Genomic DNA, 57,671 nt, shown 5'->3' on the forward strand with positions numbered 1-57,671 from the left:
CTTTTTTTTTATTTATTTTACTAATATATTTTATACCCCCCTTTTTTTTTAACCATTTTAAAACTAACCCTGATAAATATAAAGAAAATGTAGCAGGTGTATTAAACATTGAATTATGTTTAGATATAATTTCATAGTCTAAGACTGAAGGTAATTCTTTTCTTTTTTTATTATTATTTAAAATTAAATTTTTTTTTATAATTAAAATAGTTAAACCAGCAGGACCAATATTTTTTTGTGCACTTGCATAGATCATACCATAATTTTTTATATCAATTTCTTTAGCAAGAATAACAGATGATAAATCTGCTATAATAGTTTTGTTTTTAAATTTTGGTTCTTCATTAATTGCAATTCCTTCTATTGTTTCATTAGGACAATAATGTATATATTTTGAATTATGATTAAAATTCCAATATTTCATTTTTTCAATATAGTATAGTCCATTTTTTTTTTTTAATGGATTAATAATATGTGGATTACAATATTTTTTAGCTTCTTTTATTGCTTCATTTGACCAATGTCCAATATTTGCATAATCAGCTGTTTCAGTATAATCTAATAAATTCATTGGTATAGCTGAAAATTGTGTTCTGGCTCCTCCTTGACAAAATAATATTTCATATTGTAATGGAATATTAATTAGTTCTCTTAAATCTTTTTTTATATCCTTAATTAAATTCATAAAATGATTAGTACGATGACTAATCTCCATAACAGAAACATTTAAATTATTCCAATTTATTAATTCATTTTGTGCTTTTTTTAAAACTTCATAAGGTAATAAAGCTGGTCCAGGACTAAAGTTAAATATTTTTTGCATGAAAATAACCCTATTAAATATATTATAAATTATAAATAATATTTTTTTTAAAAATACTAAATAATACTATTATGTGTATACATAGACATTATAATGCCAAAATTAGCCATAATTACAACAAGAGATGTACCCCCATAACTTATTAAAGGTAAAGGGATTCCTACAATAGGTAATAAACCACTTACCATACTTATATTAATAAATATACATAAAAAAAATATTAGTATTATCCCACTAATTATAATTTTATTAAAAATATCACGACATTTAAATGATAAGAATAAACTTCTTACTATTAATGATAAATATAAAATAATTAATAATAATACTCCTATAAAACCAAATTCTTCTGCAAATACAGAAAATATAAAATCAGTATGTTTTTCTGGTAAAAAATTTAATTGTGATTGTGTCCCATGATTCCAACCTTTTCCAAATAATCCTCCAGAACTAATTGCTATTTTAGATTGAAAAATATGATATCCTTTTCCTAATAAATCACAATGTGTTTTTAATAACATTAAAAATCTTTCTCTTTGATAATCATGTAATAAAAATACCCATGCAAAAGGAAGAAATATTATAAATAAAATAATACTATGTAAAATTCTTTTCCAAGATAATCCAGCTAAAAATAATATAATAGCTCCAGATAAACCAATTAATATAGCAGTACCTAAATCTGGTTGTTTAGCAACTAATATGGTCGGGATTAATATTAAAATTATTATTTTAAAAAATGTTTTTTTATTAATATAATAATTATATTTATTAATAATATAAGATACAATTAAAGGAACTGATATTTTAGCTATTTCAGATGGTTGAAATGTAATAAAATTAATATGTAACCATCTTTGTGCGCCTTTTATAGTACAACCAACAAATTTTACTGCAATTAATAAACATATAGTAAAACAATAAAATAAAAAAGAATATTTTTTATAAATATTTGGAGGAATTTGTGCTGCTACTAACATAGTTATAAAACCTATACAAATTTGAATTATTTTATGTTTTAAAAAAATATGATTTTTAATACCTGTTGAACTCCATGTTATAAACAAACTAATTATTAAAATTATTATTATTAATAATAATAATATTATATCTATATGTAATACAGAATGTATAAATTTACTAAAGTTTTTTTTTTTCATGATAAAATCACATAATTAAATATTTTATATTAAAAAGTTTTTTTTATTTTTAAAAATATAATCTAAAATTTTTCTTGCAATATCACCAATAAATATATTTTTATTACTATTTTCTATAATAATAGTCATAGCTATTCTAGGATTTTTAAAAGGGGCAAAAGCTATTATAAGTTTATGATCTCTTAATTTTTCTTCTACTGTATTAATATTATATTTTTTTTTATTTTTTAAATTAAAAACTTGTGCAGTTCCTGTTTTTGCAGCTACACTATAATTTTTTACATTAACAAAATACTTATATAAAGTACCATTTTTTTTATTTACTACATTAAACATTCCTTTTTTTACTATATTCCAATATTGTATAGAAAAATTTACTACTTTTTTATATTTTTTATGAATATAATAAGTAAAAATATTATTTAATTTTTCTTTTTTATAAAGATGGAGAGGTTTACTAATACCATTATTAACTAAAATAGTTAATGCATTATGTATTTGTATAGGAGTTGCATTCCAATAACTTTGTCCTATTCCTACAGAAATAGTATCTCCAATATACCAAGGGTTGTCTATATTTTGTAATTTCCATTGTTTTGTTGGCATATTACCTATCTGTTCATTAAAAAGATCAATATTTGTTAATTTACCATAACCAAATTTATTCATCCATTTATAGATTTTATTAATACCTATATTATAGGCTAATCTATAAAAAAAAGAATCAGATGATTCTTGTATTGCTTTGTTAATATTTAAATAACCATGACCATTTTTTTTCCAATCTTTATATATTTTATTCAATTTAGGAATTCTCCACCATCCTGGATCAAATAATATTGTATGTTCATTTATTAAATTTAAATTTAAAGCTAATAAAGCAATATATGGTTTTATAGTAGAAGCAGGAGGATAAATTCCTTGAATAGCGCGATTAATTAAAGGATTATTAGTAATAATATTATTTTTAAATAAAAAATGTAAATTATTTTTTTCTCTATTATTAAGAAATAAATTAGGATCAAAACTAGGAGTAGATATCATAGCTAAAATTTCACCATTTTTTGTATCGCTAATAATTACAGCTCCTTTTTTATCTTTCATTAATGAATAAATATATTTTTGTAAATTATAATCAATAGTTAAATAAATATCACTTCCTGTATATGCTTCTTTTTTACATATGTTATATTTATAAAATCCTTTGTTATTGATAGCAATTTTTTGATAACCATTATTTCCATAAATTTTTTTTTGATAATATTTTTCAATACCATTTATTCCTACTGAAGAGTTATCAGTATAATTTTTTATTTTTTCTTTTTTTTTAAATATAATTTTTTTTTTATGTTTACTATAATTTATATAACCTATTACATGTGCAAATATTTCTTTTTGAGGATAAAAACGTTTTTGATAAATTTTAAGAGACATTCTGGGAAATTGATATTTGTTTACTAAAAATTTTGATACTTGAGTATTATTTAAATTTATTTTTAGAGTTATTTCTTTTGATGGATTTTGTTTTATTTTAAATTTTATTAAATTTATAATATCAAATTTGTTAATTTTTAATTTTAAAAATTTTTGTAAAAATATAACATTTTGTAAAAAATCATGAGTATTATCAGGTTTTATTTTTATTTGATAAAAACTTTTATTTTTAGCTAAAACTATTCCATTTCTATCATAAATTAATCCTCTATTAGGTTTTAAAAAAAAAAAACCAACATAATTTTGTTCAGCTTGTAATTTATATTTTTTATAAGATTTTATTTGTAAATAATATAAATTATATATTAAAATACATGATAATATTAAAAATATTTTAATTAAAAATTTTGTTCTTTGTAAAAATTTTTTTGATTTTATTTTATAATTTTGTAAAAAAGTATATTTTATATACATAATTATTTTTATACCTATATTATTTAATATATTTTATGAAATAAATAGAATTAATCTTTCTACATCGATCCAAAAATATTTTTCTGTATAGTTATTTATTATAAAACTTTTGATATTTATTTCAATTTCTAGTAATAGTTTAATTATTAAATATATTTTTTTATTATTAATTCTTTTTAAAATTTTTACAAAATAATTTTGTTTTTCTGGTAATATTAAAAATTTTTTAAAAATTATATTTAAAGGATATTTTTTTAAACTCCTATATAATTTTAAAATTAAAAAAATATTTTTTTGTAATTTATTAAAAATAATAAAAATATTTTGTTTGTTTTTTTTCATTTGTTTAATTATTATTAAACTATTTTTGATATTACCTGATAAAATAGATGTAATTAAATTATTATTTTTTTTTAAAATAAAATTATTTAAATAACCATGATTTTTTTTTTGTATATAAATACTTTCTATAACTTGATTTAATAACATTAAATTTTTTGAATAAAAATTATGTAAGGAAATACAAATATTTTTATTTACAAATAAATTTAATTGTTTAAAACGAAAATAAATCCAATTAATAATTTGTAGTTTATTTAATTTATTAAATTTATAAATTATTATATGTTGATTATTTATAATATTTTTGAAATTTTTTTCAATATATAAATTTATATAATCATGAATTTCTAAAACTAGAATATTGCTCTTATTTATATACTTAATTAAAGTATTAATATTTTTTTTAAATTTTAAAAAAAATTTTTTATTTAAAAAAATTAAATGTATTATTTGTTTTTTACAAAAAAAATCTATAATTATAAATTTAGAAAAAATTTGATCCCAAATAGTATTATCATCTATAATAATTATATTATTTTTAATATAATTTAATTTTAATAATTTTTTTAATAATAAAGTTATATTTTTTTTAATAAAAAATAATTCATTTCCAGTTATAATATAACAATAATATTTTTTATTATATATATCTTCATAAAAATTTTTTAAAAATATCTGATTCATTTTTTATTAAAATTTATATTATTAATTAGTATTTAAGTTTATTAAAACTACTATTTTTTTTTTGTTACTATATTTAATATTTTTTGTGGTATATATATTATTTTTATAATTTTAATATTTATTAAAAATTTAGATATATTATTATGTGATAATACATAATTTTTGATATCGTTTTGTTTATTTTTAAATTTTTCTGGAATAGAAAGATTATATTTTTTTTTTCCATTTATCTGAATTATAATATTAAATTTATTTTTTATTTTTTTAGTATCAATTTTTGTAATTACAGGCCATGATACATGATCAATATCATTTTTATTACCCATATGTTTCCATAATATAAAACAAAAATGGGGAGTAAAAGGGTAAAGCATTTTTAGTATAATTAATAAACTATTAAAAATAATAATATAATCAATATTATTATATATTTTATATTTTTTAATTTTATTAAATAAAATCATAATTGAAGAAATTGCTGTATTAAAAGATTGATTTTTTTCAAAATTATTTGTTACCTGAATAATAGTTTTATTTGTATCATCTTGTATTATAAGTTGTTCTTCATTATATGAATGGAATAGTTTATCTTTTTTTATTTTTTCATAAAAAAAAGATAATTTTTTATATTCATAAATAAACTTCCATATTTTTTTTAAAAATTTATACATCCCTTTTATACCATTTTCTTGCCATTCTAAATCCATATTAGGAGGAGCGGCAAACATAATAAAAAGACGTAAAGAATCTGCTCCATATTTTTTAATAATATTCTGAGGATCAACTCCATTATTTTTAGATTTAGACATCTTAATCATCCCATTATTAATTAATTTTCTTCCTTTATTGTCTAATAAAATATTATTTTTTTTATCAAAAAAAATATTTTTTTCTTTTATCCAATGATATTTTTTTTCTTTATCAAGATAATAATAAGAATTTGCTAATACCATACCTTGACATAATAATTTTTTTACTGGTTCATCAGTATTTAATAAACCAATATCTCTCATTAATTTATGAAAAAAACGGAAATATATTAAATGCATTGTTGCATGTTCTATTCCCCCAATATATTGATCTACAGGTAACCAATAATTAGCATGTTTTTTATTTATCATATTATTATTTTCATTAATAGAAGTATATCTTGCATAATACCATGAAGATTCAATAAAAGTATCAAATGTATCTGTTTCTAATTGACCTGTTATACCATTATGATTATATTTAAACCAATCTAAATTATTTTTAATTTTTTTACTATAATTTTCTTTTATATTTTTACTAAAAATTTTTTTTGGAAAAATAAAAGGTAATTCATTTTTTTGTAATGGTATGTATTTATTATTTTTTTGTATAATAATTGGGATTGGGGTCCCCCATATTCTTTGTCTGGAAATACTCCAATCTTTTAAATGATAATATTTTGTATAAAATGCTTTTTTTTTTAAAATTAATTTTTTAATAAGTAAACTATTATTATTTTTAATATTTTTATTTAAATTAGATATTTTATTTTGTGATATAAATAATTTTTTATAATTTTGTATAAAAATAAAATCTTTAGTATCACATTGTGATAGTATACCAATAGTTGCATTAATTTTATTATAATTAGATAAATAATTTACAATTATTATTTGTATTTTTTTTTTTAAAAAAATATTATTTTGTGCAAATAACTCACTATTAATATAATCTATTTTATTAGATGAAAATTTATTTATTCCTAAAGAAGATAAAGATGAATATTTTTTAATAAAATTTTTAATTTTTTTATTTTTTATAAATTTTTTACATATTGGATGATTATATAAAATTTTAATAAAAGTAATATTTTTAAGAATAAAAAAATATTTTTTTTCAATAAAAACATTAAATTTATAATTAGTATTATAAATTTGGAAAATAATTTCTATTCCTTCTATTTTTCCAATCCAATTTTTTTGCATATTTTTTACTTTTTGAGGCCAATTATTTAATTTTTTTAAATTATTAAGTAATTCATCAGCATAATTAGTAATTTTTAAAAACCATTGCTTAACTAATTTTTTTTTTACAAGACTATTACATCTCCAACAACATTTATTAATAACCTGTTCATTAGCTAATATAGTTTTATCTATAGGACACCAGTTAACTATATCTTTTTTTTTATATGCTAAACCTAAATTATATAATTTTAAAAAAAACCATTGTTCCCAACGATAATAATTAGGATCACATGTTGTTATCTCTCTATCCCAATCAAAACTAAATCCTAATAATTTTAATTGTTTTTTCATATATTTAATATTATTTTTAGTCCATATATTTGGAGCAATATTATGATTATGAGCTGCAATTTCTGCAGGTAAACCAAAAGCATCCCATCCAATTGGATGTAAAACATTTTTTCCTAACATTCGTTGATATCTTGCAATAACATCTCCTATAGTATAGTTACGTACATGTCCCATATGTAATTTACCTGATGGATAAGGTAACATTGAAAGACAATAAAATTTTTTTTTATTATAATCTTCAGTTACTTTAAAAGTTTTTTTAAATTCCCATTCTTTTTGTACATAAAATTCTATGTCTTTAGGAGAATATTCTTTTTTCATATAAAAACAATTCCTGAATATATTATTTTTATTTATTTAATAAAATAAATTATTTTACAACAATAACTTTTTTATATACTATTAAAAATTTTATTTTAAATATGGATTTTTATATCCAAGTAAATTAAGTATTTTAATTTCTTTTAATTGCATTAAACATGTTTCTTTAATATTTTTATGATTATATTTTAATAAATGTAAACATGAATGTATAATAATATGTGCCCAATGGGATTTTAAAAGTTTTTTTTGGGAAAAAGCTTCATTTTCAATAATTTCTTTACATAAAACAAGATCACCTAATAATTTTTTTTTAAAAAAATTTTTTTCTAATAAAAAAGATAGTACATTAGTTGGTTTAGAAATTTTTAAATATTTTTTATTAAGTTTTAAAATAAAATCTTTTTCTACTATAGAAATAGTAAGCTCAATTTTTTTTATTTTTTTTTTTGAAAAAATTTTGTATAACCAATACAAAATATCGCCTTTTAAAGGAAGATTATCATTATTTTTACAAAAATTGTAATAATTTAAAATAATATCTAATTTCATATAATCCTAAAATAAAAGTTAATTTTTATAAGTAGATACAAATTCTCCATATAAAGAATATATATAAGTATCAAGAATTTTTACATAAATAAATTTACCAATATAATTTTTTTCACTTATAAAAAAAACTATTCTATTATTTTCAGTTTTACCAAAATATTTATTATTTTGGATAGATATACCTTCTACTAAAATAATTTGTATTGTATTTAACATTTTTAAACTAAATTTTTTAGTTTGTTCTTTAATATAATATTGCAATAGATATAATCTTTTTTTTTTTTCTAATATACTTACATTATCTTTCATTTTACTTGCTGGAGTTCCTGGTCTAGGAGAGTAAATAAAACTAAAACTCATATCTAAATCTAAATCTAAAATTAAAGAAATAGTATCGTCAAAATCTTTTTTAGTTTCTCCAGGAAAACCAACTATAAAATCTGAACCAATTTGAATATTAGGTCTAATACTTCTAATTTTATTAATAATGTTAATATATTCAGATATATTATATCTTCTTTTCATTAAAGATAAAATCTTATCAGAACCACTTTGTACCGGTAGGTGTAAAAAATTTACTAATTTAGGAAGTTTTTTATAGATATTAATTAATTCATCAGAAAAATCTTTAGGATGACTTGTAGTAAATCTAATTCTTTTTATATTTTCTATTTTTGAAATTAGTACTAATAATTTTGAAAAAGTATAATATTTTTTATTTTGATTATCAATATAATTATAAGCATTAACATTTTGACCTAATAAATGTATTTCTTTTACTCCTTGAATAGACAAATGTTTAATTTCTAAAAGTATATCTTTATAAGGTCTGCTTATTTCTTTACCTCTAGTATGAGGTACTATACAATAAGTACAATATTTATTACAACCTTCTATTATTGAAACAAAAGCACTTACATTTTTTTTTTTTGTTATAGGAAAAAATTTAAATTTTTCAATTTTAGGAAAACTAATATCTATTAAATATTTTTTAAATTTACGTACTTTATATATCATTTGGGGTAATCTATGAAAAGTCTGAGGACCAAAAATAATATCAACATAATATGCTCTATTTAATATTTTTTTCCCTTCCTGTGAAGCTACACAACCTCCAACTCCTATAATAATTTCAGGATTTTGTTTTTTTAAAATTTTCCATCTTCCTAATTGATGAAATAATTTTTCTTGTGCTTTTTCTCTAATAGAACATGTATTTAATATTAAAATATTTGCATTTTTAACAGATTCAGTAATCTTACAATTTAACTTATTTTCCATAATATCTGCTATCTTAGAAGAATCATATTCATTCATTTGACAGCCCCAAGTTTTAATATATAATTTATCATTTGGCATAATTAATAATTAAAAATTTATTTTTTGTTAAATTTTATAAAAGAATTAATAACTCTGGGGTACCTGGATTTGAACCAGGGATGCCGGTATCAAAAACCGGTGCCTTAACCACTTGGCTATACCCCAAAATATTATTATTTATTTGCGGGAGACGAGAGTTGAACTCGTATTATATTAAAAATTAATAACCAGAACCTAAATCTGGTGCGTCTACCAAATTCCGCCACTCCCGCAAATTATTTTTTTATTTAGCTACGATGGGAGTTGAACCCATGACCTCAGCGTTATGAATGCTGTGCTCTAACCAACTAAGCTACGTAGCCAATAATTATTGTATATTATGTAAATAATAAATTATAACGTCAACTAATTTATTTATTTAAATTTAAATTTACATTAAATTTGTGAAAAGAGTAAAAAAATATGTATAAATATAATAATTTTTATAAAAAAAATTTTATTTTTAAAATTATTGAAAATGATATAAAAAATAAAAAATATCGTTTAATACGTACTAGATTCCCACCTGAACCTAATGGTTATTTACATATAGGTCATATAAAATCTATTTGTTTGAATTTTACAATAGCTAAATTTTATAAAGGTAAATTTTTTTTAAGAATTGATGATACTAATCCTTCAACTGAAAATATAAAATATATTGAATATATAAAAAAAGATTTAATATGGTTAGGATTTAAATGGGATGAAAATATTAAATACACATCAAATTATTTTAATTTGATGTATGAATATGCTATAGAATTAATTAATAAAAATTTAGCTTATGTTGATGAATTAGATATAGAAAATATTAGAAATTATAGAGGTACATTATCAATACCTGGTAAAAATAGTCCTTATAGAAATCGTTCAATAAAAGATAATTTAGAACTATTTGAAAATATGCGTTTAGGTAAATTTTCTGAAGGTAGTTTATCTTTACGTGCTAAAATAGATATGCAATCTAAGATTATTGTTATGAGAGATCCTGTATTATATAGAATTAAGTTTCAAAAACATCATCAAACTAATAAAAAATGGTTTATATACCCAACTTATGATTTTAGTCATTGTATATCTGATTCAATTGAAGGAATTACTCATTCTTTATGTACATTAGAATTTCAAGATAATAAAGTATTATATAATTGGATTCTTAATAATATTAGTATAAAAAATCATCCTAAACAATATGAATTTTCAAAATTAAATATAGAATATGGAATAACTTCAAAAAGAAATATAAATATTTTAATAAAAAATAAAATAGTTAGTGGATGGGATGACCCTCGTTTATTAACTATTTCTGGATTACGTAGAAAAGGATATACATCTTCTTCTTTAAAAAATTTTTGTTATAGTATAGGAGTAACTAAACAAAATAATATTATAGAAATGTCTTTTTTAGAATCTTGTATAAAATCAGAATTAAATAAATCAGCTCCTAGAACAATGGCAATATTAAGACCTTTAAAAATTATTATTGATAATTTTCCTTTTAAAAAAAAAATAAAATTATTAATTCCTAATCATCCTAATAATAAAAATATGGGATATAAAAATATTTATTTTACTAAAGAAATATATATAGATATTTTAGATTTTTCTGAAATAGAGAAAGAAAATTATAAAAGACTTATTTTAGGATTTAAAGTTAAATTAAGATATTCTTTTGTTATTAAAGCAAAAAAAATTATAAAAGATAAAAATAATAATATTATTTGTATTCATTGTATATATTATAAAGATTCTTTAGGAATAAAAATAAATAAAAAAAAAGAAATAAAAGGTATAATTCATTGGATATCTTGTTTATATTCTGAACCAGCTAATTTTTATCTATATGATAATTTATTTATAAAAAAAAATATTAATTATGATGATAATATTTTAAAATTTTTAAATAAAAAATCATTATTAATATATAAGGGTTTTATAGAAAAAAATCTATTAAAAAATAACAAAAATAAACATTTTCAATTTGAAAGAGAAGGTTATTTTTATTTTGATAAAAAATACTCAAATAAAAATAAAATAGTTTTTAACAGAATCTTATCATTAAAAAAAAATGATAAATAAAATTCATAAAATCAATTATATTAAATATAATTGATTTTATAATTATTAAATTTTTATCTCTTTAGATATTTGTTGTACCCATGTTTTAATACGTAAATTAGTTAATTCTGATTGTCGATCTTCGTCTATAGTTAATCCTAAAAAATAATTTTTATTTTTTAAACTTTTAGTATCATTAAAATGATAACCTTTAGTAGGCCAATAACCAATAATATTAGCTTTATTTTTTTTTACTATATCATAAATAATTTTTATGGCATCACAAAAATATTCTCCATAATCTTCTTGATCACCACAACCAAATAATCCTATATATTTATTTTTAAAATTTATTTTTTGTAAAGTAGGTAAAAAATCTTCCCAATCACATTGAACTTCTCCATAATACCATGTAGGTATACCTAATAAAAGAATATTATATTTTTCAATATCTTTTTGACCTATTTTAGAAATATTAAATACTGAAGAATTTTTTTTATTTAATTGTTTTTGTATCTTAAAAGCAACATTTTCAGTATTACCGGTATCACTACCGAAAAAAATACCAATTTTAGACATTTTATATTATTTTTTATTTAAAAATATTATTTATAACATAATTTTAATATTAAATTAAATACTAATTTTGTATTTTCAATATGTAATAAATGTCCAGAATTGGGAATATTATATATTTTCGCATTAGGAAATTGAAAAAAAATATCTTTATAGTAAATTTTATTTATATAATTTGATTGTTCTCCTTTTAAAAAAAAAATTTTACCTTCCCACTTAGGAACTAAATTCCAATCTAATATTTTTTTATATTGATTTTTTAAAATTGGAAAATTAAATTCCCATTTACCATCTATAAATGTTTTTAATAATGTATTTATTATAAATTTATTTTTAATAAATAATTTCATTATATTAAATACATCTTTTCTTATTAAATTTTTTGTTTTATATACTTGTTCTAATGCAAAAAGTATATTTTTATTATAGTATTGATATTTTACAGGAGCTATATCTAAAATAATAATAGTTTTAATATTGTCAAATAACATAAATTGACTAATATTCATTGCTATTTTACCTCCCATAGAATGTCCAATAATAATAATATTTTTTTTTATATTTAAAAAATTTAATGTATCTAATACATCTTTAGATAAATATCTATAATTCATTTTTTTATGGTAGGGAGATAAACCATGGTTTCTAATATCTATTAATATAATTCTATATTTTAAATTTTTATTTAAAAATTTTCCCATTACATATAAACTTTTTTTATTACCAAATAATCCATGTAATATAACAATTGTATATTTTTTTTTAATAAAAAAATTATTATTTGGAATAATTAAATAATTAAGAATCATATAAAAAATATATTTATTTAAATATAATATTTTATCATATTAAAATAAAAAAATTGAATTTTTAATAAATTTAAAATTTATGATATAATTAGTTTAATTATAAATAATATTTTTTTTAAATAATTTTTTAAAAATATAAAATAATAATATTATATGAAAAATATTGATCCTACAAAAACTTCTTCTTGGAAATATTTAAAAAAACATTTTCAAGAAATGAATAAAATAACTATTAATGATTTATTTATAAAAGATCCAAATAGATTTAAAAACTTTTCTATTAATTTTGAAAATAAAATTCTTTTTGATTATTCAAAAAATATTATTAATCAAAAAACTTTAAATTATCTGTTAAATTTAGCAAAAGAAACTAAATGTTTTGATGCTATTTATTCAATGTTTTATGGTAAAAAAATTAATGTTACTGAACAACAATCTGTTCTACATACATCATTAAGATATGATCATAATATTTTTTTTTTAAAAAATAAAAAAATTTATAATAATATAGATAAAATTTTAAAAAAAATTAAAGATATTTCTAATGAAATAATATTAGGAAAATGGAAAGGTTATACAAATAAAAAAATAAAAAATATAATAAATATAGGAATAGGGGGTTCTCAATTAGGTCCTTTAATGGTTACAGAAACATTAAAAGAATATAAAAATAAATTAAATTTATTTTTTTTATCTAATATTGATTCTAATCAAATTAGAAATATAATTAATAAAATTAAACCAGAAGAAAGTATTTTTATTATTGCTTCAAAAACCTTTAATACACAAGAAACAATAACTAATGCTTTAAGTATAAAAAAATGGTTTAGAAGAAATATAAATAAAGATCTAAATAAAGATATTTTTTCTAAACATTTTATTGCAGTTACTAATAATATTAATGCAGCAATAGATTTTGGAATAGATAAAAAAAATATTTTACCATTATTATCTGAAATAGGAGGACGTTTTTCTTTATGGTCTTCTATTGGATTATTGATATCATTATCTATTGGTTTTAATAATTTTAAAAAATTATTACAAGGAGCAAATAAAATGGATCATCATTTTTTTTACACTCCATTAGATAAAAATATTCCTATTATTATGGCTTTAATTAGTATTTGGTATAATAATTTTTGGAACACAGAAACAGAAGCCATAATTCCTTATTGTGATAATATGCGTTTTTTACCATCATATTTACAGCAATTAAATATGGAATCTAATGGTAAATCAATAGATAGGAATGGTAATAAAATATCATATCAAACTAGTTCTATTATATGGGGTGATGTAGGTACAAATGGACAACATTCTTTTTTTCAAATGTTACATCAAGGTACTAAATTAATCCCATGTGATTTTATAGCAGCTGCTATTCCTTATAATAATAAATATAAAGATCATCATATTAAACTTATTGCAAATTATATTGCTCAAACAAGGGCATTAGCTTTTGGTAATATTAATAATACATATAAAAAAGAAAATATATATAAATATTGTTTTGGAAATAAACCTAGTAATTCTATTTTTTTAAAAAAAATTACTCCTTATAATTTAGGATTATTAATTTCATATTATGAACATAAAGTTTTTATACAAGGTGTAGTTTTAAATATATTTTCTTTTGATCAATGGGGAGTTGAATTAGGAAAAAAAATAACTAATTTTTTAGTTGAAAATATAAATAAAAATATTCAAGAGAAAATAATCCAATATGATTGTTCTTCTAAAGGAATAATTAATTTTTATAAAAATTTTAATTAAAATTTATTCAAAAAAATTAATAATTAAATATTAAAATATTTTATTATTTAATATATTTTTTTTTAAATTTTGAACGTAATTTTCTTTTATAAAATTTTTTTAAAACTAATTCAAAATTAATACTTTTGTTTAAAATTTTAATATTTTGAGAATATTTTAAAATATTTTTTTTAATTATCGGAGTTAATTCAATAGTAGAATAATTATTAAATAATTTTATATTACCTAAATCATTACTATTTATTTTTAATTCATTAATAATTGCTCCTACAATATGACGTACTTCTACTTTATCTTTTTTACCTATATTAATACGATATATATCCATATATTTTTTTATTTTTTTATTAAATTTTGATTTTCTATTAAATATTTTTTTAGAAATAATAGGATCAGGAGGTAAAATTAAAGGTCTTTTGTTTTGAGATAATTTTAATAAAATTGTAATTAATATTTCTTCATTTATATTATTTTTAATAATTAAATTTGATATAATTTCTTTATATTTAATTAAATCTACATTATTTATATAATTTGATTCTTCTTTTATTTTTTTTATGAGATTTTCTAATCTTTTTTGATATAAAATTTTATTATTAGGTAATAATACTTCATTAATATTACATTTTATTTTATATTCAATATTTTTAAGTAATCTTTTTTCTTTATATTCAATAAATGATAAAGATTTACCTTGTCTCCCAGCTCTACCAGTTCTTCCAATACGATGAATATATGATTCAATATCCATGGGAATATCATAATTTATAACTAAATCAATTCTATTTACATCTAATCCTCTTGCTGCAATATCAGTAGCAATTAAAATATCTAATTTCCCGTTTCTAAATTTTTCTAATGTTTTTTCTCTATTATTTTGATTCATATCTCCATTTAATGCAGCACTATTGTAATTAAATTGTTTTAGTTTATCAGCAATTTCTATTGTAGATGTTTTTGTTTTAACAAAAATTAAAGCTGCAGTAAAATTTTCAGTTTCTAAAAATTTCATTAAAGCATCTATTTTTTTACTATTTATTAACCAATAAGTTTGTTTAATATCTGGGATTGTTTTAATATCACTTTTTATAAAAATTTCATATGGATTAACCATAAATTTTTTAGTTATATGTTTAATTCTTTTTGGCATAGTTGCAGAAAATAATGATGTTTGATGTTTTTTTGGTATTGTAGATAATATTTTTTCTACATCTTCAATAAATCCCATTCTTAACATTTCATCTGCTTCATCTATTACTAAACTAGTTAATTTAAATAAATTAACAGTTTTTCTTTTAACATGATCTAATAAACGTCCTGGAGTAGCGATAATAATTTGAACACCTAATTTTAAACGTTTAAATTGTACTTGATATGATTGTCCTCCATATAATGCTAAAATACTAATTCCTTTTAAATATTTTGCAAATAATGAAGTGGCTTTAGTTACTTGTATTGCTAATTCTCTAGTAGGTGTTAAAATTAATATTTGAGTTTTTTTTATAGATAAATCTAAATTATTTAATAATGGTAGTATAAATGCAGCAGTTTTACCACTACCTGTTTGAGCTATTCCTAATACATCTTTTGATGATAATAAATATGGAATACACTTTTTTTGTATAGGAGATGGTTCTACATATCCTATGTCATTTAATGCTTTTAAAATAAATTTATTTAAACCAAATTTAGTAAAATTAGTAATATTTATCATATAATATATATGCCTATTTAAAATAAATAATTAAAAAATTAATATAAGTAATAATCTAATAATTATTAGATGGGATTATAATAAAAAATATAATTACAAATATTAAAAATTATTTTATATAAATAAAAATTTTACAATTAATTTTCATTAATTAATATTTTACTAAATATTTATATATTAAAAAATATTATTTATAAAAATAATTTATATAATTATTTGTATAACTTTTTTTATAAAAAAAAATAAAAATTAAAATCTCTCAATAGCAGCAGCTTTAATACTTAATCTAATTCTTCCTTGTTTATCAATTTCTATAACTTTAACAAACACATTTTGTAATATTTGTAAATAATCACTTACTTTATTCACATGTTTATTTGTTATTTGAGAAATATGTACTAATCCTTCTTTACCATTTCCTATTGAAATAAAAGCACCAAAATCAACAATACGTACTACTTTACCATTATATATTTTTCCAACAATTATATCTGCTGTAATCTCTTTTATACGTTTAATTGCAAATTTAATTTTTTCATTATTTTTAGCTGCAATTTTGACTATTCCACTATCTTCTATTTCAATAATTGTATCAGTTTCTTCTGTTAAAGCTCTAATAACAGATCCTCCTTTACCTATCATATCTTTAATTTTTTCTGGATTAATTTTTAATGTATGAATTCTTGGTGCAAATTCTGAAATATTTTTTCTAGGGGAAGAAATAGCTTTTTTCATTATTTTTAAAATATGTAATCTAGCTAATTTTGCTTGAAATAAAGCTAATTTTATTATTTTATAATTAATACCTTCTATTTTCATATCCATTTGTAAAGCAGTAATTCCGTTTTTAGTACCTGCTACTTTAAAATCCATATCACCTAAATGATCTTCATCTCCTAAAATATCTGATAATACGATAAAATTATTATTTTCTTTTATTAATCCCATAGCAATACCTGCTACAGCATTATTAATTGGAATTCCAGCATCCATCATGGCTAATGATGCTCCACATACTGAAGCCATAGAAGATGAACCATTAGATTCTGTTATTTCAGATACAATCCTTATTGTATAAGGAAAAATATCTATATTAGGCATAACTGGGATTAAAGATTTTTTAGCTAGATTTCCATGACCAATTTCTCGTCTTTTGGGTGAACTCATCATTCCAACTTCACCTACAGAATAGGGTGGAAAATTATAATGGAATAAAAAATTATCTGTTTTATTATTTAATAAATCATCTAATGTTTGAGCATCTCTATTAGTTCCTAATGTGGCTGTAACTAAAGATTGTGTTTCTCCTCTTGTAAATAATGCTGAACCATGTGTTCTTGGAAGAACACCGATTCGTACATCTAAATTGCGTATCATGTCATGTTCACGACCATCAATTCTTAAATTTTTATTTATAATATTTTTTCGAACTATTTTTTTTTCTAATTCATAAAAAATTTCATTTAAACAATAAATAGAAGTATTTTCATACTCTTTTTCTTTTTTAATTAATTCAATGATTTTGTGTTTTATCGAATCAATTTCATTCATTCTATATTTTTTTTCTTGAATATTATATGCTTTTACTAATTCTTTATAAGATAAAGAATAAATTTTTTCTTTAAGTTTCTCATTTAAAGGATATAAAATCCATGTATGATTTTTTTTTTTTACTTTATTAGATAATTTAATAATATTATTAATTAAAATTTGTTGTTCATTATGTCCATATATTATTGCATTTAAAATTTGATCTTCAGTTAATAAATGAGATTTAGCTTCCACCATTAAAATAGCTTTTTTAGTACTAGTAACAATTAAATCTAATGTACTATTTTTCATTTCTTTAATATTAGGATTTAATACGTATTTATTATCAATATAACCAACACGTGCTGTACCAAATGGCCCGTTAAACGGAATACCAGCTAAATTAAGTACAGTAGACGCACCAATAATAGCAACAATATCTGGATTAATCTCCGGATTTATAGACATCACAGTTGCAATAATTTGAGTTTCATTTAAAAAACCTTTTTTAAATAAAGGTCTTATAGGACGATCAATTAATCTAGAGATTAAAATTTCATTTTCACTAGGACGTCCTTCTCTGCGAAAGAAATTACCAGGAATACGACCAGCAGCATATAACTTTTCTTGGTAATGTACAGATAAAGGAAAAAAATTTTGCTCTAATTTTACTTCATTATCTACAACTAAAGTAACAAAAACAGCAGTATCATCAATACTAACCATGACAGATGATGTTGCTTGTCTGGCTATCATTCCTGTTTCAATGGTTACAGTATTATTACCATAACGAAATCTATGAATAATCGGGCTTAACAAAATAAATATCCTTTAATAAAATTTTTTTATATTAAAAAAAATAAATTAATTTTTAAAATTTCTAATTAATACATATTAATATTAAAATATTTTTATCTTCTTAACCCTAAACTTTCAATTAATATATTATAATCATATAAATTTTTTTTTTTAAAATAATTTAATAATTTTCTACGTTGTGATATCATATTTAAAAGCCCTCTGCGGCTATGATGATCTTTTTTATGAATAACAAAATGTTTTTGTAGATAATTAATTTTAAATGTTAATAAAGCTATTTGTACTTTGGTTGATCCTTTATCTTTATTATGTTTTTCATATTTTTTTATGATTTTTGTTTTTTGTATTGTATTAAAACACATAACTTAACCCCATTAAATTATTAATAAATTAATAATTTACATCTTTTATGTATATATTTATTATTAAATTTAATAAATAATAACAAAATTATATAATTTTTTCAAAAATACAGAATATTTTTAATTTATAATAATAAATATTAATTTTATTTTTTATAACTTATAATAAAAATAAAAAATAAAATTTAGATATATTACTTATTTTATTAAAAAATATTTAATTTATAAATTTTGATATTTTATAATCAGTTTTTTTGATTATTTAATATTTAAAATATATTTATTTATAAAATATAAATATATATATTTTTTTAAAAAAAAAATTTAATTTAAAAAATTTATTTTGTAAAATTATTAAATAATTTTATTTTTTTATAAAAAAATACTCTTTTATATTAATTTAACATATATAAAATAATTTTATTTAATTTTTCTTTTAAAAAAATTCATTATTATTAATAAAATATTTTATAGAGATATTAACATTTTTTCTTTTAATAAGAAAATTATATTTATTTTAGTATTTTTTATATAAATTAATTAAATATTTATAAAATATATTATGCTATCAAAAAAATATTAGTAATAAATTATTACATTTAATAATATTAAATATCTAATGAAATATAATATTTTTATATATATTATTTTTTTTATATTTATAAAATTTAAATATATTAAATAATTCTAATAAATACTTTAAATTTTATAAATTTATTAATAAAATATTTTTTTTATTTTTTATTATTTTTTTAAAATTTTATATTTAAAATTTAATTATGGTTATAATTATCCTTTTTTAATTTTTAAATTATTTAAAATACTACTAATATATTTACCTTTCTTGAAAGAAGAATCTAAAAAAAATTTTATTTTTGGTATTTTACGTAATTTTATTTTTTTTTTAAGAATATATCTAATATATTCTGTAGTTTTATTTAAATAAAAAAATGAATTTTTTTTATTTTGTAATTTTTCTTCTTTATATGATAATATTATAAAAATTTTTGCATATGAAAAATCTTTTGATACTACTATATCAGTAACAGTACTAAATTTATTTATTCTAATATCATTAATATTATTTTGTAATATTTTTGCTATTTGTTTTTTTAATTCATATGCAATACGTTGATTACGATACAATAATAAACTCCCTTATTTATATATATTTTTTATTAAAATATTAAAAAAAATATTATTTTTTTGTAAGTTCAATTTTTTCAAAAATTTCTATTTTATCTCCGATATTAATATCATTGAAATTTTTAATACCTATCCCACATTCCATTCCATTACGTACTTCATTAACACTTTCTTTAAATCTTCTTAAAGAATCTATAATTCCTTTATAAATAATTTTATTATCTCTAATTAATTTAATTAAATTATTACGTTTTATTATTCCAAATGTTACTAGACATCCTGCGATGATACCAATTTTAGGAATTGTAAAAATACTTCTAACTTTTGCTAATCCTAATATTGATTCTTTGTATTCAGGAATTAAAATTTTTTGTATATATTTTTTCATATATTTAATTAAATCATAAATAATAGTAAAAAATATTACTTGTATATTTTCTACTTTTATTATATTTTTTACAGTATTATTTGCTTTAACATTAAAACCAATAATAATTAAATGTTTTTCTGAATTAGCGATTGCCATTGAAATATCTGTTTCAGTAATTTCACCAACACCAGAATAAATAATTTTTATATGTATTTTATCATTAGATAAATTTATTAATGTATTTTTTATAACTTCAATAGAACCTTGTACATCTGTTTTTACTAAAAGATTTATTTCATGAATATTTTTATTATCTAAATTTGAAAATACTTTTTTTAATTTTTTTTGTTTGTTAGCTAATGTTATTTCTCGATATTTATTTTTTCTATATAATGCTATTTCTTTAGCTTGTTTTTCATATTTTACTACTATTAAACTATCTCCAGCATATGGTACTTCTGATAAACCTATAATTTTAATAGGAGTTGAAGGTCCTGCTTGTAAGATATCTAACCCTTTACTATTAATTAATTTTTTTATTTTTCCAAAAGTATAACCACAAAGTACTATATCACCTTTTTTTAAAACTCCTTCTTTAATTATAACACTAGCTATAGGACCTTTACCTTTATCTAAATAAGATTCAATAACAATACCTTTTGCAATACCTTCATTAAAAGATTTTAATTCTAAAATTTCTGCTTGTAATAAAATAGCATTTAATAATTTATTTATGCCTTCTCCAGTTTTAGCAGAAACTTTAATAAATATATTTTCTCCTCCCCATTCTTCCGAAATAATATTATATCTACTTAATTCATTTTTGATTTTTTCAAAATTTGAAATTTTTTTATCAATTTTGTTAATTGCTACAATTATTGATACTTTTGTTTTTTTTGCATGTTTTATAGCTTCTATAGTTTGTGGCATTACTCCATCATCAATTGCAATAACTAATACTATGATATCAGTAATTTGACTACCTCTGTATCTCATAGAAGTAAAAGATTCATGTCCTGGAGTATCAATAAATGTTATTTTCTTGTTATTAAATTTTATTTCATATGTATTTATATATTGAGTAATACCTCCTGATTCTTTTGAAGTTATATTACTTGATAAAATATAATCTAATAATGAAGTTTTACCATGATCTACATGTCCCATAATTGTAACTATTGGGGGTCTTATTACAGGTATTCGATTAATATAATCTTCCTTATTAATTAATAATTTTTCTATATCATTTTCATTTTTTAATATAACTTTATGACCCATTTCTTCTGCTATTAATTGGGCTGTATCTTGATCTAATTTTTGATTAATATTAGAAAATTTTTCTCCCATATTAATCATAATTTTTATTAATTCTGTATTTTTAACAGCCATTTTATTAGATAATTCAGTAATACTAATAGTATCATTAATAATGATATTACGATTAATATTTTTAATTGGTTTACTAAAATTCTGATATAATTTAGAAAATTTTTTTTTATATTTATTATTAATAAATTTTTTTTTATTTTCTTTATTATTTTTATACTTTTTTTTATTATTTAAATTTTTATGAAAAATATCAGTATTTATTTTTTTTTTATAATATTTTTTATTTTTAAATATTTTTTTTTTATTTAATTCTAAATTTTTTTTATAATCTATATTATAAATTTTTTTATCATTATTTTTAATAAATAATTTATTTTTTTTCAATTTTTTTTTTTTTAATAAAATTTGATTATTAATTTTACTAGTTTTTTTTAATAAATTTTTTTTATCTTGAGATAAAATTTTTTTTTTATTATTTAAAATATTATTTATTTTTTTTTTTATATTTAATAACTTTAATTTTTTTATTTTTTTATTTTTTAAATATATTAAAAATTTTTTTTTTTCTTCTTTATTAACTATATCATTTTCTAATTTAGAAATACCTATATCAGAAAAATATTTAATTATATTTTTTATTGAAATTTTCATTTCACTAGCTAATAATTTTATATTTATAACAGCATCTATCATGCTGTTTACTCCTCTTATCAAAATTAATTACGGATTATTTTTTTTATTAAACCAACAAAAATTACGTGCAGACATAATTATTTCACCTGCTTTTATTTGATCTAGATTATCTATATCAGATATATCTTCAATACTTTGTTCAGCTAATTTTTCAATTGTTGAAATACCTTTCTTTATTAAATATTCAGATAACTGATTATTAATTCCTTTTAATTTTAAAAATTTTTTTTTTAATTGATTATTAATATTTTTTTTCTTAGTTAAATAAAAATTAATATTAATATTTTCTACTAATTTTTTTATTTTTTTCAAATCATTAATTTTTAAACTAAAAGAATTAATTATTTTATATAATTTTTTACTTGGGGTTGATATTAATTCTTTAAAAGAAGAAATATTTCCATCTTCAATTATTTTTTTTGATAGTTCATAATTAATATTTAAGTGTTTCATAAACATATTTATAATATTATTTTTTTCTTTTTTATATTTATGATATAAATCATGTTTAGTCATTACATTTAATTCCCAACCAATTAATTGTGATGCTAAACGAATATTTTGTCCATTTCTTCCAATAGCTTGTGCTAAATTATTTTCTTCTACAATTATATCTATAATATGAATTTTTTCATTTATAATTATTGATGATATATCAGCTGGGGACATAGCATTAATAACAAATTTTTCAGTATTATCATCCCATGAGATAATATCAATACGTTCTCCATTTAATTCATTAGATATTGCTTGTACTCTAGCACCTCTCATCCCAACACAAGCACCAACTGGATCGATCCTTTTATCATTTGTTTTCACAGCAATTTTTGCTCTAGATCCTGGATCTCGTGCAGTTGCTTTAATTTCAATTAATCCCTCTCCTATTTCGGGTACTTCAATATGAAATAATTCAGTTATCATTTGTATTCTAGATCTACTTAGAAATAATTGTGTTTCTTTTATATCTTCTTTAATGTAAAATAATACACCTCTTATTCTATCTCCTAGTCTAAAATTTTCTCTAGGTAACATATCAGAACGTAAAATAACAGCATTTACACCATGACCTAAATCTAAATTTAGGTGTCCTCTATTTACTTTTTTTACTATACCACTTAAAATTTTTCCTTCTTGTTTTTTAAATTGAGCTATAGTAATAGCTTTTTCTGCTTCTCTAACTTTATGAACAATAACTTGTTTAGCAGTTTGTGTAGTTATGCGATCAAAATTAATAGATTTTATTTGATCATAAATATAATCTCCTAAATTAAGACTATTATCTTCAATACGAGCTGCATCTAATGTAATTTCTTTAGTAGGAAAATGTACTTTTTTAACAATTAACCATCTTCTGAAAGTATTAAAATTACCATTTTTACGATCAATATTTACTAATACTTCTATATCTTGTTCATATTTTTTTTTTGTAGCACTAGCTAAAGCACTTTCCATAGCTTCAAATATTTTTTCACGAGGTAAAGATTTTTCATTAGAAACTGCTTCAATAACAGCTAACATTTCTTTATTCATCCTAGTTATCCTCAAATATTTAATTCTTAAAATTAGAAAACTAGATAATATTAAAATATTAATATAAATATTGTAAAATAAATTTTTTTTAAAAAAATTTATTTTAAATAAATATAAAAATAATTATTTTAATAAAATTAATTTATCAATATTTTGATTTAATTTATAAATATATAAAAAAATATTTTAGATATTAAAGTCAGATTAATTTATTTTTATATAAAATATAATTTAGGATTAAATACAATGTGGTATTTGGTTGCGGGAGTTGGATTTGAACCAACGACCTTCGGGTTATGAGCCCGACGAGCTACCAAACTGCTCCACCCCGCGTCTACTTTAATGATAATATATAATATGCTAAAAAAATAAATAATGCAAGTATAATTTTGATAATACCGAAGACGGGATTTGAACCCGTAAACCCAAAAATAGGGCACTACCACCTCAAGGTAGCGTGTTTACCAATTTCACCACCTCGGTAAATTTTATTATACCTAAACTTTATTTTTTAAAATATTATGAAATTTAATATTTTTCATATATTTTTTTACATTAATATTACTTAATAATAAACTAATTATAAAAAATAAAGATGCAAGCAGAATAATACTTTTAGTTAAAATTTTATTAGACATATTTGTATTAAAAGGTGATTGTGTATTACTTGATGAAGCACTAATGTCTATATCATCATTATTTTGAAACATAATAATACTAATTAAAAAAAATGAAACAATAATAAATAAAATTAATAATAATTTATACATGAAAGCTAATAAAACATCTTTTTAATTATTAATTATTTTAATTATATATTAATTAATAATAATTGCAATATAATTTTAAATTTTATAAAAAAAATTATTTTTTATATATTTTTTTATTTTATGAGCTATTATATTAATTTTATTTTTATTTTTTTCTTAAATTAAAATTCTAATTAAAGGTTAAGTACCTAATTTTCTTAAAAAAAAATTTTCATTTTTATTTAAATTATTTTTTAATTTTTTTAAAAAAACATTATTTTTTTTTTTTTAAAAAATTATTTTTTTTTAAAAGAAAATTAATAATTTTTTGAGTAAATAAATACATTTTATAATGTAAATTATACAAATTTTTATTTGTATTTATTATAATATTTATTATTTCTATACTCGCTAGAATTATATCTCCAGTTGTATTTTTATTTAATAAAATTATATATCCTGAAAATTCAGCACTAAACTTCCATTGTTGTTTTATTAATATAGTATAAATAAATTTATCTCCAATATTAGTACATATAAATGAAATATCTATATTTTTTAATGATAGTTATAAACCTAAATTACTAATTTCAGTACCAACAACAAATATCTTCTTTTAATAAATTTTTATTATCTTTTAAATAATATTTAACAATTATATAGATTAATTAATCACAATTTACTATATTTTCCTAAATAATCTAACATAATTAATTTATCACCATCACCGTCATAAGAAATTACTAAATCTAATTTATATTTGATAATTTTTTTTTTCAAAATTTTTAAATCAGTAGCACCACATTTATCATTTATATTAATTACATTTGGATTAATTTCTAAAAATATAATTGAATTATTAAATTTTTTAAAAATTTTAGGAACTATATTAAAAATTGCTCTATTTACACAATTTATAATAATTTTTAATATATTTAAAGAATTTGGTAAATATTGTGTACAATATTTAATATATTTTTTTTCAGTTTTATAAAAAATATAAAAATTATTTTTTTTAGATATTAAAAATTGTGATATTGAAAAAATATTACTTATTTTATCTGCTATAATTTTTTCTATCTGATTGTTAATTTTAATACTATTAATAAATATTTTAAAACCATTATAATAAAAAGGATTATGTGATAATGATATGATAATTCCTAAATGTATTTTAGATATTTTTATTAAATAAGCTAATACAATAGTAGGTATTTTACCTAAAATAATTGGATTTAAACCAGAAATATTTAAACAACCTTGTGAGATATAATATTAGTTATCATATTTCTTGAAATTTTTATATATTGAATAATAATATTATGATATTTCTTTTTTAAAAATATTTTTCCAATAACTATAACTAACTTAATAATAAAATTATAAGTTATTGGAAATTTACTTAAAGTACCTCTAATTACATCTGTTCCAAAATATTTATGATATTTAATATTTATGATGTACTTTTTTCTTTTTTTATAAAAAATCATAAAATTATTTATTTTTTTAAAATTTCTTCTTTTTTTTCATAATCAGGCGGTCTAACTTCTTTTCTAGCCATTAAATCATCAATTTGTATTGAACTAATTGTTTCATATTTAATAAGTGTATTTTTCATTTCATGTAAAATATCAATATTATCTTTTAAAATTTTAAATGCTCTATTATAATTTTCTTCTATTAAATATTTTACTTCCTGATCAATAATTTTAGCTGTTTCATCAGACATATGTTTAGCTTTAGCAACTGATCTTCCTAGAAAAATTTCTCCTTCTTCTTCTGTATATAATAAAGGTCCTAACTTTTTAGAAAAACCCCATTGTGTAACCATATTTCTTGCAATATTAGTAGCTACTTTAATATCATTAGATGATCCTGTTGATACATATTTTTCTCCATAAATTATTTCCTCAGCAATTCTACCTCCATATAAAGTAGATATTTTACTTTCTAATTTTTGTCTACTCATACTAATAATATCAATTTCAGGTAAAAAAAATGTTACTCCTAATGCTCTTCCTCTTGGAATAATTGTTACTTTATGTACTGGATCATGATCTGGAACTAATCTACCTATAATAGCATGACCTGCTTCATGATAAGCTGTTGCTTCTTTTTGTTTTTCAGTCATTACTAAAGAACGTCTTTCTGCACCCATCATAATTTTATCTTTTGCTTTTTCTAATTCTAACATAGAAACATAATTATAATTATGACGTGCTGCTAATAAAGCGGCTTCATTTATTAAGTTAGCTAAATCAGCTCCTGAAAAACCAGGAGTACCTCTAGCTAAAATTTTTAAATCAACTTCTTTTGAAATAGGTACATTTTTTATATGTATTTTTAATACCTGTTCTCTACCTCTTATATCTGGTAACCCAACAATAACTTGTCGATCAAAACGTCCAGGTCTTAAAAGAGCGGGATCTAATACATCAGGACGATTAGTTGCAGCAATTACAATAATACTTTCATTATTATTAAATCCATCCATTTCTACTAACATTTGATTTAATGTTTGTTCTCTTTCATCATGCCCCCCACCTAATCCTGCTCCTCTTTGTCTTCCTACAGCATCTATTTCATCAATAAAAATAATACATGGAGCTAATTTTTTAGCTTTATTAAACATATCTCTTACTCTTGAGGCACCTACACCTACAAACATTTCTACAAAATCAGAACCTGAAATAATAAAAAATGGTACTTTAGCTTCTCCAGCAATAGCTTTTGCTAATAAAGTTTTTCCTGTTCCAGGAGGGCCTACCATTAAAATACCTTTAGGAATTTTTCCTCCTAATTTTTGAAACTTTTTAGGTTCTTTTAAATAATCTACTAATTCTCTAACTTCTTCTTTCGCTTCATCACATCCTGCAACATCATTAAATGTAATTTTTATTTGATCTGCTGTAAGCATTTGTGCTTTACTTTTACCAAAAGATAAAGCTCCTTTACTACTATTTTGTAATTGACGAATAAAAAAAATCCATATTCCAATTAATAAAAACATTGGAAACCATGAAATAAAAATAGATAATAATATGCTAGGTTTTTGTAGAGGTTCTCCTAAAATTTTAATTTTTTTTAAAAATAGTATTTTTAGTAAATTTGGATCATGCATTGGTAAATAAGTAATATAATTACTATTATTTTTTCTAAATACACGAATTCTTCTACCATTAATACTTGTTTTAACAATTTTATTTTGATTAATTTCAGATAGAAAAGTTGAATATGAAATTTGTTTTTTTTTATTAAATTTATTTAGATTAAAACTCTGGAAAACAGATATTAATATGACTGTAATTGCTAACCAGAGAATTAGATTTTTTGCCATATCTTTCAAAAAGTAACCCCTTGTAACTTTATAGTATATTTTATATTAATTTTTATATCTTTTTGCAACAATATAAATTTCATTTGATTGAGATCTTGAAGCATTAGGTTTTCTAATTTTAACTATTTCAAATATAGAACTAATTTTTTTATAAAATTGTGTTAATCCTTTACCTTGAAAAGTTTTTACTAGAAAAATTCCATTGTGTCTTAATTTAGAATAGCATAATTTTAATGTTAATTCATTCAAATAAATAATCCGAGGTATATCTATTTCTTTAATACCAGAAATATTTGGAGACATATCGGACATTATCATATGAACTTTTATTTTATTAAGTTTTTTTATAATTTTATTAAAAAATATAGGATTACATATATTACCTTTGTAAAAATTAACGTTTTGAATATAATCCATTGGTAATATATCACATGCTATAATTCTTCCTTTATTACCAATTTTTAATGATGCAAAACTAGACCATCCTCCAGGAGAGGATCCTAAATCAATTATTATCATATTTTTTTTAAAAATTTTATCTATTTTTTCTATTTCTGCTAATTTAAACCAAGATCTTGATCTATATCTATTAATATTTTTTTGAACTTTTTTTATATAAAAATCTTTAAAATTATTTTTTAACCATATTTTAGATTTTTTTTTTTTTTATAATTCATAAAATTATTTATTAAATAAATAACAATTTATTTTAATAGTAAAAATACTATGTTTAAATATATCAAAAAAAGATATTAAAAAAAAGTTTAATATATTTTATTTATATAAATAAATAAAAAATATAAAAATTTTTAAAATATATATTTTTTAATTAGCATTTAATAATTCAGTTAAATTAGCAGCAGCAGAATCTGCTGAAGAAATATTATTATTTTTTTTATCAATCTTTTTTTTATTAATACGATTTGTATGATAAGAATATCCAGTTCCTGCAGGGATTAATCTACCTACAATTACATTTTCTTTTAATCCTTTTAATTCATCACTTTTCCCTGCAACAGAAGATTCTGTTAAAACTCTGGTTGTTTCTTGAAAAGAAGCCGCTGAAATAAAAGAAGAAGTTGCTAAAGATGCTTTAGTAATTCCTAATAGATCACGATTATATCGTGCAATATTTTTCCCCTGATCATTTAATTTTTTATTCTCTCTATCAATTATAGAAACTTCTAATTGCTCTCCCTCTAAAAAATTAGAATCTCCCATTTTAGTTATAGTAGCTTTACGTAACATTTGACGTATAATAACTTCTATATGTTTATCATTAATTTTTACTCCTTGTAATCGGTAAACATCTTGTACTTCATTAATTATATAATTAGTAACAGCATTTACCCCTCTTAATCTTAAGATATCATGTGGAGATTCCGGCCCATCTGAAATAATATCACCTTTATTAATTAGTTCTCCTTCAAAAATATTTAATTGTCTCCATTTTGGAATCATTTCTTCATATGGATCTATATCTAAATTAATAGGAGTAATGATTATTCTTCTTTTTCCTTTTGTTTCTTTTCCAAAAGAGATAATACCACTAATTTCTGCTAATATAGCAGCATCTTTAGGCTTACGTGCTTCGAATAAATCTGCTACTCTTGGAAGTCCTCCAGTAATATCTTTAGTACCTCCTGATTCTTGTGGTACTTTTGCTAAAATATCTCCTATACTAATCATACTTTCATCTTTTAAATGAATAATAGATTTATTAGGTAGAAAATAATGTGCTGGCATATCTGTACCAGGTATAATTATATCTTCATTATTTTCATTTAAAATTTTAATCATAGGTCTAAAATCTCGACCTATAGAAGGTCTTTCCGAGGTATCTAAGACAACAAAAGATACTAATCCTGTTAAATCATCTGTTTGTTTTATAACTGTTTGTCCTTCTAACATATCAACAAATTTTATTTTCCCACTAACTTCAGTAATAATTGGCATAGAATGAGGATCCCAGTAAGACACTATTTCTCCAGCAATAATATTAGATCCATTTTTTTTTGTTATAATAGCTCCATATGGTATTTTATAACTTTCTATAATTTTATTTAAATTATCAACTACTTTTAATTCAGCATTTCTTGAAATAACTACTAATTTATTAGTATTATTTATAACTGATTTTGTATTTACTAATTTAATAATTCCATTATCTTTTACTTGTATACTAGATTCTGCTGCAGATCTTGAAGCAGCTCCTCCAATATGAAAAGTTCTCATGGTTAATTGAGTACCAGGTTCCCCTATAGATTGAGCTGCAATAACACCTATAGCTTCTCCTTTATTTATAATATGTCCTCTAGCTAAATCACGACCATAACAATATGCACAAACACCAAAAGAAGTTTCACAACTAACAACAGACCTTACTTTAATATTATCAATGGCGTATTGTTCTAATATATTACAATATTTTTCATTTAATAAAGTATTTTTATAAATTAGAACTGTTTTCCCGTCTGTTTTTAAAACATCTTCAGCTGTAACTCTACCTAAAACTCTTTCTCGTAATGATTCTTTTATATCTCTTCCTGTTATAATTGAAGAAATTCTTATTCCCCCTAAAGTAGAACAATCATCTTCAGTTATAACTAAATCTTGTGCTACATCTACTAATCTTCTAGTTAAATATCCAGAATTAGCTGTTTTTAGAGCAGTATCAGCTAATCCTTTTCTAGCACCATGAGTAGAAATAAAATATTGTAAAACATTTAAACCTTCTCTAAAATTAGCAATAATTGGAGTTTCAATAATAGAACCATCTGGTTTCGCCATTAATCCTCTCATTCCAGCTAACTGTCTAATTTGTGCTGCAGAACCTCTAGCTCCAGAATCTGCCATCATAAAAATATTATTAAAAGAACTTTGTTTAACTATATATCCTTTTTGATTAGTTATATTATCAACTGATAAATTTTTCATCATAGCTTTAGCTACTTTTTCATTAGCAGAAGCCCAAATATCAATAACTTTATTATATCTTTCTCCTGCAGTAACAAGACCTGATTGAAATTGTTCTTGAATTTCATTAACTTCTAATTTTGCTTCATTAATAATTTCAGTTTTATTTTTAGGTATAATAATATCATCTATACCAACAGATGTTCCTGATTTTGTTGCATAATGAAATCCAGTATACATAATTTGATCCGCAAAAATAACTGTAGATTTTAATCCTAAAATTCTATAACATATATTAAGAATATTAGAAATATCTTTTTTACCTAGAGTTTTGTTTATCAGATAATATGGAATTCCCTTTGGGACTTGATTCCAAAAAATAGCTCTGCCAATTGTAGTATTAACAATAATAATATTTTTGATCCATTTATTTGTTAATAAATTTTTTGTATATTCTTTAATTCTAACTTTAACATGAGCATGTAAATCTACCTGTCCTACATTATAAGCACGTTCTGCTTCTTTAGGACCTGTTAATATCATTCCCGCTCCATAAGCATTAATTTTATCTTTAGTCATATAATATATACCTAAAACTACATCTTGTGATGGCACAATAATTGGTTCTCCATTTGCTGGAGATAAAATATTATTAGTAGACATCATTAAAATTCTTGCTTCTAATTGAGCTTCCAATGTTAGAGGAATATGAACAGCCATTTGATCTCCATCAAAATCAGCATTATAAGCTGCACATACTAAAGGATGTAATTGTATTGCTTTTCCTTCAACTAAAATAGGTTCAAAAGCTTGTATACCTAATCTATGTAAAGTAGGTGCTCTATTTAATAATATAGGATGTTCTTTAATTACCTCATCAAGTATATCCCATACTATTGATTCTTCTTTTTCCACCATTTTTTTTGCAGCTTTAATAGTTGTTGCAAATCCCTTAATTTCTAGTTTACCATATATAAATGGTTTAAATAGTTCTAATGCCATTTTCTTAGGTAAACCACATTGGTGTAACCGTAAATAAGGTCCTACCGTAATAACAGATCTTCCTGAATAATCAACCCTTTTTCCTAATAAATTTTGTCGAAATCTTCCTTGTTTACCTTTAATCATATCAGCTAGTGATTTTAAAGGTCGTTTATTAGAACCAGTAATAGCTTTTCCTCTTCTTCCATTATCTAATAACGCATCAACAGCTTCTTGTAACATTCTTTTTTCATTTTTTACTATAATATCAGGTGCAGATAATTCTAATAAACGTTTTAATCTATTATTACGATTAATAACTCTACGATATAAATCATTTAAATCTGATGTTGCAAATCTACCCCCATCTAAAGGTACTAAAGGTCTTAAATCAGGTGGTAAAACAGGTAATATATTCATTATCATCCATTCTGGTTTATTACCAGAATATATAAAAGATTCTAATAATTTTATTCTTTTAGCTATTTTTTTTCTTTTAGTTTCTGAATTTGTATTATTTAATTCATTACGTAATATTTTACATTCTTGTTTTAAATTAATATTTTTTAATAAATATTGTATAGCTTCAGCACCTATTTTAGCTTCAAATTCATCTCCAAATTCTTCTAATAAATCCATATATTGTTCTTCAGATAAAATTTGTTTTTTTTCTAATCTAGAAATACCTTCTTTTACAACTACATATGATTCAAAATATAAAATTTTCTCTATATCTCTTAAAGGCATATTTAATAATAAGCCTATTCTAGAAGGTAAAGATTTTAAAAACCATATATGAGCTATTGGTGAAGCAAGTTCAATATGTCCCATCCTATCTCTTCTAACTTTAGTTTGTGTAACTTCAACACCGCATTTTTCACAAATAACACCTCGATGTTTTAAACGTTTATATTTGCCACATAAACATTCATAATCTTTAATAGGACCAAAAATACGAGCACAAAATAAACCATCTCTTTCTGGTTTAAAAGTACGATAATTAATTGTTTCAGGTTTTTTTACTTCTCCAAAAGACCAGGATTTTATCATATCAGAAGAAGCTAGAGAAAGTTTTATTGTATCAAATTCTTCTATTTTTTTTTGTGATTTTAAAAAATTAAATAAATCTTTCACAAATTTATTACCTCAATTATATTATAAACCAGTAAAATTTTAATATAAAATTATTATTTATTTTCTAAATTTATATTTATACCTAATGAACGTATTTCTTTAAGTAAAACATTAAAGGATTCTGGAATATTAGCATCCATCTGATGATTGCCATCAACAATGTTTTTATACATTTTTGTTCTACCATTAACATCGTCAGATTTAATTGTTAACATTTCCTGTAAAGTATATGCAGCTCCATATGCTTCTAAAGCCCAAACCTCCATTTCTCCAAATCTTTGTCCTCCAAATTGAGCTTTTCCACCTAATGGTTGTTGTGTTACAAGACTATATGATCCTGTTGATCTAGCATGCATTTTGTCATCTACTAAATGGTTTAATTTTAACATATACATATATCCTACAGTAACTGGTTTTTCAAAAGCTTCTCCTGTACGTCCATCATATAGTTTTATTTGACCAGAAACTGGTAAATTAGATAATGTTAATAAATCTTTAATTTCTTTTTCTTGTGCACCATCAAAAACTGGAGTAGCAATAGGCATTCCTTTTTTTAAATTATTTGCTAATAAAAATATTTCGTTATCAGTAAATTTATTTAAATTTATATTTTGACGTGTATTATTTCCAATATTATATACTTTATGCAAAAAATTACGTATTTTTTCTATATTTTTTTGTTTTTTCAATAAAATATTAATTTTATTACCAATACCTTTTGCAGCTAATCCTAAATGTGTTTCTAATATTTGTCCTATATTCATTCTAGATGGAACTCCTAAAGGATTTAAAATAATATCAACAGGTGTACCATTTTCATCATAAGGCATATCTTCTATAGGACAAATTTTAGAAATTACTCCTTTATTTCCATGTCTTCCTGCCATTTTATCACCTGATTGTACTTGTCTTTTTACAGCTAAATTTACTTTAATAATTTTTAAAATACCAGGTGCTAAATCATTTCCTTGTGTAATTTTCATTTTTTGTAGTTTTATTTTTTTTTGAAAAATATTTTTTATTTCTCTATATTCTTTAATAAAATTATCTAGTTGTTTCTGTTTTGATTTTTCTTGTAAAGATAAAGAAATAACGAAATTTATATCAAAATTTTTTATATTTTCTTCTTTTAAAAAATTATTTTTTAATAAAAATTTTTGTATATTAAATAATATATTTTGTTCAAAAATTTTTTGTTCAACAAATAAATCTTCTTTAATTTGTTGTAACTGCATTTCTTCAATTTCTATAGTTCTTTTATCTTTTTTTACACCTTCTCTTGTAAAAATTTGTACATCAATAATAGTTCCATATACTCCATTTGGAACACGTAAAGAAGTATCTTTTACATCAGATGCTTTTTCACCAAAAATAGCACGTAATAATTTTTCTTCTGGTGATAATTGTGTTTCTCCTTTAGGAGTTACTTTACCTACAAGAATATCTCCATTTTTTACTTCAGCTCCTATATATACAATTCCACATTCATCTAATTTAGATAAAGAAGATTCACTTACATTTGGTATATCAGATGTAATCTCTTCTGGACCTAATTTAGTATCACGTGAAATACAAGATAATTCTTGTATATGTATAGTAGTAAATTTATCTTCTTGAACTACTTTTTCAGATAATAAAATAGAATCTTCAAAATTATAACCATTCCATGGCATAAAAGCTACTCTCATATTTTGTCCTAATGCTAACTCTCCTAAATCTGTTGCAGGCCCATCTGCTAATACATCTCCTTTATGAATTAATTCACCTAAATTTACACATGGAATTTGATTAATACATGTATTTTGATTAGATCTTATATATTTTTCTAGATGATATATATCAATATTATCTTGATTATTAAAAATACTATTTTCTCTTTTAATAATAATACGTGAAGCATCTACATAATGTACAATCCCAGAATTTTTAGCAATAATAGTAACACCTGAATCTATTGCAACAATTCTTTCCATCCCAGTTCCTACTAAAGGTTTTTCTGTTTTTAATGTAGGTACAGCTTGTCTCTGCATATTTGCACCCATTAAAGCACGATTAGCATCATCATGTTCTAAAAATGGTATTAAAGAAGCTCCGATAGAAACAATCTGTTGTGTAGAAACATCCATATATTGGACTTGTTCTTTTTGAAATAAACTTGATTCATTTTTATAACGACATATAATAAATTGATCTTTAATATATTTATTTTCATTAATATTAGTATTAGCTTGAGCAATAATAAAATTACTTTCTTCTATTGAAGATAAATAATGAATCTTATCAGTAATAAATCCATTTTTTACCAAAATATATGGAGATTCTAAAAATCCATATTGATTTGTTCTTGCATATACTGATAATGAATTTATTAAACCTATATTAGGTCCTTCCGGGGTTTCAATTGGACATATTCGTCCATAATGTGTCGGATGAACATCTCTAACTTCAAACCCAGCTCTTTCTCTCGTTAACCCACCTGGACCTAAAGCAGATATACGACGTTTATGTGTAATTTCTGATAATGGATTATTTTGATCCATAAATTGTGATAATTGACTAGAACAAAAAAATTCTTTTAAAGCTGCAGAAATAGGTTTAGCATTTATCATATCTTGAGGCATTAAATTTTCTATATCTCCTAAAGATAATCTTTCTTTTACAGCTCTTTCTACACGAATTAAACCTATACGAAATTGATTTTCAGCCATTTCTCCAATAGAACGAATTCTTCTATTTCCTAAATGATCAATATCATCAATATTACCATGACCATTACGGATATTAATTAATTTTTTGATAACATCAATAATATCTTTTTTACTTAAAATACTAGCTCCAAAAATAGATTCACGAGATAATGAAAGATTAAATTTCATTCTACCTACAGGAGATAAATCATAACGATCTTCTACAAAAAATAATTTTTTAAATAATATTTCTGCAGCTTCTTTTGTAGGAGGTTCTCCTGGTCTCATCATTCTATAAATTTCTACTAAAGCATCTAAACGATTATTTGTATTATCTAATTTTAATGTTTCTGAAATATAATTACCATGATCTAAATCATTAGTAAAAATAGTTTCAATTATATGATTATTTTTAAAAATTCTATTAATAATATCTATTGATAAAGGAGAATTGGCAGAAATAATTATCTCTCCTGTTATTTTATCAATATAATCTTTTATAACTCTTTTACCAATCATATACTCTATAGGAATATTTATAGATCTAACATTATCTTTTTTTAATTTATTAATATGACGTATAGTAACTCTTTTTCCTTTTTCTATATAAATAATATCATTTTTTTTAATATTAAAAGATGCTGTTTCTCCTCTTAATCTATCTGGTATTAATACCATTTTTATTTTATTATTTTTTATCTTATAAATATTTTTTTCAAAAAAAATATCTAATATTTCTTCTATATCATAATCTAAAGCACGTAAGATAACTGTAACCGGTAATTTTCTTCTTCTATCTATACGTACAAAAATATTATCTTTAGGATCAAATTCAAAATCTAACCAAGATCCTCTATAAGGAATAATACGAGCATTATATAATATTTTCCCTGATGAATGTGTTTTACCTTTATCACTATCAAAAAAAACACCTGGACTTCTATGTAATTGTGAAACAACAACACGTTCAATACCATTAACTATAAAAGTACCATTTTTTGTCATTAATGGTATTTCTCCCATGTATACTTCTTGTTCTCTTATATTTTTAATTGATAATTCAGGTTTTTCTTTATCATAAACAATTAATCTTAATATTACTTTTATAGGAGCAGAATAAGTCATTCCTCTTGTATGACATTCTTTTACATTAAAAAGTGATTTTCCTAAATGATAATTTATATATTCTAATTTAGCATGACCACTATAACTAGATATAGGGAAAATACTTTTAAATGCAGCTTCTAAACCATATTCCCCTTTAAGATCTCTTTTTATAAATTTTTTAAATGAATCAATCTGAATAGATAGTAAATATGGAATATTTAAAACTTGAGGTCTTTTTCCAAAATCTTTGCGAATACGTTTTTTTTCAGTTTGAGAATAAACCATATGGTTCCTCAGTTATCTGACAAATTAAACAATTTAATTAAATTAATATTTATTTTCATAAATAATATTTATATAAATAAATTCTTTATTAAAATTTTTATAAAATTATTTAATTTCTATTTCTGCTCCAGAATTTTTTAACTTAGCTTCTAAATCTAATGCTTCTTCTTTATTAATAGATTCTTTTAATATTACAGGAGCTGATTCCACTAAATCTTTAGCTTCTTTTAATCCTAAATTCATTATACTTCTTACGGTTTTTATAACAGAAATTTTATTTTTTCCTATATTTTTTAAATATATATTAAATTCTGTTTTTTCTTCTTTTTCTTTTTTCTTTTTATTATCAATCTTTTCATTTGTTTTAATACTAGAAACACCAAATTTTTTTTCTATAGACTTTATTAATTCCATTATATCCATAATAGACATAGATTCTATAGCTTTTATAATTTGTTCTTTAGTTATTGACATAATACTCTTTCCTAAAATAATAATATTTATTTAAATAAATTAAATTTATTTTATATTTTTAATTTCAAGTAAAATTCTAAGAAATTTTCCAATAGAAATATCTTTTATAATTATTAAAAAACGTGTTATAGCTTCTTTATATGTAGGTAAATTAGCTAAAATATTAATATCTTCACTATTTATAATTTTGTTTTCAAAAGCGGCTGCCTTAATTTTAAAATTTTCATCAATTTTATTAAATTTTTTGAATAAACGAGCAGCATCCCCAGGATGTTTAAGTGAATAGGCTATTAATATAGGTCCATGAATTAATGGATCTAAACATTGAAAATTACTACCTTTAATAATTAATTTTAATAGTTTATTTCTTATAATATTTACAATAATATCATTTTCTCTACTTTTTTTCCTTAATTTATTTAAATTATTACTGTTAACACCACAAAAATCAACAATTACAGCTGATAAGGCATTTTTATTTATTTTACTAATTTTTTTAACAATCATTTTTTTTTTTGTAATATTTAATAACATTATAATATTGATTGCACTCCTGTTTTTTATAAAAAAAAAGAATTATTATTCTAATATAGAATATTAATTCTAACAAAAAAAATGTTTTTTGTTAAAAATTATGATTTTAATATAAAAAAAAATTTTGTAAAGTAAAATATTAATTTATTAAATTTGCACAATCTTTAGTAATTTCTATAGAAATTCCCATAGTAGATGAAAGATATATTTTTTTTATATAATTATCTTTTAATTTTAAAGGTCTATATTTTTTTAAAGTTTTTAATAAAATTTGTAAATTTTCTTTAATTTTATTATTTGTAAAATTAATTTTTCCTATACTAGCATGAATAATACCACTTTTATCATTACGAAAATTTATTTGTCCATTTTGTATTTTTTTAATTGTTTCAATTATGTTATTTGTGATTGTTCCTAATTTAGGATTAGGCATTAATCCTTTAGGTCCTAAAATAGGACCTAATTTACTAACGATATCCATAGCTTCTGGAGTTGATATTACTACATTAAAATTTTTTTCACCATTAGTAATTTTTGTTGATAAATCTTCCATCCCTACTAATTTTATTCCTAATTTTTTAGCATTAATTGCTTCTTGACCGGATGCAAAAATTGCAAATTTTATATTTTTACCTGTACCATGAGGTAAACAAACATTACCTCTAATATTTTGTTCTGTTTTTTTTGGATCTATACCTAGATTAATAGAAATATCAATACTTTCAATAAATTTAACTTTACTTAAATCTTTTAAATGATTAATAGCATTTTCAATAGAAAATTGTTTTTTTAAATTTATATTTTTATACATTAAATTCATGCGTTTTGTTGATTTTACCATTATATTTTAATCCTCAATCATTAATCCCATAGAACGAGCAGTACCTTCTATAGAAGACATTACAGATTTAATATTTATTCCAGTCATATCAACATATTTAATTTCTGCAATTTTACGAATTTGATCTTTTGTAATTATACCTATTTTATCTATTTTAGGTTTGTTTGAACCTTTTTTAATACCAAGTATTTTTTTTATCATTGCAGATACTGGGGGTGTTTTTGTAATAAATGTAAAAGTTTTATCAATATAAATTGTAATAATTACCGGAATAGGAGTACCTTTTTCTAAATTACTAGTTTTAGCATTAAAATTTTTACAAAAATCCATGATATTTACACCATGTTGTCCTAATGCGGGACCAATAGGAGGACTAGGGTTGGCACTACCCGCAGGAACTTGTAATTTTACATAAGTTTTAATTTTTTTTGTCATAAATATATCTCCGTTAATATAATATATTATCCTTTTTCTACTTGACGAAAATCTAAATCAACAGGAGTTGATCTACCAAAAATTGATACAGAAACTTTTAATCTACTTTTTTCATAATCTACTTCTTCAACTATTCCGTTAAAATCAGAAAAAGGACCATCTTTTACTCTAATTATTTCTCCTGGATCAAATATTGTTTTTGGTCTAGGTTTATCTCCAATCTTTTGTAAAGTATTAATAATGGTATCTACTTCTTTATCACTAATAGGTAAAGGATTATCTGATTTACCTCCTACAAAACCTAAAACTTTAGGAACACTACGTACTAAATGCCAACTTAACTCTTTCATAATCATATGAATTAATATATATCCAGGAAAAAATTTACGATCACTTTTATATTTTTGACCTCCACGTATTTCAACTACAGCTTCAGTAGGAATTAAAATTTTACCAAAAAAATCATTCATGTTATGAATTTTGATATATTCTTTTAATGATTTAGCAACACGATGTTCAAAACCAGAACGAGCTTGAATAACATACCATTTTTTTTTTAAAAATTTATTCATTATTATAACCTTGTTCCAGTTAAAAATGATATTAAATAAATTAAAAAATTATCTAATATAAAAAAAATAAAAGAAATTATTGTAATAATTAACATTATTATTAATGTTGTATTCCAAGTATCTTTATAAGAAGGCCATATAACTTTTCTAGTTTCTATTCGTGCATCATATATAAAAGAAAAAAATTTTTTACCCTTATTAGTAGATGATATGATGAAAATAATTAAAGTAAATATAAAAAAAAATAAAAATACACGAATAGATAAATTTATCTTTTGATAATTATAATTAAATATTAAAATTATAAATAAAAGAACTAGACTAATAAACCATTTTGTAATATCTGTAATATATTTATTTATATTTTTTTTAAAATTTATAATATTCATTGTATATTAACCAATAAAAAATAATATAGAATATTATATATAAATTACATATAAATTTTGCTAATAATTTATTAAATATTTTAATATATTTTAAAAAGAATCAAAGGGAGTATTAATATTTTCCCTTATCTTCTTTTATTATTATTTATTGTAATACTTTAGTAACTACTCCTGCCCCAACAGTGCGACCTCCTTCACGAATAGCAAATCGTAAACCATTAGTCATTGCGATAGGATAAATTAATGTAACTATCATATTGATATTATCTCCAGGCATAACCATTTCAATATTAGAAGGTAATTCTATAGTTCCAGTTACATCTGTAGTTCTAAAATAGAACTGAGGACGATAACCTTTAAAAAAGGCTGTATGTCTACCACCTTCATCTTTAGATAAAATATAGACTTCAGCTTCAAATTTAGTATGTGGATTAATTGACCCTGGTTTAGCTAAAACTTGTCCTCTTTCTATATCTTCTCTTTTTATTCCTCTAAGAAGGATACCTACATTTTCACCTGCACGTCCTTCATCTAATAATTTACGAAACATTTCTACTCCAGTACAAATAGATTTTATAGTTTTTCTAATACCTATAATTTCTACTTCTTCTCCTACTTTTATTATACCTTTTTCTACTCTTCCTGTTACTACTGTTCCTCTACCTGAAATTGAAAAAACATCTTCTATCGGTAATAAAAAAGGTTTATCAATTTCTCTTATAGGATTAGGAATATAAGTATCTAAAGAGTTTGCTAATTCAATAATCTTTTCTTCCCATTTTTTATCTCCTTCAAGAGCTTTTAAAGCTGATCCTTGAATAATAGGAGTAGTATCTCCTGGAAAATTATACTGTGTTAGTAAATCACGTACTTCCATTTCTACTAATTCTAATAATTCTTCATCATCAACCATATCACATTTATTAATAAAAACTATAATGTAAGGTACTCCAACTTGTCTTGCTAATAAAATATGTTCTCTAGTTTGTGGCATAGGTCCATCTGTTGCAGCAACTACAAGTATAGCTCCATCCATTTGTGCTGCTCCTGTAATCATATTTTTTACATAATCAGCATGTCCTGGACAATCTACATGAGCATAATGACGTTTTTTAGTATCATATTCTACATGAGATGTATTTATTGTTATACCTCTTGCTTTTTCTTCTGGAGCATTATCAATTTGATCAAAAGCTTTTGGTGAACCACCATATTTTTTAGATAAAACAGTAGTTATTGCTGCTGTTAAAGTTGTTTTTCCATGATCAACATGTCCTATAGTTCCTACATTAATATGAGGTTTAGATCGTTCAAATTTTTCTTTAGACACAGATTAATATCCTTCTAATAAATTAATATATATTATTTTTATTATATAAAATTTTATGATTTAGATCTAGATTCAATAATTATTTTTGCAATATTATTAGGTGCTTTGTTATATTTTAAAAATTCCATAGTATAGGATGCTCTACCCTGACTATAAGAACGTAAATCAGTAGCATAACCAAACATTTCTGATAAAGGAACACAAGCACGTATAATTTTCCCAGTAGGAATATCATTCATACCTTCAATAATTCCTCTTCTACGATTTAAATCTCCAATTACATCTCCCATGTATTCTTGAGGTGTTTCTACTTCTACTTTCATTATAGGTTCAAGTAAAATAGGATTAGCTTTTTTAAATGCATTTTTAAAAGCAATTGCTGCTGCTAACTTAAAAGCTAATTCAGAAGAATCTACATCATGGTAAGAACCAAAATGAAGTCTTACAGCAATATTTACTACAGGATAATTTGCCATAGGACCTGATTTTAATTGTTCTTGAATACTTTTATCTATAGCTGAAATATATTCATTAGGTATTACACCACCTTTTATATCATTAGTAAATAAATAACTTATATTATTTTTTTGTGGTTTTAATGGAGAAATATCTATTACTACATGACCATATTGTCCTCTGCCTCCGGTTTGTTTAATATATTTTCCCTCTATATTATTTATACTATTTTGTATAGTTTCTCGATAAGAAACTTGTGGTTTCCCAATATTTGCAGATACATTAAACTCTCTTTTCATTCTATCAACAATTATTTCTAAATGTAATTCTCCCATTCCAGCAATAATAGTTTGATTTGTTTCTTCATCTGTCCAACTTCTTAATGAGGGATCTTCTTTAATAAGACGATTTAAAGCTAAACCCATTTTTTCTTGATCTATTTTAGTTTTAGGTTCTATTGCAATAGAAATAACAGGTTCTGGAAATTCCATTGTTTCAAGAATAATACATTTATTAACATCACATAATGTATCGCCAGTTGTTACATTTTTTAATCCAATAGCTGCTGCAATATCTCCAGCATAAACTTTTTTTATTTCTTCTCTTTTATTAGCATGCATTTGAACAATTCTACCAATACGTTCTTTTTGTTTTTTTATAGAATTATAAATAATTTCTCCACTACTAATAGTTCCGGAATATACTCTAAAAAAAGTTAAATTTCCTACAAAAGGATCATTAGCAATTTTAAAAGCCAAAGCGGAAAATAATTCATTATCATTAGTTTCACGAGTAATTATTTTTTTTTTTTTATTATCTGATATTCCTTGAATCGGAGGTATATCTTTGGGTGAAGGTAAATAATCAATTATTGCATCTAATAATGCTTGAACGCCTTTATTTTTAAAGGCTGAACCACATGTTATTAAAGTAATTTCATTATTTAAAACTCTTTTTCTTAAAGAAGATTTAATTTCTTGTATAGAAATTTCATAACCATTTAAATATTTTTCTAATAATATTTCATTAGATTCAACTGCTGTTTCTATTAATTTTTGTCGCCATAATTTAACTTCGTTTTTCATGTTTAATGGTATAGTAGTATAATTACAACTTATTCCCTGATCTTTTTCATTCCAATTTAATGCTTTCATTTGTATTAAATCAATAATACCAGTAAATTTATGTTCTGAACCTATAGGTAACTGTAATGGAACAGCTTCTGTTAATAAATTATTTTCTATTTGTTGAATTACTTTTTTAAAATTTGCCCCCATTCTATCCATTTTATTTATAAAAGCAATTCTAGGTACTTTATATTTGTTAGCTTGTCTCCATACTGTTTCTGATTGAGGTTGTACCCCCCCGACAGCACAATAAATCATAACAACTCCATCTAATACTCTCATAGAACGTTCTACTTCAATTGTAAAATCTACATGTCCTGGGGTATCAATAATATTTATTCTATGTGATTTATATTGATTAAACATTCCTTTCCAAAATGTTGTAGTAGCAGCCGAAGTAATAGTAATACCTCTTTCTTGTTCTTGTTCCATCCAATCCATTGTAGCTGCTCCATCATGTACTTCTCCAATTTTATGATTTACGCCTGTATAAAATAAAATTCTTTCTGTTGTAGTTGTTTTACCTGCATCAATATGTGCGCTAATACCAATATTACGATATCTTGTTATAGGAGTTTTACGACTCATATATTATTCCTCTATTTTATTAGATAAAAAATTTCAAAATTATATTAATAATATTTTCATAAAATATTAAATATTGATCTAGCTACGCATATTTTTTTAATTAATTGATTCATTTTTTTTAATTAATATTTTACCAACGATAATGAGCAAATGCTTTATTAGCTTCTGCCATTTTATGTATTTCTTCACGTTTTTTAACAGCATTTCCTTTATTTTCTAAAGCATCTAATATCTCATTAGTTAATTTTAAAATCATAGATTTTTCTTGTCTTTTTCTGGCAGCATTAATCAACCAACGCATTGCTAATGTATTTCTTCTTATTGGTCTTATTTCAACAGGAACTTGGTATGTTGAACCACCTACTCTTCTTGATTTTACTTCTACTACAGGTTTTACATTTTCTAAAGCATTTAAAAATATGTCTATTTCTTTTTTACCTATTTTTTTTGTTATTTTATTTAATGCAGAATAAACAATAGATTCTGCAACAGATTTTTTACCATGTACCATAAGTATATTAATAAATTTAGCTAATAAATTTGATTCAAATTGAGAATCTGGTAATATTTTTCTTTGACTAATTATACGTCTACGAGGCATAAAATTTACTCCATTATTTTAATAAAACTTAAATAAATATAAATAAAAAATAATATTTAATAATATTATTTAGGTTTTTTTGTTCCGTATTTTGATCTACCTTGTTTTCTATCTTTTACTCCAGTACAATCTAAAGAACCTCTAATAGTGTGATATCTAACTCCAGGTAAATCTTTTACTCTACCTCCTCTTATTAAAATTACAGAATGTTCTTGTAAATTATGTCCTTCTCCTGAAATATAGGAAGTAACTTCAAACCCATTTGTTAATCTTACTCTACAAACTTTACGTAATGCAGAATTTGGTTTTTTAGGAGTTGTTGTATATACTTTTGTACATACTCCTCTTTTTTGAGGAGAGGAATTTAAAGCAGGTACATTAGTTTTTATTATTTTTCTTTTTCTATTTTTTCTAACTAGTTGATTAATTGTTACCATTTTTTTATCCAAATTTAATTTTTATATTTATTTATAAATATAGTTACCATATTATTTGTTTTTTATTTTTTATAACTAAATCAACAAATTTTATATAATCTATTCGTATAATTTTTTTTGAAATATTTATATTTAAACCTCTAGCCAATATATCATCATTTATTGCAAATATTAATATTTTCATTTCTTGTTTTATTTTTATAATTTCTTTTATAAAAATACTATTTTTTAATCCAGCTATTACTCCATCTTGAATTAATAATAAATCATCATTTTTATTTAAAAGATTTAATAGTAAAGAAAAATTACAAGATGATGGAGAATTAAATAAGGTATATAACATATATATAAAAATATTTTATTTAATTAAAAATTAAGAATTATATTATAATTATTAATTTTTTTTTGCCACATTAATGGATTTATAATTTGAACAGGTAAAATCCAATTTTTTTTTTTATAATCTTTTATTCCTAATATTTCTAAAGATTTTGAACAAATAAAATAATTATTAATATTACATAATTTTAAAATACCAAAACTAATATTATAATTTTTTAATAAAAATTTTTCTGTTTTTTGTTTTTTTCGTATTTGTAAAATACCATCTCCTACAAAAAATAATGCTATATCCTCAGTAAATGAGGATATAGAAATTACAGCATCAAGTCCTTCTTTACCAATACTATTTCCATAAGGAGATTTAGAAAATATAAATGCTATTTTATTCATTAAAATTGAACTAAGCGATCACAAGTTAATATTGATTTTGTAAATGTACTTAAAGTAGTTATTTGAAAATAATTATTAATCATATTATTTTGATTATAATTAATAAAATTTTCTTTATTAAAACTATTTTTTTCTTCTAAAATTAAACCTCTTCTTTTAGCAGAAGTAATACATAAATATAAATTTATATGATATTTTATACTTAATTTTTTCCAAGAAGTAATTAAATTCAATTCATTATCATTAAATTTAATATTTTTATTAGAATTACATACTCCATCTCTATAAAAAAAAATACTTTTTATTATTTCTTTTTTCTGTATTACCGCTTTAGCGAATAAATATGCAGAATAAGAATTTTGATTATTATATGGAGCTTCTGTGATTAATATTACAAAAATCATATTATTTAAAAATCCAAAAATAAAAAACATTTTACATTAACTTTATATAATTTATTTTTTTTGCTTATATACAATTTTTTATAAATAAAAAATTTATTTTGTAGATACTGAATCTCTTATATCTACAAGTTCAATATCAAATATTAAAGTAGAATTAGGTGGTATTCCTGAAGTTATTTCTGATCCATAAGCTAATTTAGGAGGTATAACTAATGTTATTTTACCACCTTTTTTTATATATTTTAATCCTTCTTTCCACCCAGCTATTACTTGTTTTAAACTTATAAATAAAGGTTTATTTGGTTCTGTATCATCAAATTCAGTACCATCAATTAATTTTCCTGTATATTTAATAGCAATAATTTGATTATTATTAGTAATTTTTTTACCATAACCCATTTTATGTATTTGATATACTAATCCACTTTTAGTCTGCTTTACATTTTTTCTTTTTAAAAAATTTTTAATATATTTTTGTCCTTGAATTTTACTCATGTTTGCTTCATCTTGAGCTTCATCTGGAGTAAAATTTTTTACATTTTTTTCATATAATGTAAGTAATCTATCAATTTCATCATTAGAAAGTTTATGTTTACATTCTAAAGAATCAGAAACTCCTTGAAGAATAAATTTTTTCTCTAATACTATTTTTAATGTTTTTTGTATTTGATATGAATTAGTTAAATATTTTCCTATTATTATACCTAAAGCATAAGACATTTTTTCATTATCATTTTTAAATTTTTTTTCTTTTTTTTTATTTTCTATAATTTGTTTTTTTTTTTGATTTTTTATCTTTTTTTTAATAATATTTTTAGTTTTATTTTTATTCCACCATGATGTATTATTTAATTTAAATGCATTTGCAGTAGATAAATTTAAGCCAATACTTAAAATTAATATAATAAATATTGATACTTTTTTATTAAAAAATTTCATTTTTTCTCCAAAATTTTTTAGTAATATTAAAATTTTTAAAATTTTAAAATATATATTTAAAATAAGATAATTAAATTATCTTATTTTATATAAATATTACTTTTAATAAAATAAAAAAACAAGTTTAAATATTAATTTTTATAAAAATTTAAATTAACAATTTTAACATTCTTCTTAATGGTTCTGATGCACCCCAAAGTAATTGATCGCCTACTGAAAAAATTGAAAAACAATTTTTATCTATATTTAATTTTTTTATTCGTCCTACAACTATATCTAATTTTCCACTTACAAAAGATGGGGTAAGGAAATTAATAGTATCATCAAAATTATTTGGTATAATTTTTACCCATTTATTATGAGATTTAATAAGATAATGAATATTATCTATAGATAAGTTTTGTTTTAATTTTATTGTAAATGATTGACTGTGTGAACGTAAAGTTGCAATTCTAACACATATTCCATCAATTGGTATTATTTTAGTCGTATTTAAAATTTTATTAGTTTCATACTGTCCTTTCCATTCCTCTTTGGTTTGACCACTATTATTTATTTTTTTATCTATCCAGGGAATTAAATTATTAATTAAAGAAGTATGAAAAAATTTTTTGGGAAAATTAGGTGAATACATTTTTTTTGAAATTTCTTGTTCTATATTTAAAACATTATCAGATTTATAATCAATTAAATTAGGTATATTATTAGATATATATTTTATTTGTAAAATAAGTTCTTTCATAAATTTAGCACCAGCACCTGATGCTGCTTGATATGTAGAAACAGAAATCCAATCAATTAAATTATTTTTAAATAATCCTCCTAAAGCCATTAACATTAAACTAACAGTACAATTACCTCCTACAAAAGTTTTTATTCCCATATTTAATTTTTGTTGTATATCTTTTAAATTAATAGGATCTAAAACAATAACTGCATTATCTAATGTTCTTAAATTAGAAGCTGCATCTATCCAATAGCCATTCCAGCCTTTTTCACGTAATTTAAAATAAATTTCGTTTGTATATACACTTCCCTGGCATGTTATAATTATATCTAACTCTAATAATTTTTCAATATTATAAGCATTTTCTAATTTTTTATTTTTACTTTTTATATTAATATTAGGTATAGATTCCCCATATTGAGAAGTAGAAAAAAAAATAGCATTAATATTATTAAAATCTTTTTTTTCTAGCATTCTTTTTATAAGAACCGAACCTACCATTCCTCTCCAACCAATAAAACCGACATTTTTCATTATTTTACCTTATAAAACATATTTTTTCTATTTTATAAATTTTTTTAAAAAACATTAAATATTAAATTAAAATAATTATATAATAATTACAAATAATTATTTTTATAATAATAAATTTTTTAATAAAATTAAATTAATTAATATTATTAATATTCCAATTAATAGGTTTTTTTTTTTTTAAAATAAGATATTTATTTGTTTTAGAAAAATGTTTACAAGTAGAAAAACCTTTATAGAAAGATAAAGGAGATGGATGTGATGTTGTTAAGACTAAATGATTTGATGTTATAAAATTTATTTTTTTTTTAGCGTAATTTCCCCATAATAAAAAAACAATATTTTTATAATTATAATTAATTATTTTTATTATATTATTTGTAAAAATTTCCCATCCAATATCAGCATGAGATCTAGGTTTTTCTTTTTCTACAGTTAAAACAGAATTTAATAACATTACACCTTCATTAACCCAATTTATTAAATATCCATGATTAGGAATCCTAAAATTAGGAATATCTAATTTTACAGTTTTATAAATATTTTTTAGTGTAGGAGGGATATTTATATTAGGCATTACTGAAAATGCTAAACCATTAGCTTGATTAAAACCATAATAAGGATCTTGGCCAATAATTACTACTTTTAAATTATTAAAATTTATTTTTTTAAAAATATTAAAAATATATTTTTTTTTAGGATAAATAATTTTATCATTATTAATATCTACATTAATTTTTTTAATTAATTTTATAAAATATTTTTTTTTTTTTTCTTGATGAAAAAAAAATTTCCATAAAAAATCTTTATTATTCATAATAATGTATAATTTTAAAAATATAAATTTATGTAATATAAAAAAATATTATATAATAATTTTATAAAAAATAGAATGTAATGATATTTTAATTTTAATATTTGATTATAATCATAATTATAAGGTAAATAAAATGATGAAATATTATGAAATAATATTAATGATAAATCCAGATCAAAGTGATCAAATAAATAGTATTATAAAATATTATAAAAAATTTATTATTAAAAATAATGGTTTTATTTCAAGATTCGAAGATTGGGGTAGAAGACAATTAGCTTATCCTATATTAAAATTACATAAAGCACATTATATTTTAATAAATATTAATTTAAATAATACTAATATAATAAAAGATATTGAAAAAAGTTTAAGAATTAATGAACATATTATAAGATATCTTATAATTAAAACAAAAACAGAAAGAAAAAATATATCTTGTGTTTTAAAATTAAAAGATGAACGTCAAGAAAAACGTAATGATGTCATTAAAACAATATAATATAAACATAAATTTCTATAAATAAAATAAATTTATTTTATAAATATTTGGAGTATATAATGGTTCGCTATTTTCGTCGTCGTAAATTTTGTCGTTTTACAGCGGAAGGGATTAAAGAAATTGATTATAAGGATATTTATCTTTTAAAAAATTTTATTACTGAAAGTGGGAAAATTGTACCTAGTAGAATTACTGGAACTAAAGCAAAATATCAACGGCAATTAACTAAAGCTATTAAATTAGCAAGATATTTATCTTTAATATCTTATACTGATCATCATAAATAAATTAATTTATAAAATTATTATTTTTCATTTTTAACAGAATTATTAATTAATAAGAGTAATAAATAATGAAAATAATTTTATTAGATTCTATTTCAGGTTTAGGTAAAAAATCTCAGATTATAGATGTTAAACCTGGTTATGCACGTAATTTTTTAATACCTAAAAATAAAGGTATTATTGCAACAAAAAATAATATTAATTTTTTAAAAAAGAAACTTTTAGAAAAAAAATCTAAATTATTAGATATATTAAATAAAGCAAAATTAAAATTAAAAAAATTTAATCGTATAGAAAAAATTATAATTGAAGCTAAGGCAGGAAAAAATGGTAAATTGTTTGGATCAATTAGTAAAAATGATATTTTAAATAAACTCAAAGAAATAGGATTTGAAATTCTTAAAAAAGAAATAAAATTACCTAAAGGAGGATTAAAAAAAATAGGAGAATATAATATTATTTTTCAATTTCATGAAAAAATTTTTGTTGAAAAAATAATTAGTATAATAAATTCTGAATAATTAATTTCATTTTATTTAATATAAATATATTGACTAATTAATAATTTTTTATGTATAATTACTACATATGGAACATGATTATTTAAAACAATATTATTTTACAAACTCAGTCAGGTCTGGAAAGAAGCAGCTGTAGTAAATATAATATGTGTAAAAAAATAGTCATGTTCTATTTAATTAATTTTTAGAATATATTAAAAAATGAATTCTAATGTTTTAGCCATAAAATGGCGTCCTCAATCTTTTAATGATGTTGTTGGTCAAAATCATGTAATACAAGCTATTAAGTATAGTTTATTAAAAAAAAAAATTCATCCTGCTTGGATTTTATCTGGTAGTAGAGGAGTTGGTAAAACCACAATAGCACGTATTTTTGCAATGGGTTTAAGTTGTTTAAAAGGTATTACACATAATCCATGTGGATTATGTGAGAATTGTATTTCTATTAAAAATAATTCTTTTTTAGATTTAATTGAATTAGATTCTGCATCTAAAACTAAAGTAGAAGATATCAGAGAAATTTTAGAAATAATTTATTATTTTCCTGTTAAAGGGAGATATAAAATATATATTTTTGATGAATTTCATATGTTATCAAAACATAGTTTTAATGCTTTATTAAAAATAATAGAAGAGCCTCCTGAATATGTCAAATTTATATTTGCAACAACAGAATTACAAAAAATCCCGATAACTATTACATCTAGATGTATGCAATTTAATTTAAAATTAATAGAAAAAAATATAATTTTAAATCAATTAAAAAAAATTTTAAATAAAGAAAAAATTAAATATAATGAAGAAGCATTAGATATTTTATCAAATGCTGCATATGGTAGTATGCGTGATGCATTAAGTTTAACAGATCAATTAATATCTATGGGTTCATTAACTATAGAAAATGTTTATTTAATGTTAGGATTAATAGAAAAAAAATATTTATTTTTATTAATAAATAATTTTAAAACAAAAAAAAATAATTTAATTTTTAGTATAATTGATAAAATTTCTGTTTTTAATATTAATTGGGATAATATAATTACAGAATTAATGATGTTAATACATAATATTTTAAAAATTAAAATTTTATATAAAAATTCTGATTCTTTTTTTAGAAATTTAAATTTTAGAAAAGATATAATAATATTTTATCAAAAAACACTTAAAAACTTTTCAGAAAATGAATTAAAATTTTTATATAATATTTTAAATACAGGAAAAAAAAATTTACATTTAGCACCAAATCCTAGAATAGGATTTGAAATGATTATATTAGAAATATTAATATATTTTAATAATTATTAATTATATTCAAAAAATTAAATAATATTTTATTATAATTTAATTATAAATTATATTTGATAAATATATTTTAATGTCCTATATAAACAAGAGAAAAGACATTTATGGAAAAAAAAGAAACTAGAAGTTTTCAATCTGAAGTAAAACAATTATTACACTTAATGATTCATTCTCTTTATTCAAATAAAGAAATTTTTTTAAGAGAATTAATTTCTAATGCTTCTGATGCTATTGATAAATTAAAATTTAAAACGTTATCTAATCCTAATTTATATGAAAATAATTCAGTATTAAAAGTACAAATTTCTATAAATAAAGAAAAAAGATTAATTACTATTAGTGATAATGGTATTGGTATGTCTCGTGAAGAAGTTATTGAAAATTTAGGTACAATTGCAAAATCTGGTACTAAGGATTTTATAAAATCTTTAAATTTATCTTCTGATAAAAAATCAGAAATAAATTCGCAACTAATAGGACAATTTGGTGTTGGTTTTTATTCTGCTTTTATAGTTTCTGATAAAGTTTCTGTTAAAACTAGATTAGCAGGATTACCTTTAAATAAAGGAGTATTTTGGGAATCTACAGGTGAAGGTAATTATTATATAGCTAACATAAATAAAGAATTAAGAGGTACTGAAATTATATTACATATACGTCCTAAATATGATGAATTTTTAGATACATGGCGTATAAAAACAATAATTAATAAATATTCAGAACATATCGCTTTACCAATAGAGATTAAAATGTATAACGATAAGGAAAAAAAATACTATTGGGAACAAGTTAATAAAGCGCAAGCACTTTGGTTACGTAATAAAACAGAAATTAATGAAAAGGAATATAAAGAATTTTATAAACAATTAACATATGATAATCTTGATCCGATTACTTGGAGTCATAATCATGTAGAAGGCAAACAAGAATATATTAGTTTATTATATATTCCATCAAATATTCCATGGGATATACGTAATCGAGATTATAAAAATGGATTAAAATTATATGTACAAAGAGTTTTTATTATGGAAGATGCAGAACAACTTTTACCTAAATATTTAAGATTTGTAAGAGGTTTAGTTGATTCAAATGATTTACCTTTAAATATTTCAAGAGAAATTTTACAAAAAAATAGTATTATTCATAATATGAAGATAACATTAACAAAAAAAGTACTTAATATGTTAATGAATCTTAGTAAAGATAAAGATATATATAATAATTTTTGGAAAAAATTTGGTGTAATTTTTAAAGAAGGACCAGCAGAAGATATAAATAATAAAAATATTATAATAAAATTATTACGTTTTTCTTCAACATATAATAATAATTCAGAACAAAATGTATCTTTAGAAGAATATTCACAAAGAATGATAAAAGGTCAAAATAAAATATATTTTTTAACATCAGATAATTATATTTCTGCAAAAAATAGCCCACATTTAGAATTTTTTTATAAAAAAGGTATTGAAGTATTACTATTAATTGATCATATTGATGAATGGATGATGAGTTATATTACTGAATTTGAAGGAAAAAATTTTCAATCAATAAGTAAACAAGATGATTCATCTGATGAATTTATCAAAAAAAATGATAATATCATAAAAGACGAAATAAAAGAAAAATTTAAACCTTTTTTAAAAAAAATACAAAATTTATTAGGAGATAAAATAAAAAAGGTTAAATTAACAAATAGATTAATTAATACCCCTGCTATTGTAACTACAGATGTAAATGAAATGAGTACTCAAATGGCAAAATTATTTGCTGCAGCAGGTCAAGAAATTCCAGAAATAAAATATAATTTTGAATTAAATCCAAATCATATTTTAATAAAAAAAATTTTAACAATAAAAGATGAAAAATATTTTTCTGAATTTATTTTTTTATTATTAGAAGAAGCAATTTTAGCAGAAAAAGGTACTTTAGATAATCCACATGAATTTATTAATCGTGTAAATACTTTTTTATCTAACAAATAAATATATAGATAGATAAGATAATTATTTTAATGATTATCTTATCTTTTAAAATTAAATAAAAAAAGTTATTTAAAATTTATTTTTTAATAAAAATTTTTTACCTTTTTATTAATTAAAATAATTATTTTAATTTATATAATTAAAATAATAAAATTTTATTAAAAATTTAATTTATATAAAAATTAAAGTTAATTATAATAAACTATTTACTATTTTAAAAAATCATTTTATGATCTAGTTTAAAATATATATCTTATCTTTAATTTTAAAGATAAGAATTCTTTTCACAATTATAATAAAATTAATAATATAAAAAAATGGCAGAAAAAAGAAACATATTTTTAATAGGACCTATGGGAGCAGGAAAAAGTACAATTGGACGTCATCTTGCAAATTTATTAAAAATGGATTTTTTTGATTCAGATCAAGAAATTGAACGTCGTACAGGAGCTGATATTAATTGGGTATTTGATGTAGAAGGAGAAGAAGGTTTTAGAAAACGTGAAAAAAAAATTATTAATGAAATAACTCAAAAACAAGGAATTATATTAGCTACTGGGGGAGGTTCTATTCAATCAAAAGAAACAAGAAAATTTCTCTCTTCTAGAGGTATTGTTGTTTATTTAAAAACTACTATAGAAAAACAATTAAGTCGTACTAAAAGAGATAAAAAACGTCCTTTATTAAAAAATAAAAATCAATTAGCTAAAGAAATATTAGAAAAATTAGCTAAAAAAAGAAATCATTTATATAACGAAATTGCTGATATTATTATAAAAACAGATGAACAAAGTGCAAAAATTGTTGCTAATCAACTTATTAACTTATTAGAAAAAAATTAAAAGGATATACATATTATATATGGGAAAAACTATTTTAGTTTCAACAAAAAAACATAATTATCCAATTATTATTGATTTTAATTTATTTGATAAACCATTATCTTTATTTTTTTTAAAAAAAGGAGATAGTGTTATGATTGTAACTAATAAAATAATTTTTTCTTTATATTTTAAAAAAGTATTTAATCAACTTCATAATATGGGTGTTAGAATAAATTATGTTATAATCCCTGATGGTGAAAAATATAAAACATTAATTACTTTAAATATTATTTTTACAGCATTAATTAAAAATTTACATAATAGAGATACTACTCTCATTGCTTTAGGAGGGGGTGTTATAGGGGATATAACAGGATTTGCTGCTTCTATTTATTTAAGAGGTGTAAAATTTATTCAAATACCTACTACTTTATTATCACAGGTAGATTCCTCTGTAGGAGGAAAAACAGCTGTTAATCATATTTTAGGGAAAAATATGATAGGTAGTTTTTATCAACCTAATATTGTAATAATAAATTTAAATTGTTTAGATACTTTATCTAAAAGAGAGTTTTCAGCCGGGTTAGCAGAAGTTATAAAATATAGTATCATTTTTGATGAAAAATTTTTTTCTTGGTTAGAAAATAATATTAATAAATTATTCAATTTAGATAAAAAATCTATACTTTACTGTATAAGTAAATGTTGTAAATTAAAATCTAAGATAATTTATGAAGATGAATATGAAAAAAATAAAAGAGCATTATTAAATTTAGGACATACTTATGGTCATGCAATTGAAGCAGAATTAGGATATGGTAAATGGTTACACGGAGAAGCTGTATCTGCAGGTATAGTAATTGCTGCTATAACATCTAAAAAACTTAATTTAATAAATAATAAAGATATAATAAGAATTATTAATTTATTAAAAAAATGTAATTTACCAGTTAAAGGACCAAATAATATGCATATAAAACAATATTTTAAACATATTTATAGAGATAAAAAAATAAATAAAAATAAAATTCATATTATTCTTCCAATTAAAATTGGTAAAGCCATTATATATAATAATATTTCAGAAAAAATTATTTCTAATGCTATTAATGAAAATAAAAATGTAATTTTTTAATATATTTTAAAATTATTATTTATATAGTGAACTTAATAAAATGGAAAATAAACTAATTGCTGCATCTATTTTATCTGCAAATTTTGCATGTTTAGGTAAAGAAATTAATAATGTTTTAACAGCTGGGGTTGATATAATACATTTTGATGTTATGGATAATCATTATGTACCTAATTTAACTATTGGGCCATTAATTTTAAAATCTTTGAGAGAGAATAATATTAAATGTAAAATTGATATTCATTTAATGACAAAAAAAATAGATAATTTAATTATTAATTTTATAAAATTAGGAGCTAATAGTATTATTATACATCCAGAAAGTTCAAACCATTTAGATAGAAGTATTTCATTAATAAAAAATTATGGATGTAAAGCAGGATTAGCTTTAAATCCATCTACTTCTTTAAACTGTTTAGATTATCTAATTCATAAATTAGATATAATATTAGTTATGTCTGTAAATCCTGGTTTTGAAGGACAAAAATTTTTAAATCATATTTATAAAAAAATTATCCAAGTTAGAAAAATTATTAATAATAAAAGGAGAAAAATTTTATTACAAGTAGATGGTGGTATTAATATAAATAATATAAAGAAAATAGCTATTTCCGGAGCAGATGTATTTATAATAGGTTCAGCTTTATTTAAAAATAAATTATCATATAATAAAACTATAAAAGATATAAGATTAAAATTAAATACAACATTTTAAAAATATAAAATAATTATAAAAAAATTATGAAAAAAAAAATAATATTTAGTGGTATACAACCAACCGGATTATTAACTATTGGTAATTATATTGGAGCTTTAAGTCAATGGAAAAAATTACAAAAAAAATATTTTTGTATTTATTGTATAGCTGATTTACATTCTCTAACTATATATCAAAAAAAAGATATTTTAAATAAAAATATATTAGATATTTTAGCTATGCTTTTAGCATGTGGAATTGATCCTGAAAATAATATTATTTTTGTACAATCTCATGTTCCTCAACATGTACAATTAAATTGGATTTTAAATTGTTTTACTAATTTTGGGGAAATAAAAAGAATGACTCAGTTTAAACAAAAAATATCTTTTAATAAAAATATTAATATCGGATTATTTAATTATCCAATATTAATGGCAGCAGATATTTTATTATATCAAACAAATAAAGTACCGGTAGGAAAAGATCAAATTCAACATATTGAATTAACTAGAAATATTGCATATAGATTTAATAATATTTATGGAAATACATTCACTATTCCTGAAAAGATACTTAATAATAATAATGGTTCATGTATTATGTCATTAATTAATCCCCAAAAAAAAATGTCTAAATCAGATACTAATAATAATAGTATTATTAGTTTATTTGATGATGATTTTATCATTAAACAAAAAATTAAAAATGCAATTACTGATTCTGATTTTCCTCCTAATATAAAATATGATTTAAAAAATAAACCAGGTATTTCTAATTTATTAGCAATATTAGCTAATATAACTGAATGTTCTATAGAACAATTAGAACAAAATTTTAAAAATAAAAATTATAATAATTTAAAAGAATCAATTATTAATTGTTTATGTTTATTTTTAAATAAATTAAGAAAAAAATATTTTTTTTATAGAAAAAATGAAAAATATTTAAAAAATGTTATGATTAATGGAGCAAAAAAAGCAAAAAAACATGCAAATTTTACTTTAAAAAAAGTATATAATGTTATTGGATTAGATTTTTTTTAATTTTTATTTATTATAATAAAATAATATAATTTATCTAGTCCCATAAACAACGATTGTTTTACCATGAGCATAAATTAAATTACGTTTTTTTAA

The 57,671-nt window shown here is 20.8% G+C and carries 50 protein-coding genes, 5 tRNA genes, 1 other RNA gene and 1 pseudogene (2 of these 57 only partly in view); 12 read left to right on the plus strand and 45 right to left on the minus strand.

Annotated features, from left to right (window positions below; translation table 11 throughout):
* The 10 genes from serC to GJU05_RS01500 form a co-directional block, all read right to left on the minus strand.
* Window positions 1-823, minus strand: the 5' portion of a protein-coding gene (serC, locus tag GJU05_RS01455; protein WP_208753772.1) for a 3-phosphoserine/phosphohydroxythreonine transaminase. 272 nt of this gene lie to the left of the window's left edge; the window shows 823 of its 1,095 coding nt (coding positions 1-823); the start codon lies at window positions 821-823; the stop codon falls past the left edge of the window.
* Between the two features lie 56 nt (window positions 824-879).
* On the minus strand, window positions 880-1,983 hold the full coding sequence (gene rodA, locus GJU05_RS01460) for a rod shape-determining protein RodA (RefSeq protein ID WP_208753773.1): 1,104 nt from the start codon (window positions 1,981-1,983) through the stop codon (window positions 880-882).
* A gap of 24 nt (window positions 1,984-2,007) precedes the next feature.
* A complete protein-coding gene (gene mrdA, locus GJU05_RS01465; RefSeq protein ID WP_208753774.1) occupies window positions 2,008-3,891 on the minus strand; it encodes a penicillin-binding protein 2 in 1,884 nt (627 codons plus the stop codon).
* A gap of 33 nt (window positions 3,892-3,924) precedes the next feature.
* Complete coding sequence (gene holA, locus GJU05_RS01470) at window positions 3,925-4,917, minus strand: DNA polymerase III subunit delta (RefSeq protein WP_208753775.1); 993 nt, start codon at window positions 4,915-4,917, stop codon at window positions 3,925-3,927.
* Between the two features lie 50 nt (window positions 4,918-4,967).
* Window positions 4,968-7,526 carry a leucine--tRNA ligase gene (gene leuS / locus GJU05_RS01475; protein ID WP_208753776.1) on the minus strand — a complete coding sequence of 853 codons (2,559 nt, stop codon included), beginning with the start codon at window positions 7,524-7,526 and terminating at the stop codon, window positions 4,968-4,970.
* A 90-nt stretch (window positions 7,527-7,616) separates the two neighbouring features.
* Window positions 7,617-8,078 carry an rRNA maturation RNase YbeY gene (ybeY, locus tag GJU05_RS01480; protein WP_208753777.1) on the minus strand — a complete coding sequence of 154 codons (462 nt, stop codon included), beginning with the start codon at window positions 8,076-8,078 and terminating at the stop codon, window positions 7,617-7,619.
* A gap of 18 nt (window positions 8,079-8,096) precedes the next feature.
* Window positions 8,097-9,437 carry a tRNA (N6-isopentenyl adenosine(37)-C2)-methylthiotransferase MiaB gene (gene miaB, locus GJU05_RS01485; RefSeq protein WP_208753778.1) on the minus strand — a complete coding sequence of 447 codons (1,341 nt, stop codon included), beginning with the start codon at window positions 9,435-9,437 and terminating at the stop codon, window positions 8,097-8,099.
* Window positions 9,438-9,491: 54 nt separating this feature from the next.
* Window positions 9,492-9,563, minus strand: a tRNA-Gln gene (locus tag GJU05_RS01490).
* Between the two features lie 17 nt (window positions 9,564-9,580).
* Window positions 9,581-9,670: transfer RNA gene (locus tag GJU05_RS01495), tRNA-Leu, on the minus strand.
* 16 nt (window positions 9,671-9,686) lie between these two features.
* Window positions 9,687-9,760: transfer RNA gene (locus GJU05_RS01500), tRNA-Met, on the minus strand.
* A gap of 100 nt (window positions 9,761-9,860) precedes the next feature.
* Between GJU05_RS01500 and glnS the strand changes: the two genes are divergently transcribed.
* Window positions 9,861-11,519 (plus strand): glutamine--tRNA ligase, encoded by a 1,659-nt coding sequence (gene glnS, locus GJU05_RS01505; RefSeq protein WP_208753779.1) that lies wholly within the window; start codon window positions 9,861-9,863, stop codon window positions 11,517-11,519.
* A 45-nt stretch (window positions 11,520-11,564) separates the two neighbouring features.
* Here the strand turns inward: glnS and fldA are convergent, their stop codons facing one another.
* Window positions 11,565-12,077, minus strand: coding sequence for a flavodoxin FldA (gene fldA / locus GJU05_RS01510; RefSeq protein ID WP_208753780.1), 513 nt, complete (start codon window positions 12,075-12,077; stop codon window positions 11,565-11,567).
* A 26-nt stretch (window positions 12,078-12,103) separates the two neighbouring features.
* Complete coding sequence (locus GJU05_RS01515; protein ID WP_208753781.1) at window positions 12,104-12,883, minus strand: alpha/beta fold hydrolase; 780 nt, start codon at window positions 12,881-12,883, stop codon at window positions 12,104-12,106.
* Between the two features lie 153 nt (window positions 12,884-13,036).
* On the opposite strand from GJU05_RS01515, the gene pgi reads away from it, so the two are divergent.
* The gene (gene pgi / locus GJU05_RS01520; RefSeq protein ID WP_208753782.1) at window positions 13,037-14,656 is read left to right on the plus strand and encodes a glucose-6-phosphate isomerase; all 1,620 of its coding nucleotides are present in this window, start codon (window positions 13,037-13,039) and stop codon (window positions 14,654-14,656) included.
* Between the two features lie 43 nt (window positions 14,657-14,699).
* Here the strand turns inward: pgi and GJU05_RS01525 are convergent, their stop codons facing one another.
* From GJU05_RS01525 to ung, 32 genes and pseudogenes are all read right to left on the minus strand, one after another.
* Window positions 14,700-16,370 carry a DEAD/DEAH box helicase gene (locus GJU05_RS01525; protein WP_208753783.1) on the minus strand — a complete coding sequence of 557 codons (1,671 nt, stop codon included), beginning with the start codon at window positions 16,368-16,370 and terminating at the stop codon, window positions 14,700-14,702.
* Window positions 16,371-16,619: 249 nt separating this feature from the next.
* Window positions 16,620-18,719, minus strand: coding sequence for a polyribonucleotide nucleotidyltransferase (gene pnp / locus GJU05_RS01530; RefSeq protein WP_208753784.1), 2,100 nt, complete (start codon window positions 18,717-18,719; stop codon window positions 16,620-16,622).
* A gap of 92 nt (window positions 18,720-18,811) precedes the next feature.
* Entirely contained in the window at window positions 18,812-19,081 is a 270-nt protein-coding gene (rpsO, locus tag GJU05_RS01535; protein ID WP_208753785.1) for a 30S ribosomal protein S15, read from the minus strand.
* 789 nt (window positions 19,082-19,870) lie between these two features.
* Window positions 19,871-20,227, minus strand: coding sequence for a 30S ribosome-binding factor RbfA (gene rbfA / locus GJU05_RS01540; protein WP_208753786.1), 357 nt, complete (start codon window positions 20,225-20,227; stop codon window positions 19,871-19,873).
* A gap of 52 nt (window positions 20,228-20,279) precedes the next feature.
* Window positions 20,280-22,619, minus strand: a complete 2,340-nt coding sequence (gene infB / locus GJU05_RS01545) for a translation initiation factor IF-2 (protein ID WP_208753787.1) — start codon at window positions 22,617-22,619, stop codon at window positions 20,280-20,282.
* Between the two features lie 27 nt (window positions 22,620-22,646).
* Window positions 22,647-24,149: a transcription termination factor NusA gene (gene nusA, locus GJU05_RS01550; RefSeq protein ID WP_208753788.1), complete on the minus strand. Its 1,503-nt coding sequence runs from the start codon at window positions 24,147-24,149 to the stop codon at window positions 22,647-22,649.
* Window positions 24,150-24,405: 256 nt separating this feature from the next.
* Window positions 24,406-24,482, minus strand: a tRNA-Met gene (locus tag GJU05_RS01555).
* Window positions 24,483-24,545: 63 nt separating this feature from the next.
* A tRNA-Leu gene (locus tag GJU05_RS01560) sits at window positions 24,546-24,632 on the minus strand.
* A gap of 14 nt (window positions 24,633-24,646) precedes the next feature.
* Window positions 24,647-24,919 (minus strand): preprotein translocase subunit SecG, encoded by a 273-nt coding sequence (gene secG / locus GJU05_RS01565; RefSeq protein WP_208753789.1) that lies wholly within the window; start codon window positions 24,917-24,919, stop codon window positions 24,647-24,649.
* Window positions 24,920-25,172: 253 nt separating this feature from the next.
* Entirely contained in the window at window positions 25,173-25,451 is a 279-nt protein-coding gene (locus tag GJU05_RS02315) for a phosphohexomutase domain-containing protein (RefSeq protein WP_208753944.1), read from the minus strand.
* 119 nt (window positions 25,452-25,570) lie between these two features.
* Window positions 25,571-26,167 (minus strand): phosphohexomutase domain-containing protein, encoded by a 597-nt coding sequence (locus GJU05_RS02320; protein WP_425482337.1) that lies wholly within the window; start codon window positions 26,165-26,167, stop codon window positions 25,571-25,573.
* Window positions 26,149-26,388 (minus strand): hypothetical protein, encoded by a 240-nt coding sequence (locus tag GJU05_RS01580; protein WP_208753790.1) that lies wholly within the window; start codon window positions 26,386-26,388, stop codon window positions 26,149-26,151. Before GJU05_RS01580 ends, GJU05_RS02320 begins: the two co-directional genes overlap by 19 nt.
* A gap of 44 nt (window positions 26,389-26,432) precedes the next feature.
* Window positions 26,433-28,235: pseudogene (gene ftsH / locus GJU05_RS01585) on the minus strand (ATP-dependent zinc metalloprotease FtsH); the annotation flags it as partial.
* 45 nt (window positions 28,236-28,280) lie between these two features.
* The gene (locus GJU05_RS01590) at window positions 28,281-28,883 is read right to left on the minus strand and encodes an RlmE family RNA methyltransferase (protein ID WP_208753947.1); all 603 of its coding nucleotides are present in this window, start codon (window positions 28,881-28,883) and stop codon (window positions 28,281-28,283) included.
* 177 nt (window positions 28,884-29,060) lie between these two features.
* Window positions 29,061-33,266 (minus strand): DNA-directed RNA polymerase subunit beta', encoded by a 4,206-nt coding sequence (gene rpoC, locus GJU05_RS01595; RefSeq protein WP_208753792.1) that lies wholly within the window; start codon window positions 33,264-33,266, stop codon window positions 29,061-29,063.
* Window positions 33,267-33,319: 53 nt separating this feature from the next.
* Window positions 33,320-37,345, minus strand: coding sequence for a DNA-directed RNA polymerase subunit beta (gene rpoB, locus GJU05_RS01600; protein ID WP_208753793.1), 4,026 nt, complete (start codon window positions 37,343-37,345; stop codon window positions 33,320-33,322).
* Between the two features lie 105 nt (window positions 37,346-37,450).
* A complete protein-coding gene (gene rplL / locus GJU05_RS01605; protein ID WP_208753794.1) occupies window positions 37,451-37,819 on the minus strand; it encodes a 50S ribosomal protein L7/L12 in 369 nt (122 codons plus the stop codon).
* Window positions 37,820-37,864: 45 nt separating this feature from the next.
* Window positions 37,865-38,353 (minus strand): 50S ribosomal protein L10, encoded by a 489-nt coding sequence (rplJ, locus tag GJU05_RS01610; RefSeq protein WP_208753795.1) that lies wholly within the window; start codon window positions 38,351-38,353, stop codon window positions 37,865-37,867.
* Between the two features lie 139 nt (window positions 38,354-38,492).
* The gene (gene rplA / locus GJU05_RS01615) at window positions 38,493-39,194 is read right to left on the minus strand and encodes a 50S ribosomal protein L1 (protein WP_208753796.1); all 702 of its coding nucleotides are present in this window, start codon (window positions 39,192-39,194) and stop codon (window positions 38,493-38,495) included.
* 6 nt (window positions 39,195-39,200) lie between these two features.
* Window positions 39,201-39,629, minus strand: a complete 429-nt coding sequence (gene rplK, locus GJU05_RS01620) for a 50S ribosomal protein L11 (protein WP_208753797.1) — start codon at window positions 39,627-39,629, stop codon at window positions 39,201-39,203.
* 26 nt (window positions 39,630-39,655) lie between these two features.
* Window positions 39,656-40,201, minus strand: coding sequence for a transcription termination/antitermination protein NusG (nusG, locus tag GJU05_RS01625; RefSeq protein ID WP_208753798.1), 546 nt, complete (start codon window positions 40,199-40,201; stop codon window positions 39,656-39,658).
* Window positions 40,202-40,203: 2 nt separating this feature from the next.
* Window positions 40,204-40,590 (minus strand): preprotein translocase subunit SecE, encoded by a 387-nt coding sequence (secE, locus tag GJU05_RS01630; RefSeq protein ID WP_208753799.1) that lies wholly within the window; start codon window positions 40,588-40,590, stop codon window positions 40,204-40,206.
* Between the two features lie 145 nt (window positions 40,591-40,735).
* On the minus strand, window positions 40,736-41,920 hold the full coding sequence (tuf, locus tag GJU05_RS01635) for an elongation factor Tu (protein WP_208753800.1): 1,185 nt from the start codon (window positions 41,918-41,920) through the stop codon (window positions 40,736-40,738).
* A gap of 53 nt (window positions 41,921-41,973) precedes the next feature.
* A complete protein-coding gene (fusA, locus tag GJU05_RS01640; RefSeq protein ID WP_208753801.1) occupies window positions 41,974-44,091 on the minus strand; it encodes an elongation factor G in 2,118 nt (705 codons plus the stop codon).
* 130 nt (window positions 44,092-44,221) lie between these two features.
* Window positions 44,222-44,692, minus strand: coding sequence for a 30S ribosomal protein S7 (gene rpsG, locus GJU05_RS01645; RefSeq protein WP_208753802.1), 471 nt, complete (start codon window positions 44,690-44,692; stop codon window positions 44,222-44,224).
* Between the two features lie 65 nt (window positions 44,693-44,757).
* Window positions 44,758-45,129: a 30S ribosomal protein S12 gene (rpsL, locus tag GJU05_RS01650; protein ID WP_208753803.1), complete on the minus strand. Its 372-nt coding sequence runs from the start codon at window positions 45,127-45,129 to the stop codon at window positions 44,758-44,760.
* A 43-nt stretch (window positions 45,130-45,172) separates the two neighbouring features.
* Window positions 45,173-45,472 (minus strand): sulfurtransferase complex subunit TusB, encoded by a 300-nt coding sequence (gene tusB, locus GJU05_RS01655; protein ID WP_208753804.1) that lies wholly within the window; start codon window positions 45,470-45,472, stop codon window positions 45,173-45,175.
* Window positions 45,473-45,495: 23 nt separating this feature from the next.
* On the minus strand, window positions 45,496-45,861 hold the full coding sequence (gene tusC, locus GJU05_RS01660) for a sulfurtransferase complex subunit TusC (protein ID WP_208753805.1): 366 nt from the start codon (window positions 45,859-45,861) through the stop codon (window positions 45,496-45,498).
* Complete coding sequence (gene tusD, locus GJU05_RS01665) at window positions 45,861-46,295, minus strand: sulfurtransferase complex subunit TusD (protein WP_208753806.1); 435 nt, start codon at window positions 46,293-46,295, stop codon at window positions 45,861-45,863. The genes tusC and tusD overlap by 1 nt, the downstream gene beginning before the upstream one ends.
* Window positions 46,296-46,358: 63 nt before the next feature.
* Window positions 46,359-47,204: an FKBP-type peptidyl-prolyl cis-trans isomerase gene (gene fkpA / locus GJU05_RS01670; protein ID WP_208753807.1), complete on the minus strand. Its 846-nt coding sequence runs from the start codon at window positions 47,202-47,204 to the stop codon at window positions 46,359-46,361.
* A gap of 148 nt (window positions 47,205-47,352) precedes the next feature.
* Entirely contained in the window at window positions 47,353-48,465 is a 1,113-nt protein-coding gene (gene asd / locus GJU05_RS01675) for an aspartate-semialdehyde dehydrogenase (RefSeq protein ID WP_208753808.1), read from the minus strand.
* A gap of 133 nt (window positions 48,466-48,598) precedes the next feature.
* A complete protein-coding gene (gene ung / locus GJU05_RS01680; RefSeq protein ID WP_208753809.1) occupies window positions 48,599-49,279 on the minus strand; it encodes a uracil-DNA glycosylase in 681 nt (226 codons plus the stop codon).
* A 136-nt stretch (window positions 49,280-49,415) separates the two neighbouring features.
* Between ung and rpsF the strand changes: the two genes are divergently transcribed.
* The 10 genes from rpsF (at window position 49,416) to trpS (ending at window position 57,578) form a co-directional block, all read left to right on the plus strand.
* Window positions 49,416-49,781, plus strand: coding sequence for a 30S ribosomal protein S6 (gene rpsF, locus GJU05_RS01685; RefSeq protein WP_208753810.1), 366 nt, complete (start codon window positions 49,416-49,418; stop codon window positions 49,779-49,781).
* A gap of 59 nt (window positions 49,782-49,840) precedes the next feature.
* Entirely contained in the window at window positions 49,841-50,068 is a 228-nt protein-coding gene (gene rpsR / locus GJU05_RS01690) for a 30S ribosomal protein S18 (RefSeq protein WP_208753811.1), read from the plus strand.
* 65 nt (window positions 50,069-50,133) lie between these two features.
* Window positions 50,134-50,586, plus strand: a complete 453-nt coding sequence (gene rplI / locus GJU05_RS01695) for a 50S ribosomal protein L9 (RefSeq protein ID WP_208753812.1) — start codon at window positions 50,134-50,136, stop codon at window positions 50,584-50,586.
* A 74-nt stretch (window positions 50,587-50,660) separates the two neighbouring features.
* An RNA gene (ffs, locus tag GJU05_RS01700) (signal recognition particle sRNA small type) lies at window positions 50,661-50,755 on the plus strand.
* A gap of 32 nt (window positions 50,756-50,787) precedes the next feature.
* A complete protein-coding gene (dnaX, locus tag GJU05_RS01705) occupies window positions 50,788-51,891 on the plus strand; it encodes a DNA polymerase III subunit gamma/tau (RefSeq protein WP_208753813.1) in 1,104 nt (367 codons plus the stop codon).
* Between the two features lie 101 nt (window positions 51,892-51,992).
* Window positions 51,993-53,876, plus strand: a complete 1,884-nt coding sequence (gene htpG / locus GJU05_RS01710; protein WP_208753814.1) for a molecular chaperone HtpG — start codon at window positions 51,993-51,995, stop codon at window positions 53,874-53,876.
* Window positions 53,877-54,193: 317 nt separating this feature from the next.
* Window positions 54,194-54,718, plus strand: coding sequence for a shikimate kinase AroK (gene aroK / locus GJU05_RS01715; RefSeq protein ID WP_208753815.1), 525 nt, complete (start codon window positions 54,194-54,196; stop codon window positions 54,716-54,718).
* 19 nt (window positions 54,719-54,737) lie between these two features.
* Window positions 54,738-55,835, plus strand: a complete 1,098-nt coding sequence (aroB, locus tag GJU05_RS01720) for a 3-dehydroquinate synthase (protein ID WP_208753816.1) — start codon at window positions 54,738-54,740, stop codon at window positions 55,833-55,835.
* A gap of 40 nt (window positions 55,836-55,875) precedes the next feature.
* Window positions 55,876-56,550, plus strand: a complete 675-nt coding sequence (gene rpe / locus GJU05_RS01725) for a ribulose-phosphate 3-epimerase (RefSeq protein ID WP_208753817.1) — start codon at window positions 55,876-55,878, stop codon at window positions 56,548-56,550.
* A gap of 26 nt (window positions 56,551-56,576) precedes the next feature.
* A complete protein-coding gene (gene trpS, locus GJU05_RS01730) occupies window positions 56,577-57,578 on the plus strand; it encodes a tryptophan--tRNA ligase (RefSeq protein WP_208753818.1) in 1,002 nt (333 codons plus the stop codon).
* Window positions 57,579-57,608: 30 nt separating this feature from the next.
* Here trpS and crp read toward each other — a convergent pair whose 3' ends face one another.
* A protein-coding gene (gene crp / locus GJU05_RS01735) for a cAMP-activated global transcriptional regulator CRP (RefSeq protein WP_208753819.1) crosses the window boundary here: on the minus strand, window positions 57,609-57,671 show its 3' portion. 567 nt of this gene lie beyond the right edge of the window; only the last 63 of its 630 coding nucleotides appear in the window; the start codon falls outside the window, past its right edge; it ends in the stop codon at window positions 57,609-57,611.

The sequence above is a fragment of the Enterobacteriaceae endosymbiont of Donacia fulgens genome (assembly GCF_012567545.1).
Taxonomy (GTDB): domain Bacteria; phylum Pseudomonadota; class Gammaproteobacteria; order Enterobacterales; family Enterobacteriaceae.

Excerpts from the sequence above, each read along its gene's own strand:
- rodA (WP_208753773.1), bottom strand. The coding sequence starts at position 1,983 with ATGAAAAAAAAAAACTTTAGTAAATTTATACATTCTGTATTACATATA.
- mrdA (WP_208753774.1), bottom strand. The coding sequence starts at position 3,891 with ATGTATATAAAATATACTTTTTTACAAAATTATAAAATAAAATCAAAA.
- holA (WP_208753775.1), bottom strand. The coding sequence starts at position 4,917 with ATGAATCAGATATTTTTAAAAAATTTTTATGAAGATATATATAATAAA.
- leuS (WP_208753776.1), bottom strand. The coding sequence starts at position 7,526 with ATGAAAAAAGAATATTCTCCTAAAGACATAGAATTTTATGTACAAAAA.
- ybeY (WP_208753777.1), bottom strand. The coding sequence starts at position 8,078 with ATGAAATTAGATATTATTTTAAATTATTACAATTTTTGTAAAAATAAT.
- miaB (WP_208753778.1), bottom strand. The coding sequence starts at position 9,437 with ATGCCAAATGATAAATTATATATTAAAACTTGGGGCTGTCAAATGAAT.
- glnS (WP_208753779.1), top strand. The coding sequence starts at position 9,861 with ATGTATAAATATAATAATTTTTATAAAAAAAATTTTATTTTTAAAATT.
- fldA (WP_208753780.1), bottom strand. The coding sequence starts at position 12,077 with ATGTCTAAAATTGGTATTTTTTTCGGTAGTGATACCGGTAATACTGAA.
- GJU05_RS01515 (WP_208753781.1), bottom strand. The coding sequence starts at position 12,883 with ATGATTCTTAATTATTTAATTATTCCAAATAATAATTTTTTTATTAAA.
- pgi (WP_208753782.1), top strand. The coding sequence starts at position 13,037 with ATGAAAAATATTGATCCTACAAAAACTTCTTCTTGGAAATATTTAAAA.
- GJU05_RS01525 (WP_208753783.1), bottom strand. The coding sequence starts at position 16,370 with ATGATAAATATTACTAATTTTACTAAATTTGGTTTAAATAAATTTATT.
- rpsO (WP_208753785.1), bottom strand. The coding sequence starts at position 19,081 with ATGTGTTTTAATACAATACAAAAAACAAAAATCATAAAAAAATATGAA.
- infB (WP_208753787.1), bottom strand. The coding sequence starts at position 22,619 with ATGATAGATGCTGTTATAAATATAAAATTATTAGCTAGTGAAATGAAA.
- nusA (WP_208753788.1), bottom strand. The coding sequence starts at position 24,149 with ATGAATAAAGAAATGTTAGCTGTTATTGAAGCAGTTTCTAATGAAAAA.
- secG (WP_208753789.1), bottom strand. The coding sequence starts at position 24,919 with ATGTATAAATTATTATTAATTTTATTTATTATTGTTTCATTTTTTTTA.
- GJU05_RS01580 (WP_208753790.1), bottom strand. The coding sequence starts at position 26,388 with ATGATTTTTTATAAAAAAAGAAAAAAGTACATCATAAATATTAAATAT.
- rpoB (WP_208753793.1), bottom strand. The coding sequence starts at position 37,345 with ATGGTTTATTCTCAAACTGAAAAAAAACGTATTCGCAAAGATTTTGGA.
- rplL (WP_208753794.1), bottom strand. The coding sequence starts at position 37,819 with ATGTCAATAACTAAAGAACAAATTATAAAAGCTATAGAATCTATGTCT.
- rplJ (WP_208753795.1), bottom strand. The coding sequence starts at position 38,353 with ATGTTATTAAATATTACAAAAAAAAAAATGATTGTTAAAAAAATTAGT.
- rplA (WP_208753796.1), bottom strand. The coding sequence starts at position 39,194 with ATGGTAAAATCAACAAAACGCATGAATTTAATGTATAAAAATATAAAT.
- rplK (WP_208753797.1), bottom strand. The coding sequence starts at position 39,629 with ATGACAAAAAAAATTAAAACTTATGTAAAATTACAAGTTCCTGCGGGT.
- nusG (WP_208753798.1), bottom strand. The coding sequence starts at position 40,201 with ATGAATAAATTTTTAAAAAAAAAATGGTATGTTATTCAAGCTCGTTCT.
- secE (WP_208753799.1), bottom strand. The coding sequence starts at position 40,590 with ATGAATATTATAAATTTTAAAAAAAATATAAATAAATATATTACAGAT.
- fusA (WP_208753801.1), bottom strand. The coding sequence starts at position 44,091 with ATGAGTCGTAAAACTCCTATAACAAGATATCGTAATATTGGTATTAGC.
- rpsG (WP_208753802.1), bottom strand. The coding sequence starts at position 44,692 with ATGCCTCGTAGACGTATAATTAGTCAAAGAAAAATATTACCAGATTCT.
- rpsL (WP_208753803.1), bottom strand. The coding sequence starts at position 45,129 with ATGGTAACAATTAATCAACTAGTTAGAAAAAATAGAAAAAGAAAAATA.
- tusB (WP_208753804.1), bottom strand. The coding sequence starts at position 45,472 with ATGTTATATACCTTATTTAATTCTCCATCATCTTGTAATTTTTCTTTA.
- tusC (WP_208753805.1), bottom strand. The coding sequence starts at position 45,861 with ATGAATAAAATAGCATTTATATTTTCTAAATCTCCTTATGGAAATAGT.
- tusD (WP_208753806.1), bottom strand. The coding sequence starts at position 46,295 with ATGTTTTTTATTTTTGGATTTTTAAATAATATGATTTTTGTAATATTA.
- fkpA (WP_208753807.1), bottom strand. The coding sequence starts at position 47,204 with ATGAAATTTTTTAATAAAAAAGTATCAATATTTATTATATTAATTTTA.
- asd (WP_208753808.1), bottom strand. The coding sequence starts at position 48,465 with ATGAAAAATGTCGGTTTTATTGGTTGGAGAGGAATGGTAGGTTCGGTT.
- ung (WP_208753809.1), bottom strand. The coding sequence starts at position 49,279 with ATGAATAATAAAGATTTTTTATGGAAATTTTTTTTTCATCAAGAAAAA.
- rpsF (WP_208753810.1), top strand. The coding sequence starts at position 49,416 with ATGAAATATTATGAAATAATATTAATGATAAATCCAGATCAAAGTGAT.
- rpsR (WP_208753811.1), top strand. The coding sequence starts at position 49,841 with ATGGTTCGCTATTTTCGTCGTCGTAAATTTTGTCGTTTTACAGCGGAA.
- rplI (WP_208753812.1), top strand. The coding sequence starts at position 50,134 with ATGAAAATAATTTTATTAGATTCTATTTCAGGTTTAGGTAAAAAATCT.
- dnaX (WP_208753813.1), top strand. The coding sequence starts at position 50,788 with ATGAATTCTAATGTTTTAGCCATAAAATGGCGTCCTCAATCTTTTAAT.
- htpG (WP_208753814.1), top strand. The coding sequence starts at position 51,993 with ATGGAAAAAAAAGAAACTAGAAGTTTTCAATCTGAAGTAAAACAATTA.
- aroK (WP_208753815.1), top strand. The coding sequence starts at position 54,194 with ATGGCAGAAAAAAGAAACATATTTTTAATAGGACCTATGGGAGCAGGA.
- aroB (WP_208753816.1), top strand. The coding sequence starts at position 54,738 with ATGGGAAAAACTATTTTAGTTTCAACAAAAAAACATAATTATCCAATT.
- rpe (WP_208753817.1), top strand. The coding sequence starts at position 55,876 with ATGGAAAATAAACTAATTGCTGCATCTATTTTATCTGCAAATTTTGCA.
- trpS (WP_208753818.1), top strand. The coding sequence starts at position 56,577 with ATGAAAAAAAAAATAATATTTAGTGGTATACAACCAACCGGATTATTA.